The following is a 57,671-nucleotide window of genomic DNA, read 5'->3' as shown; positions in this document are numbered from 1 at the left end:
CACGGAGCGCACGGAAACGCTCATCAGCCTGTTAAAGCCCTATGGGATTAAAGAAATTGTCCGCGCGGGCGCCCTCGCCATTGAGAAGGGCTCCGCCATCGCCCGCAGAAAGGGCAGCTAAACCAGACAGTCTGCCAGGCCGGAGGGCTCCGGACCGGCGCGCGCGGGATTTCCCGGGAAACGCGCACAGGGACCCGCCGTTCCCAGGCCTGTACCAAACTTCCGCCGGGCGTTCGCCGGGCGGCCCAATAAATTTATTGCCGATTCCGGCAAGGAGGAAATGTAATCATGCCTAAGATTTATTATGAAGCCGATTGTGACATCAACGTCCTGAAAGGCAAAAAAGTTGCGATTATCGGTTACGGCAGCCAGGGCCACGCACATGCGCTGAACCTGAAGGAAAGCGGCGTGGACGTCGTCGTCGGCCTCTATGAGGGTAGCAAGAGCCGCGCCAGAGCGGAAAAAGCCGGCCTGACCGTCATGACCGTTCCGGAGGCAACCAAGGCTTCCGATATTATCATGATCCTGATCCCCGACGAGCGCCAGGCGGACATGTACAAGGCGGACATCGCCCCGTACCTGACCGAGGGCAAGGCCCTTGCGTTTGCGCACGGCTTCAACATCCATTTCGGCCAGATTGTGCCGCCGGCAAACATCGACGTGTTCATGATCGCCCCGAAGGCGCCGGGCCACACCGTCCGCAGCGAGTTCCAGGAGGGCAAGGGCACGCCCTGCCTCGTCGCGGTGTATCAGGACGCTTCCGGCCACTGCCTCGACATCGCGCTGGCCTACGGCGCGGGACTGGGCGGCGCGCGCGCGGCCATCATGGAGACCACCTTCAAAATTGAGACCGAAACCGACCTGTTCGGCGAGCAGTGCGTCCTCTGCGGCGGCGTGACCGCCCTGATGAAGGCCGGCTTTGAGACGCTGGTCGAGGCGGGCTATGCGCCGGAGAATGCGTACTTTGAGTGCATCCACGAGATGAAGCTGATCGTCGACCTGATCTACAGCGGCGGCTTCTCCATGATGCGTTATTCCGTCTCCGACACCGCCGAGTACGGCGACTATGAGATTGGCAAGCGCCTGATCACCGAGGAGACCAAGAAGGAAATGAAGAAGGTCCTCTCCGAGATTCAGGACGGCACGTTCGCCCTGCGCTGGATCGCCGAGAACAAGAACGGCCGCCCGCACTTCAACGCGTGCCGCCGCATCGAGGCTTCCCACGAGCTGGAGGCCGTCGGCAAGGAGCTGCGCAAGATGTACTCCTGGAACGGCGAGAACAAGTACGCCGACTGATTGACAGTATAAAAAAGAGAAGGCGCCGTTACAGAACAAATTTGTTCTGTAACGGCGCCTTTTTATAACATAAGTACGCCGATGGCGGTTATAAAGGTTGATTTTACTTAATCCCACAATTAAAGAGCCGGTATTGAGTACCATTCATAGTAATATAAATACCGGAACCGGTTCCAGAATTTCCAATTCCTTTAACTGCAAGGTAGTAAGAAATCGTTCCATTTTGATTTTTCTCCTTTTTACCGGAGGCAGTTTGGAGGACAGCGCCGTTTCCAACCGTTAAAGCGGGGATAAGTTCTGCATGGCTAGGTGTTACTTTAAACCAATAGGATTTACCCTGTTCAATTTTTATGTCTTCGGTTGTGTCGCATGTAAAAGGAGCTGTTTCCAAAGATATGGTGAATAACAGTTTTCCATTTGCATAAATTCCTGTGGATTCTCCGGGACGGCCAATCCCATACACACCCAAGATCATATTTGTTCCGTCGAAAGGTTTTACCACGTACAACTGACCGACTTTCCCATTTCCCTGCGTCATATTTGGGGCTGTAGAAGTCGTAACAGTAAACTGGCGCGCAGTACCTACCTGCATTGTTATTGTGCCGTTTAAAGTGCTGGTGATTGTTCCTGCAGGAACGGTGGAAGGAATGACCGGAGTCGCTGGAGCAGTATCAATATTGGACCCGCTGCCGCTGCTGGACCCACCACCTCCATGGCTTCCGCCGCCGCCACCGCCACCACCACTACCGCCGCCGGAGCTGCTGCTGACCGTCACTTGGCAAGCTGCAGTTTTGTCTTCCACTGTGGCTGTAATTGTTGCGTTGCCTTTACTGACTGCATAAATCTTTCCATTATTATCAACCGTTGCGATAGAAGTATTTGACGAAACCCATTTTACAGTTTTATCAGCAGTTGTATCGGTGGGATGATAGATCACAGATAATACCGAGGTATTTCCCTTGCTTATAGAAAGGGTCGTTTTATTGAGTGAGATGGATTCCAATGGTTTTGGAACAGGTACAACTTTCACTTTACAGGTGGCTGTTTTCTCGCCGACCGCAGCTGTAATAGTTGCTTCGCCTGGCTTCAAGGCGGTGATTTTTCCGTTATTCACGGTTGCGACCATTTCATTAGAGGATGACCATACGACTGTCTTGTCGTCAGTCGTGTCCTGCGGATTGTAGGCGACCGTCAGGTTTTCTATCTGTCCGACCTGCAATTCGGTTTCTGTTTTGTTCAAGGAGATGGATTCCAAAGGTTTCGGAACAGGAACGACTTTTACTTTACAGGCAGCTGTTTTCTCACCGACCGCAGCTGTAATAGTTGCTTCGCCTGGCTTCAAGGCGGTGATTTTTCCGTTATTCACGGTTGCGACCATTTCATTAGAGGATGACCATACGACTGTCTTGTCGTCTGTTGTGTCCTGCGGATTGTAGGCGACCATCAGGTTTTCTATCTGTCCGACCTGCAATTCGGTTTCTGTTTTGTTCAAGGAGATGGATTCCAAAGGTTTCGGAACAGGTACAACTTTCACTTTACAGGTGGCTGTTTTCTCGCCGACCGCAGCTGTAATCGTTGCTTCGCCTGGCTTCAAGGCAGTGATTTTTCCGTTATTCACGGTTGCGACCGTTTCGTCAGAGGATGACCATACGACTGTCTTGTCGTCTGTTGTGTCCTGCGGATTGTAGGCGACCGTCAGATTTTCTATCTGTCCGACCTGCAATTCGGTTTCTGTTTTGTTCAAGGAGATGGATTCCAATGGTTTTGGAACAGGTACAACTTTCACTTTACAGGTGGCTGTTTTCTCGCCGACCGCAGCTGTAATCGTTGCTTCGCCTGGCTTCAAGGCAGTGATTTTTCCGTTATTCACGGTTGCGACCGTTTCGTCAGAGGATGACCATACGACTGTCTTGTCGTCTGTTGTGTCCTGCGGATTGTAGGCGACCATCAGGTTTTCTATCTGTCCGACCTGCAATTCGGTTTCTGTTTTGTTCAAGGAGATGGATTCCAATGGTTTTGGAACAGGTACAACTTTCACTTTACAGGTGGCTGTTTTCTCGCCGACCGCAGCTGTAATCGTTGCTTCGCCTGGCTTCAAGGCGGTGATTTTTCCGTTATTCACGGTTGCGACCATTTCATTAGAGGATGACCATACGACTGTTTTGTCGTCAGTCGTGTCCTGCGGATTGTAGGCGACCGTCAGATTTTCTATCTGTCCGACCTGCAATTCGGTTTCTGTTTTGTTCAAGGAGATGGATTCCAAAGGTTTCGGAACAGGAACGACTTTTACTTTACAGGCAGCGGTTTTCTCACCGACCGCAGCTGTAATCGTTGCTTCGCCTGGCTTCAAGGCAGTGATTTTTCCGTTATTCACGGTTGCGACCGTTTCGTCAGAGGATGACCATACGACTGTCTTGTCGTCTGTCGTGTCCTGTGGATTGTAAGCGACCGTCAGGTTTTCTATCTGTCCGACCTGCAATTCGGTTTCTGTTTTGTTCAAGGAGATGGATTCCAAAGGTTGTTTCCACGGAATTCCTTCGGGAAAGTCTACAACGTTTTTAAATGGGAGCATTTGACTTCTAGCGTAAGCTTCTGCGTAAGAGTACGGTATTCCATAAATAACTGGAGTTTCGCTGTTGCTTAGAAATGAAGAAGTATTAATCGATGTAACGCTTGGCGGAATTGCCACATGCTTTAGTGCAAGGCAACGTGAAAATGCATCCTCCGCAATAGCTTTAATTCCTTTGTCAATAATAACACTTTCTAAAGAACTGCAATCAGCGAATGCTGCCCTCGGAATTGTATCTATAGCACTAGGAACACGTATATTTTTTAAAGCAATACACTTTGAAAAAGCAGACTCATCCAGTTTGATTACTGTTTCCGGAAGGTCAAGATTTGCTAATTTTTTGCACCCATAAAAAGCCCGCATACCAATGGAGGTCACACTACTCGGAATTTCTATATTGGTTAAAGCAGTGCAGTTCATAAATGTTTCAATAGGAATATCAGGGACCCCCGTTTCAATTGTTATATTTGTTAGGAATTTACACTCAGAAAACACACCCAATGACATATTGACTCCGTGGCGAATTGTTGCTTGGGTTATACCACAATTGCTAAAAGCCCGAACACCAATATCAATTACACTATCTGGAATATGTATATTTACTAATGAAGTACATCCTGAAAAGGCTTCATATGAAATTGCTGAAACAGTATTGGGGATAATTATTTCCTCTAAAGAACTACATTTTGCGAAAGCATTTGCACCGATTTTAACAAGCCCACTATTCATTTTCACACTTTTCAACTTAGTACAAGAAGAAAATGTGTATGGCTCAAGTTCTTTAACTCCATCGGGAATTGTAATTTCTAATAATTGCGAACAATTATTAAATGCGTATGTGCCAATTTGTGTTAAGTTGCTAGAAATTGAAACTGCTTTTAATTTCGTGCAATACTCGAATGCGCAGCTACTAATTGAAGTACACCCTTCAGGAATGTTTACTTGTTCAATATCTCTGTTTTGAGAGAATGCTTTATCTGCTATTTTCACTACATATTCTGGGATGTCTACTATGCGCTCAGATCCTATATAAGAGATCAATACACCTTCAGAATCAATGCGAAAATCATCTCTATTATAGTCATAAATTACATCGACTTGGCAACAGGCTTTTTTTTGCCCAACAATTGCGGTAATTGTTGTGGTTCCTAGTTTATGTGCGGTTACCTTTCCGTTAGAATCCACAGTTGCAACAGCAGCATCGGATGAAGTCCATATCACTTCTTTATCGTGCGTTGTATTGTCCGGAATATATGTAACTGTGAGAGTCTGACTTTGACCAGTTTCTAATTTCATAATTGCCTTATTCAAAGATATTTCTTTTAAAGGAATGGGGTATACCACGGTTACATCACAAGAAGCCTTTTTTATACCGACGATTGCAGTAATTGTGGCCTTTCCAGCCTTAATGCCAGTTACCTTACCGTAGGAGTCGACAGTTACAACGGATTCATCTGAAGAAATCCAAGAGACCTTTTTATCTTCCGTTGTATCAATTGGATTATAATTGACAGTCAACGATTTGGTTTGTCCTTCATCCAATTGTATTTCTGTCTTATTTAAGGAGATGGAAAGCAATGGTACTTCAAGCCATGGATTTCCATTGGGGAACTCCTGAATATTTCTATAAGGGATTCCCTGTTCTTTTGCATACGATTCGGCTCTTTCTCCTGGCGTACCAAATAATGTTACCGCTTTACAGCCTGCAAATAAATCTTTACCTATGGAAGTAACAGTATCTGGAAGTGCTACGGCAACTAATCGTAAACAGTTTTTAAATACGGAGTCTTTTATTGTAGTTACTCCATTATACATTGTGACGATTTTCAAGGAATCACAATTTTCAAAAGTACTACGTTCTATACTTGATACAGTTGGTGGTATAATTATTTCCGATAAAGACTTACAACCGGAAAATGCTTCCGCTCCAATAGTTATTACATTTCCTGGAATGACTAAATTAGACAAAACGGAACAATACTTAAATGCTGATGAACCAATCGTTATAACATCATCTGGTATATTGATCGTTTGAAGTGATATACAATTTTCAAAAGCATGCTCTCCAATAATAGTGACGCTTTTAGGGAGATCTAATGAGGTTAGACGTTCACATGACTTAAATGCGCCAGAACCAATAGATTGGACCTTGCCTTCGATCACGACATTTGTCAATGAAATGCAGCCTGAAAATAGATTTAAAGGAATTTTTGTTATTCCTGTCGGCAGTGTCATGCTTTTTAGTGAATTACAGTTTGCAAATGCAGCCCAACCAACAGATTCTATATTTTTAGGAAGGATTAATTCTTCTAAATTTATACAACCGCTAAAGGCTTCATCATTAATTAAGGTCAAGTTTTCTGACAGTTCAATTTCAAATAATGATGTGCAATCAAAAAAGGCTTTTGCCCCAATGCTTATTAAATTATCAGAAAGTAGTATGTTTTTTAATGAGTGGCAAAATGAAAAAGCTTCAGAGTCGATGGATGTTACACTATTAGAAACAATAATATTCTCTAAATTTGTACAACTTTTAAACATACAAGAGCTAATATAGGGCACACCTTCCTCCATAGTGACAAAACGTAGTGATTTACATGATGAAAAAGCCCCTTTACCAATATTCTGTACGGTACTTGGTATAACAAGTTCAGGTACAGCGCATCCGGAGAATGCGTAGATTCCAATGGATGAGAGTCCTTCTTTTAATTCGAAGTCGCTTAAATTATTACAAGATGCAAAAGCAGACTCTCCAATTTCAGTAACACTATCTGGTATTGTTACTTGTTTTAAAGAAGAACATTTGAAAAATGCGTAATCTCCTATAGAGGTCACGCTATCCGGAATCATTACATATTGCAAATTCAGGTTTTTTTCAAATACATTATCACCGATTGCTTTTACAAATTCTGGTATTTCAATAGATTGATCTTGCCCAATATATTCTACCAATTTACCATTTACATCCACAATAAAATCATCTTCGTTGCTAATTTTATCCTCTTCTGCAATTGTTTTCTGGTTGTCAGTATTGACAGATAATAAATTTACTCTCTGTTCGGACAGTTTGTCCAACGGCTCAAAGGATTCCATTTGAGCGACCGCTATGCTTGGTCCAGATATTGCTAAGGTAGATGCCAGTAACAGTGCCAATGCTTTCTTTTTCATAAAATCACTCCTTTGTATATTTCGGATTTTCCTTATAACAAATATAGCATTATATATTAATTGTTACATAAAATGTAAAAAAAGTTCACATAAAATACCCAGAATGATTTTTGTATTTTATATTTATCTTTTTAAGATATGTTTAGTATAAATTGGCTCTCCTTCTAATATCACGCAAAAACCCATACAATGGAAACGGTTCTTGTGCAAATTCCCTTGCAGATATTCGCAAAAAAGTTTATAATGAGTATCAACTTGTTGGATAAAGTCACAGAAATTCACTTGAAAGAGGGGAAACATCCTATGTGGGATAGAAGGATTATAAAATCAAATGCGAAAACCGCTCTGAAAGGGCGGTACTGGATCTGCTTTGCCGTGGCGCTGATCGCCTGCATCCTGGCGGGGACCTCCGGCCTGGGGCGGATGAACATCTGGAACATGGGCGGCGCGGAGCGCGCGTTTTCCAACATGGAAGACCAGCTCGACCCGTACAGCGGCTACAGCGAACGTTATGATTATTACGACGACTGGGACGACTACGGATACTACGACGATTTCCGCGATTTTAACGGACGGTACGACTATTATGGCAACGACCCATTTTCTTCCCATAGCTTCTGGGATGAGCTGGGTTATGGCGGAATGGCGGTCCTGTCTGTGGTCGGCGTTGTCCTGCTGATTGTATTCGGGTTGGCGCTCGCCTTCCAATTCTTTGTCGGCAACCCCATCGCGATGGGGAAATGCCGGTTCTTTATCCACAACCGGTTCGGGGATACAAAATTTGAGCACCTGTTCGGCGCGTTCAAATCGGGCTACCTCAACACGGTGGGCGCGCTGTGTACCACGACGCTGCTGGTGGATATGTGGCTGTATATTATGATGGCCATCATGCTCTTCAGCCTGTTTGCCATCCTCGGCGGCGCGTATGCAATGTCGCTTCTGATCTTTGCAAGCCTGTTCCTGGTCATTCCGTATGTGATCAAGGTTTACCAATACTATTTTGTCAAATATCTGCTGGCGGATAACCCGACGCTGACGGGTTCCCGTGCGCGGCAGATCAGCTCCCTGCTGACCAGCGGGGAAAAGGGCGCCATCTTTACGCTGGATCTGTCCTTTATCGGCTGGTATTTCCTGGGTTCCCTGTGCTTTGGCCTGGGCGGCCTGTTTGTCAATCCGTACTATGAAGCGAGTGTCGCGGAGCTGTATATTTTCCTGCGCGACCGCGCGATTCAGAACGGTTTTATCGATCCCGCGGAGTTGAACCTGGCGGGCGGCGTGCCGCCGGTTACGCCGTTCTCTCCCTTTAATCCGCAGTCCGCGCCGGTCTATACGCCGCCGCAGACCACCTATGTGCCGTACACCCCGGCAAGCCCGTATACGCCGCCAACCGCGCCGTACACGCCGCCGGTTTCCCCGTATGTTCCGCCTGTAAATCAAAACATGCCGCCGTACGGCGCTCCCGTGCCGCCTCCGGCTGCCCCTGTCCCGGAGAAACCGGCCGTCAATCTGGAAAAACCGGAAGAACCGGGAATCCAGTTGGAAAAGCCGGAACCGCCCGCGGAGCAGCCTCGGATTCAACTGGAAAAACCAGAGACTGAAAGCATGTCCGACGATTCGCAGGAGCCGCCGCAGCCGCCTGTCATTCCGACCTCCCTTTGATTTGTAGAAAAGCGGCTGAAAAAGACATTGAAACGACATATGCGGCGCATATAATCAAACATACAATCTAACAGGATCAGGAATCCGGGAAACCAACGTGAAGGGGAGAATGTATGATGTGGAGCAGAAGTATTTTGAAGGAAAACGCGAAAATTGCGCTGAGAGGGCGTTATTGGCGTGCGTTTGTGGTCGCATTGGTCGCTGCCCTGCTGGCGGGCTTCGCTAGTATAGGGAGCACGTTCAACAATCTGGGCCAGCAGTTTATGAATTATGGCTTTCTCTATGACAGCGGTTACCTGCAAATGGTGGCGGAGCAGTTTCTCTCGTGGTCCGTGCCGCTCACGTTGATCGGCCTGCTGCTGAGTATTTTTGTTGTGAATGTCCTGTCGATCGGACGTGCGCGGTACTTTGTGCAGAACCACTTCGGTGATGTGCGGATGGAAACGCTGTTCAGCGGTTTTGGCACGAACTACAAAAATTCCGTGGCGGCGATGTTTGTCACGAGTTTGTATATTTTTCTGTGGAGCCTGCTGTTCGTCATTCCGGGCATCTACAAGTCGTACCAGTATTTTCTGGTGCCGTATATCCTCTCTGATAACCCGAATCTTCCGGGCGACCGTGTGCGGGAGATCAGCCGCGCGATGACGGACGGCGAGAAGATGAACATTTTTATTTTGCAGCTGTCCTTTATCGGCTGGTATTTCCTCGGCATGCTGTGCCTCGGCGTCGGCACGCTGTTTGTCGAACCGTATATGGAGGCCTCCATGGCGGAGCTGTACATTTTCCTGCGCGACCGCGCGATTCAAAACGGTGCCGTCAACCCGGAAGAGTTGGGCCTGCTGCTCACGGAGCCTGCGGTGGAGAACCCGTTCTCCAAGCCGCCAATGGATACGATCTAAAATAAATTGGGACAGATGACCGGTAAAAACCGGACGTCTGTCCTTTTTTCATCATGTCTAAAGTTGTTCAGAAACAGGTCACAATGAATTAAAAGATAAGGAGTATCTTAACAGTCATCAAAAGGGAATCCATGTGAAAGGAAAGGGTTTTATATGAGACACTTACAGGATTTTATAAAAATTTTAAGTGGGCGATTTAACAATGTGGAGCAATATAGGGATATGCAGACGCAAGGAATGGAGTATCCTTTTGCAGAGCACATCAATACGGTTTGCAACGACAAAATCAGCGGGCTGTCCGAGGATTTTTCAGGCGTGTTTCTGGTAGAAGAGAGCCGTTACACCGAACGGGGAAAGACGCACGCGTCGTCCCATTTGTTTCTCTTCACAGAAGAAGGAGAAACCGTTCAGCTGACTTCTTACGAAATACCGGATGGCTATGATAAGTCTAATTTTACCTATGAACAATTGCGTACAGTGAACTACTCGGATTTAAAGGTTTCCAAAAAATTCACACCGGCAATTTATCAGTTTAAAAACGGCGTGTGGGAAGGCGGAAGCGTGAGCCAGTTTTCTCCTGTTTTAAAGTTTACACTGTTTGAACGTTTTTCAGAGGAGTGGCTGGAGGTATCCGAGTGTATGGAAGTCAACGGGAAGAGGACGTTTGGTTATGATAAACCGATTTTGTATAAAAGAATATTAAATCCGTAAAAGGGATCACGTAGCAGAACCTAAAAAATCCATGCTTCATTCATTGAAGCATGGATTTTTTAGGTGTGAAAATGGTGTTATACGCGTTTTTACGCTGGCGAAAAGCACCTGTTTAAGTTTTATTTCCAACAAAATGCCCCCAATGTAAACATTCGCGGCGATAATGCTTTTTTGCGAAAATGATTGAAGCTCTGCCTGTGAGATGATAAAATAAATGAAAAGAATATGAACAGGAGGTGCTTTTTGTGAAAAAAATCAAATCCCTGCTCAGCACGCTGCTGTGCGTCCTGCTGGTGGTTTCTTCCCTGCCGCTGACGGCACTCGCACGGACGCAGACGGCGGAAGAGGGGAAACTCGTCAACATCGCCGCGCAGTGTGCGATCGACGCGCCGGAAAACGAGGCGGGGCGCGGCCCGGAGAATCTGGTGGACGGCGATTCTACCACGCTCTGGGTGCGCAACAGCGGGACCTGGCCCACGGAGGTGGTCTTTCAGCTGCCGCCCGCGCTCGGCAAACCGGTAAAGAAGGTTGTGGTCAAGTTCGAGAGCGGCCACTCCGCCTGGTCGGTGGACATGAACCTGTCCTACGCGATCAACAACGTCACGTCCGATTACATCGGCGCGGACGAGCAGGCGGATCACGGCTTCGACGACGACTATACCTATACCTTTGATACCGCGACCTATCTCTCCCACCTCAAGGTGGAGCTGTCCAACCCCAAGAATGACGGTGCCGCGGGGGCCTTCTGGCCCGCCATGGCGGAGGTGGAAATTTGGGTGGAGGACGACACCCAGGAGGAAGAACTGGTGAATATCGCCCCCGACGCGGAGATTACCTCCGTCGGCGGCGGTGCGGGGAATTCCGCCAATCTGGTGGATGGCAACTACGGTTCCCTGTATGTCTTCCTCAACGGCGGCATGAGCTCCCTGGGCGGCAAGCCCGCGTGGGTGCAGCTTGCCTTGCCGGAGCAGCGCCGTGTGCAGTCATTTGAGATTGCCTTTGAGGAGCTGAACCCGGACAGCAACCAGTTTGTGTTCACGTACAACATCCTCGGCAAGGGAAAGGACGACGCGGACTGGAACACGCTGGTCGAGGGCGCGACGGCGACGCGCGAGGACTGCCTGCGCACGCATGCGCTGGACGCCCCTGTGGAGCTGACCGATGTGCGCGTGGAAATCACCAGCATCACGTCCGGCGGGGGAGACCCCTGGCCGGCTATCGCGGAATTTAAAATCTTCGCGGCCCCCGGTGACGCGCAGGAGGACACGGAGAGCGTCGCGTGGAACAAACCCGTACATACCAGTTCCAACCAGGCGAACGCCTACCGGGTGAACGACGGCCAGACCACCAATTCGTGGAATGGCTCGATGTATCCGGCCTATGTGGACATCGACCTGGAGGAAAACTACAACATCGACCGGGTGGAAATTTATACGCCCGCAAACGGCTATTCCCAGTATTCCCTCTATACCAGCATGGACGGACGCGACTTTGATAAGATAGCCGAAAAGACCTCCGCGGAGATTTGCCCGGCGGAGGGCGAAGCCTACGATCTGGGCGGCAAGGAAGCGCGCATCGTGCGCGTGTACATGGAGTATAACTCCGCGTCCGCGCAGGCGGTCCTCAACGAAGTGCGCGTGCTGGGCGAGCCCAGCGGCACGCCGGTGCAGGAGACCCCGGCGGTCAGCGTGCCCGATTTCACGGATTCCCCGTACAATGTGGAGATTACCCCGGAAATGACCATTCAGGAAGTACAGGGGATCGTGGAACGCCGCCTCGGCAAAGAATACGTCGATTGGTTCACCTTTGAGCTGGCGGCGCCGGGCGCGAACGGCTACGATTATTTCGCGCTTTCCAACGCGGACGACGGCACCATCAAAATCGTGGGCAACGACGGCGTGTCTTTGGCGACCGGCCTGAATTACTATTTAAAATACTCCTGCAATGTGATGATCTCCCAGTTGGGCGATCAGGTGCGGATGCCGGACGCGATTGTTCCCGTGGACAAGCCGGTCCGCCGGGAGACGCAGTTCCCGGTGCGGTACTCGTACAACTACTGCACGCTGTCTTACTCCATGGCCTTCTGGGGCGAGGAGGAATGGCGCAACGAGCTGGACTGGCTGGCGCTCAACGGCGTGAACGTGGTGCTGGACGCCACCGCGCAGGAAGAGGTCTGGCGGCGGTTCCTGGGAGAATTGGGCTACAGCCATCAGGAGGCCAAGGACTTCATCGCCGGCCCGGCGTATTACGCATGGGCCTATATGGCAAACCTCACCGGCTTTGGCGGCCCGGTGCACGACACCTGGTTTACGGAGCGCACGGAGTTGGCGCGGCAGAATCAGCTCACCATGCGCCGGCTCGGGATGCAGCCGGTCCTGCAGGGCTACAGCGGCATGGTGCCGGTGGACATTCAGGACAAGCAGCCGGACGCGCAGATCATCCCGCAGGGTACCTGGTGTTCTTTCCAGCGCCCGGCGATGCTCAAGACGGATACCGAAACCTACAGCACCTTTGCGGAAAAATTCTATGCATGCCAGCGCGAGGTATACGGCGACGTTTCGCACTACTACGCGACCGACCCGTTCCACGAGGGCGGCAACACCGGCGGCATGTCCGGCGCGACGGTCAGCTCCCATGTGATTTCCTCCATGCTGCAGGCGGACCCGGACGCCGTGTGGATCATTCAGGCGTGGCAGGGCAACCCGACCACCTCCCTGATGCAGGGATTGGAGGGCTACCGCGAGCATGCGCTGGTGCTGGACCTCTACGCGGAAAAGACCCCCACGTGGGAGACCGCGAACGGCGGCGAATTTATGGACACGCCGTGGCTGTACTGCATGCTGAACAACTTTGGCGGCCGTATGGGCCTGCACGGGCATATTGAAAACTTTGTCAGTGAAATTCCCCGCGCCGCGCAGACGGCGCAGCAGATGAAGGGCATCGGCATCACGCCGGAGGCCTCCCAGAACAACCCGGTCCTGTATGACCTGTTCTTTGAGACGATCTGGAGCGAGACGCCGGACGACCTGCAGGCCATCGATCTGGAGCAGTGGTTCCGCGATTACACGACCCGCCGCTACGGCGCGGCCAGCGACGCGGCGTTTGAGGCCATGCGGATTCTGAACGACACCGTGTACAATCCGTCCCTGAACATGAAGGGGCAGGGCGCGCCGGAGTCTGTGGTCAACGCCCGCCCGGCGCTGAACATCAGCGCGGCTTCCACCTGGGGCAACGCGGTGATCGACTACGATAAGAAGGATCTGGAGCGCGCGGCGGAGCTGCTCTTGCAGGATTACGACAAGCTCAAGGACAGCCCCGGCTACCAGTACGATTTGGCGGACGTGCTCAAGCAGGTGCTTTCCAATACGGCGCAGGAGTACCACAGGAGCATGGCGGAGGCCGCCAGCGGCGGCGACGCGGAAGCGTTTGCCCGCCGGTCGGAACAATTCCTGCGCATCATCGATGAGATTGAACAGGTCCTCGGCACGCAGAAGGCGTTCCTGCTGGGCACCTGGGTGGGACAGGCAAAGGACCTCGCCGCCAACGCGGACGATTTTACGAAAGAGCTGTACGAGCTGAACGCCCGTGGACTGATCACCACCTGGGGCGGCATTTCGCAGGCGAATGCGGGCGGCCTGAAGGACTATTCCAACCGCCAGTGGGCCGGCCTAACAAACGATTACTACAAAGTCCGCTGGCAGAAGTGGATCGACGAGTACCAGAAGAAGCTGAACGGCGAATCTTACGACCTGGATTTCGACTGGTTCGCATTTGAGTGGGCGTGGGCGCGCGCCAACAACGAATATACCGAGGAGCCGAACGGCCTGAGCCTGAAGGAGCTGGGCGCGGAGGTCCTGAAGGACTTCTCCGTGGATACGGTCGAAAAGAACCCGGCGGAGGACGATGCCAACGATCTTCCGGTGGCGGGAATGACTGCCACGGCGGGCAGCGAGGAGCCGAACGGCGGCGCGAGCGAAGGCCCGGCGCGTCTGGTGCTGGACGGCAACACGAACACCATCTGGCACACCCTGTGGGCGGGCGCGGCGCGCGAGGACCACTGGATCGACATCGCCCTCGGCGGCGAGAAGACCGTGGACGGCCTGCGCTATCTGCCGCGTTCCAATGCGGGCAACGGCACGATCACACAATACCGCATTGAGCTGAGCAGCGACAACGGCGCCACGTACCATACCGTCGCCAGCGGCAGCTGGGCGGCGAGTTCTTCCTGGAAAAAGGTTTCCTTCCCGGCGGAAAAGGCCACGAATGTGCGGCTGTACGCCGTTGATTCCGTCACAACGCAGGCGCCAAAGCAATTCTCCTCCGCGGCGGAAATCCGCATCACGAAGCCGGCGGAGCAGGAGCCCGGCGACCATGTGCTGACGGTCAATTTCTCACGGAATGTCAAGCTCCTGATCAATGGGGAAGAGCAAAAGCTCCCGAATCTGACCGGTTCTTATCAGGCCGTGGTGACGGCGGAGACGCCGCTGGCGTTCGCTTTTGTCCCGGCGGTGGAAGGCAGGGTGCTCGCGGGCGTGACCGTCAACGGGACGCCGGTCGAGGTCAACGCCAGCTTTGACGTCAATCAGTACCTCTGGAGTTCCACGATGCCCAACGCGGATACCACTGTCGAGCTGGCATTCACGGTTGTGAACAAGCAGATTCTGAAGACTGTGGTTGACAGCGCGAAAGCGTTGGAGAAAGGCGCGGAATATCAAAATGCGATTCCAACCGTACAGGAGGCGTTTGACAAGGCGCTTGCCAACGCGGAAACAGTGCTGGCAAAGAAAGACGCGGATCAGGCGTCCATCGACCGCGCGTGGTCAGCTATGCTGAAGGCCATCCAGTACCTGCGTTTTGCAAAGGGCGACAAGACCGCGCTGAAAGAAACGCTGGAATCGGCGGATCAGCTTTTGGAAGACGAATTCATCGCGTCCAGCTGGGCGTCGTATGAAAAAGTCCTGGCGGAAGCCCAGGCCGTCTATGATGATCCGGACGCAATGGATAAGGAAATCAAAGAGGCCGCCGAAGCCCTGCGCGTCGCCATGGAAAATCTGGTCCGAAAGGCGGATTGGGAATCCCTGCTGGCGCTGATCGAAAAGGGGCAGGCCATCGAGGCGGAGCTGGAGTCCTATCTGGAACCCGGCAAGGCGGACTTCCTGGCGGCGCTCCGCGCGGCGGAAGCGCTTCTCGACGGGGAACCGGCCCAGTCCGAGGTGAACAACGCGGCGTCAATTTTGACGGAAGCAATGGCAGCCCTGCGGAAGATTCCGGATAAAAAGGCGCTGGAAGATTGGATCAGGGAAGCGGAAGGCTACGACCTGCGCCTCTATACGGAAGAAAGCGCCGACGCGCTGACGGACGCGCTGGCACAGGCACGCGCGACGCTGCACAATCCGGACGCCAGCCAAGAGGACGTGGACGCGGCGAGCGGCCTGGTGCGCGGGGCGATCGGCACGCTGGAAAGAAAGTCGCCGGTTCACAATGGTTCCGGCAGTTCCGCTACCCCCAACGCGATGGGCAATCTCTACGGCGCGGCGGGAACGGCGGCTGTTGGTGCGGTGCAGGCGAGCGTCGTTTCCGACACGACGGTGGACTTCACCGTGAAGCGCGGCAGCGCGTACTGCTTCAAGATGACGGTCGTCAACGGAAACGGGCTGGTTCCCGGCTTCACCGTGGGCAGCGGCGGCGTGCTCAAGACGCAGTTTGTAGCCCGCATCGGCAACGACTGGTACTTCCGGGTTTGGGCGGTCGGCAAGCCGGGCGAGAGCGCCGGCGTGTACACGACGCTGAATGGACAGAACCCAGTCAAGCATTGCGCGGTAACGATTGGATAAAAAAATCCGTACACACAGAGCCGATAAGCCGCGGTAGGCGCGGGTGGTACGGTGCGTGCGAACAGACAATCAAATGCAGAACAGCGCCCCGGCTTACATTAAAAGCCGGGGCGCTGTCCATTGCAGAGGGGAAATGTTGAACAGGGGGCAAAAAGGCGGCAAACCGCTGTTCCCCATCTGATTTGCATTTGTTGGGAAGCTGTGTTATAGTAGCAAAAAATGGGGAATATCGGGTGGGCACCTACCGTATGCAAGGCGAACTATGCATGCGGTATTTTTTTACGGACGGTATGCGGCGGCACGTTCCGGGAATGGCCGGACTTTTGCATCTGTGCCGTCCGATCAGATACGGCGGGACGGAATGCCGCCGGTGCAACAAAGGGGGTTGGGGTGGAAAATGCAGATGGCAAAAAACCATAAACACAAAGGTGGGGGAGAAATCGCCGGTATCCTGCTCAGATTCAGCTTGCCGCTGATCCTGAGCGGCGTTCTGCAACAGCTCTATAACTGGGCGGATGCGTTCATCGTCGGCAATGTGGAGGGGGAGCTGGCGCTGGCGGCGATCGGCGCGACCGGTACGGTCGTCAACTTCTACCTGATGGCGATCACCGGTTTTACGCTCGGCCTTGCCATCCTGTTTGCGCAGAAGCACGGCGGCGGGGAAATGGGCGATATACCGAAAATCCTCTCGGCCTTTTCGGTGCTCCTTGGAGTCGTGTTTCTTCTGCTTGCCGCGGCGGGGATCGGGCTGGCCTCCCCGTTGCTGCATCTTCTGCATACAACGCCGGACACGATTGATCTGGCGGAACGCTACCTGCAAATCATTTTTGCGGGCGTGCCGTTCCTGGCTGTGTACAATGTGTACTCCGCCGCGCTGCGGGGGACCGGCGACAGCCGCGCGCCGTTTTTGGCTATTCTGGTTTCATCCATCGTGAACGTCGCGCTGGACATTTTGTTTGTCGCCGGGCTGCGCTGGGGTGTCGCGGGCGCGGCGGTGGCAACCGTGCTTGCACAGGCGGCGATGACGGTGTTTTTAATTGTCTATGCCATAAAAAAGCATCCCCTGCTGCGCTTTCGCACAGGAAAGGGGATGCTGCACCGGACGGCGCTGGTGCAGGGGATTCGACTGGGTGTGCCGCCGATGATCCAGTCCAGCGTCAGCGCGTTCGGCGGCCTGCTGTTGCAGAATTTTATGAACGGTTTCGGCACGCAGACCGTGGCGGCAATCACCACGGCGTATCGCGTCGACTCCATTATCCTGCTGCCGATCATCAACCTCGGCTCGGGCATCTCCACGCTGGTCGCGCAGAGCGACGGCGCGGGGGAGAAAAAGCGCGCCCGGAACATCTTTGCGGTCGGTACGGTCCTGATGGCGGCGGGTTCCCTGCTGCTGACGCTGCTGGTCATCCCGACCGGCGGGTATCTGATCGCCATGTTTGGTGTGGGGCAGGAGGCGGTGGAGATCGGACAATGCTTTTTTCAGCGGATCGCCAGCTTTTATGCGGTGTATGGCCTTGCGACGGCGGTCCGGGGGTATCTGGAGGGGCTGGGGGATGTGCTTTATTCCAGCATCGCAGGAATCGCGTCGCTGGTATGCCGCATCCTGCTCTCCTATGCGATGGAGCCGCTCTACGGCAATATGACCATCGCGTATGCGGAGGCGTTTTCCTGGGGCATTTTGCTGGCGCTGTACCTGTTCCGGCTGCTCTGGAAGCGGGCTGAATCCGCAAAGGGGCGGTGCGCTTAACCGGCGTTGCCGGATTCTTTTTCCACTGCGCGCTTTTGCAGCAGCCGTTTGTGCGTCATGTCCACGCCGAAGGCACCGAGCGGGGCGGTGATCAGGATGGCAAGGACCGCAACCGTCAGCACGATTTTGCCGCAGGGGAGCCCCATCGCGAGCGGCACAGAGCCGATGGCCGCCTGCACGGTCGCCTTCGGCAGATAGGCGATCATGCAGAAAACACGCTCTTTCCCATTGAGGTGCGTGCGCAGCAGGCAGCACAGGACGCCGAGCATGCGGAATGCCAGCACACAGAAAATCAGCAGGATGGCAGCGGCCCCGGCGGAAACCGCGTATTGAATATCCACAGTCGCGCCGACCAGCACAAAAAGAAGGACTTCCGCCGCGACCCAAAGCTTGGAGAATTTTGCAGACAGCCGGTCCGCGACAAACGCGCGCCGTTTTTGCAGGGCGATGCCCAGGCTCATCACCGCCAGCAGTCCGGAGAAGGGAACAATTCCTTTGAGTTGATCCTCCGCGGTTACCAGCAGGAACGCGATGCACAACAACAGGATGACCTTGACAGTGTCGCGCAGGTGGACACGCCGAAAGAACAGGGCGAGGAGCAGGCCGACGGTGACGCCCGCCACAAGCCCCAGCAGAATGGAAACCGGGATCTGCACAAAGCCGGTAGGGGAAAGCTGCGTCCCCTGCGCCAGGCCGGTGAAGGCCGTAAACAGGACGATGACGAACACGTCGTCGACGGACGCGCCCGCCAGAATCATCTGCGGGATGCTCTTGTCCACGCCGTAACCCTTCTGCATCAGGTCCAGCATTTTGGGTACCACGACCGCCGGGGAGACCGCCGCCACGACGGCGCCCATAATGGCGGCGTCCAGTACGGAAACGCCGAGCAGCCTGGGGGCAAGCAGGACCATGCCTACGATCTCAAAGCAGGCGGGGACGAAGCACATCAGAACGGCGGGACGGCCGACCTTTTTCAGGTCGCCGACATCCAGCGACAGGCCCGCGCGAAGGAGAATGATGATCAGAGCGATCCTGCGCAGGTCCGCGGAGATGGACAAAAGCGCCGGCGCGATCCAGTTGAGCGCGAACGGACCCAGCAGAATGCCGGTGAGCAGCATTCCCAGCAGCCTGGGAAGCCGCAGCGCTTCAAAGACCGCGGCCAACGCCATGCCGCAGAGGAAAACCAACGCGAGACTGAGTAACATAAAAACACTCCTCTTTTCCGCAGGAAGCAAAAAAGCTGATGATTCCTGCGATTAAAAATCACAGAAGTCATCAGCTTTATCAGCGGTTTAGGCATATTGCCAAGGGAGAACTTCATTCCCTTGGCTTTTATTTTACCATGATGAAGAGAGAGCCGTCAAGCGTTTTATTCCTTCAGCGCGGGGCGGTATCGCAAGGCGCGTTTTTTTATGAAAAGCTATTTTGCAGCGGGATTTAGTTCCCAGCCTTCGCCGGGGAACCAGGAAAAGCTCCAGAGGCAGCACCCTGCCTCATAAACAAACGTATCACTCGCTCTCACTCGCTCTTCTCAGGAAGAGAATTCCGTTCTCTGCGGAGAACGGCCAAAGGCGCCGCCTTTGGAAACCGCCGCTTTTTAGAAAAGCGGAAAAACGCATTTTAATCATTACCTACAAGGTGAAAATGGTCCTAACCGCTTCTAGAAACATAGAAAGGCATATATTTAGCATTGCCGCAAGGTGAAAATGGTTCCCGCCGCAGGCGCGTCTTGACCGGAGGTCCGCGACCTAACCAGAGATGGTTGTTTAGAACTTCGAGCGAGGCTTTAGCCTCTAGCGAGCGTCCCGACCGGAGGTCAAAATTTCAATCCAGTAGCCGTCCGGGTCGTTGATGAAATAGAGGTCCATGTCGTGGTTCTCAAAGCAGATGCAGCCCATCTCCCGGTGAAGCGCATACGCTGCCGCTTTGTCCTCCACGCGAACCGCCAGATGAATTTCGTTGTCCCCCAGATTGTACGGTGCGGTGCGGTCCCGCAGCCAGGTCAGCTCCAGTTCAAACGGCGTTGTGCCGTCGGAGAGATAGACCAGAATGAACGAGCCGTCCGGTGCTTCCATGCGGCGGCATTCCGTCAGACCCAGCGCCGTTTGATAGAATGCGAGGCTTTTTTCCAGGTCGAAAACGTTCAAGTTGGCGTGTAAAAAGGTGGATTTCATAGCAGGTCCCTCCTGTAATTCTTGATTTCCCCATAAGAATGCCACGAATTTGTCCGCGTATGCTTGTGGAAAAGAAAATAGGGGCAAATCGACGGACAGGAGGACGCGCTCACCGCTTGTGCAGGAGGGCATCGCCGCTGGTCGTGCGCAGGTCAAACAGCGTGCCGCCGTCCTTGTACTGCGTGTTGTAACGGTCGGTGCGGTCCCAGAAATCGCTGTACAGGTCGCCCGAAACACTGTGGAATTCCACGGAGAAGCCGTCGTTTTCCGGCAGGGCAAAGACCATTTCTCCGGATACCGTGTGCGCCGACACGCCTTCCGGCATCGTATCCATTTTAAAACTCAGATCGCCTGAGGTGCTGTTCGCGTTGATTTGTTTGACGCTGCCCCTGAATGTGCTTTCTCCGCTGACGGTTTGGAGCTCCAACCGGTCGGTTTGTGCGGCGGTGCACTCCATGTCGCCGCTGGTGGTTTCCAGCGTCATCTCCGTGTACTCGCCGCTCACGGTGAAGTCGCCGGAGGTGGAACGCAATTCCAAGACGGAAGCGTTAAATTCCTGCAGGTCGATGTCTCCGCTCACGGTCTTGACGGCCAGCGTCTGATACGTTTTTTCCGGCAGATAAACGTCCAGGTCGGAGCCGATGGAAAAGGAGAAGGGGAAGATGCGCAGGCCCGCCGTGCGTTTGCCGTCCTGAATGGTCAGCTTGCCGTTTTTGACGTCGGAGTTGAAGAACTCTGTCTCCGGCGTGTTTTTTACGCCGCGCTGCACGATTTTTACGGTGGCATTGTCACTCGCATGGAAATTGACGTCGCCGCCCTTCCAATCGATGTCCAAAGCGTCGATTTCCTCGGGAATACTCTGTTCCTTGAGCTGGACGTACGACCAGTCGCCGTCGTAGCGGGAAGAGTGCCAGAAATAGCGGTTGCCCCAGCCGTCGCTTACGCATAAGAAGGCAAATACCGCAATACAGAAAACCAGAATGACGCTCCAGATGCCGATGATCACTTTTGCAGCAGTCTTGCTCATGATTTTCACTCCTTTAATGCCAGTATGCCTTTTACAATGTTCTCAATTGCAACGGCAATGATAAAGATGATCCAGGAAAAGCTCCAGATACGGAAAATGAAGCTGACCAGCAGATAAATGGCGACGGTGATGCTCCAGAACGCGCCTTTGAATGCGTTGACCGCGTCGCGCTGCCGGCTGTTGTTCACATGCCATTCTTTAAATTCTTCCACAATCGTATCCTCCGTGCGCACATAAGATTTGCGCGTCATGCCGTTGTAGATCAGCAGGCCGGTCGCCGCGGCGATGGCGGCAAACATGGCGCCGATCCCGGCGGTGTTGTCGATCAGGATCACCAGGAACGGGCTCATAATATAGAGCGCGACGGCGACCGCCGTGCGGATGGCGCGCGCGCTGGTTTCCTGTACCGGCGTGGGGGCCAGCGGGGAAGGTTCCCGTACGCTGTCGATCAGCTCGTCGATGTTGCCGATGCCCCGGATGACCGTGTTGTACGCGTCCTCTTCGGAGAGGCCGTGTTTGAGGCGGTCGTTGTACTTCTCCACCAGGTTGGAGTACAGCTCTTCCTTCAGGTCCTCCATCCGGCGGGTTTTGGGCGCGTTTTCAAAGGCGTTGTCCAGATAAGCACGAATTTTGTCAATCATCAATATCAGCCTTTCTGTTATAAAATCAGTTTGTCGATCAGGAGTTTGGCATGCGCCCAGTCCGCGATTGCGTTCTGGTACTGTGCGCGCCCTTCTTCCGTGATGGTGTAATAGCGCCTGCGCGCGCCGGTGGTTTCGTCTCCCCAATAGGATTGGATGTATCCCGCCTGCTCCAGCCGGCGGAACGCGGTGTAGAGGGTGGCTTCCTTCAGCTCGTACTGGTTGTCGGTCTTTTCCTGGATGGCTTTGTTGATCTCATAGCCGTAGCTGTCCTTATCCAGGAGCTCTCGTAAAATGATCGTGTCTGTGTGCCCCCGGATCATATCTGCGGTAATGGACATTGCACTCACCACACTTTCTAAGATATACTATACTCATATATACCTCATCTGTCAAGGTATATTAAATATAAATATAAATATAAATAAAAGTCCACAACAGCTTGGACTGTCGCGGACTTTTTCGCTGCAATATAAATTTTTTCGGGAAGGCCTGTGGGGCATGACCAGGACGCCTTCATCTGCTCTTCAGGCGTTTTTTGGCTTCTTCTACGGTTTCACCGTCTTTTGTGAGGTAGCGGTCGACAAAGGCGTCTTCTATCCTGATATAACCACCCACGACGGTGTGCTCTATTTTCTCAAAGGCGCCGACGACTTTTTCTGCCACTTTTTCGTTTGCCGTTACAAGTTTTGATTTTGCCATACGGTTTGCTCCTTTCTCCTGATGCCTCTGGCCGTTGTTGCGATTCCAAGCACAAAAATAAACAGGCAGACGGCGGCGCCGGTCAGCAGATTCATTCGATGTGCGTCCGTGCCGTTCATCGTTCCGAATGATGCGAGCATGGAACGCTGCAAGGTTAAAACAGACGCCGCCACCTCCGCGTATCCGATGGTGCGGATGGCCGCCAGAAGCGGGGCGGGATTTTTTCTGTCATTGACAGCATGGATCGCGGCCATTGTGACTTTCAAAAAAATGTAGGCCGCAATCGTAATCATGGTAATTTTATCGTATTTCCGAACGATGTTCTGCGACAGGCTCAGATAGATGATTCCCGACAGGACAACGCTGAACAGGACGAGCAGGATACCGGACAGTTTCATAACAAAATATTCTGTATCAATCGAAGAAGTGGAACGGCCTTTATACGCGCACAGCACCGCGGAAAAGCGCATGGTGCTCAATAAGGTATAATAGGCGCACATGGTGAGAAACCACAGGGACAAATGAACGACGCCGAGAACGCCGTGGTAGAACGCGTACAGAAGATTTAAGAAAAGATGGAAGGCCGCGATGAAAATGATTCGATACCGCCGTTCCCTGATAAAGCGCGTTCCAATAGGATGCGCTTCCATGCGGCCGAGGATCGTTTGCTTTAGGCTCATTCTTTCAATCCCTTTGTAAGAGGAAGTAAACAGAGCAGGGCGGCGATGCCGAGAAAGCCGAGGACGATCCCCAGAAGCATGTGGCCCCATATCATGCTCAAACACATACCGATGCCCAGGATAAGGACGCCGGCAATGGCGAGAACACCGGCAAACACGGTTTTGCCAGAAAGCCGAATCGGCGCTTTGTGCTCCATTTTTCTCCATGCGAGGAGTGTGATCAGGCCGAGAAGCAAGCCCGCGCAGCCGAACCAAATTCCCGGTTGAAACATGTTCCATTCGGAAACAAGCGCCATACACATACCGAGCGCAAACAGCATCCCACTCACGGTTCCCAGAACCATTGCCACCAAACTGCTTTTTTTCATTGGTAACGCCTCCTTGTTATGCAGTCGACAGTTGTTGGTTGAATCTAATGGTAGTATACTGTTCGTTGAAAAGGAAAACAATCACCAGTTTTCATACATGTGTTGGAATAATGAAAAAGGGGGAAGGACGTGAATATAAAAAACAACCGGCGGCGGCGCGAATCCGTGGAGCGCATCGAAAAAGTCTTTATCGGGTTTTTGCAAACAAAGGAGCTGCATGAAATAACGGTGTCGGACATCTGCAAGGCAAGCGGATTAAACCGGAGCACCTTTTATGCGAATTTTGTCGATCTTTACGATCTGGCAGACAAAGTCAGAGAACGTCTGGAAGAAGAGGTAAGCCATCTTTATGAGACGGAAACCACACAGGGATTTAACAGCAACGACTATTTAAAATTACTTCAACACATAAAGGAGAATCCGTTATTCTACCGTACCTATTTTAAACTTGGCTATGACCATCAATACCAGATAAAGCTGTACGACGTTCACCAGGCAGAGCAGTATTTTTCAAACCGGCATATTGCATACCATATCGAGTTTTTCAGAAGCGGGTTCAACGCGATTGTGAAAATGTGGCTGATGAACGGCTGCAAGGAAACGCCGGAAGAAATGGATGAGATCATTCGCAGCGAGTATCAGGGACGTTCCAATTTGTAAAAAAGAAACGGCGGACGCTTTGAAACCGCGTCCCAAAAGTTAGACAGTATGATGTACCGAATAACAACAGGGGCGCGGTTTACTTTTAAGTGTTCCGCCGTTTTAATTAAAAATGATCCGATGAAATGCCTTCCTCCGCCCGCGGCCGAGCAGGTCTTATCCGTTCTGTTCTTCTTTGAAAGGGGCACGGACAAATTGCAGGAAGCGGGGGTCGCAGGCATGGTATTGCTTAAAATTGTCGCGCGCTTCCCGAAGCGTCATGCCGTGGTTCTCGTCGCTCGGCTCGTCTTCCCGGGAGAGGAAGACGTCATTTTCCCAGAAGCACACCGGGCAGATGTACGCAATGGCATCTGCCGCTGGGACGGGCAGGGTGCGGCAGCCGCAGCATGGACAGGGATATTTGGGCGGGATGTGCGCCGGTTCCTTCCCGTTTTCCGCTGGGTCGCCGCTTGGCTGGGCACATGGGGCGGGTTCGGGACCCGGATGCGCGGCGCTTTCTTCCTCCTGGGATGTGGGAGATGGATTGGCTGTGGGCAGGAAAGCGGGTTCTTTCATCTTTGGCAGCCTGTGGCGTTTTGTTTGCATCAGCGTCCACCGGTACAGCCGTCGCCGTTTGTCAGGAAGAGCACGCCGAGGGTGTTTGGCCCGCAATGGCAGGAGATGGTACAGCTGGCGCGGGTCACGTGGATTTCCCGGAACGGCGCAATTTCCTGCACCGTGCGGCGAACCAGCTCAATCAGCTCCTGCGAAATGCCGGAATGCGTGATGAACAGGCGTTCCAGGCGGAGGTCGTCCCGGTGGGCCAGTTTGTCCCGCGTATACTGCGGCAGCACCTTCTCCAGGCTGCCGCGGTACTTTTTGCCCACGCCCATCGCGCCGCCGCCGCGGTTGTCCACCTCGATGCAGGGCTTGAGGTGCAGCAGGTTTGCGCCCAGCGCCGTCACGGCAGAGCACCGCCCGCCCGCGTGCATAAATTGCAGCGTGTCCAGGATAAAGCTGGCGTGGGAATGCGCCGCCAGCGCGGAAATCTCCTGTTGGATCTGTTCCGCGGGCATCCCCTGCCGGATGCGTTCGCCCGCCTCAATCACCAGCAATCCCATACCGGTGGAGAGATTGCAGGAGTCAATTACGTGCACATGCCCCAGGTCCCTTGCGGCGATGCGCGCATTCTGATGCGCGGCGGAGAGCGCCGAACCTAGGTTGATGTGGACGACCTCGCAGCCGTCGTCGACCCATTTTTTAAAATATTCGTAGAATTCTCCCGTGCTGATTGCCGCCGTCTTTGGCAGCAGCTTTTTATCCCAATAAGCCCGGTACAGGTCGTCTGGCGTGATGTCCACGCCGTCCGTATAGGCTTTGCCGTCCAAAACAATGTGATATGGGAAGTAGTGCACCTGATAGCGCTCCTTCAGTTCCGGGCTCAAATCGCAGGTGCTGTCCGCGCTGAGTATGATTTTTGGGGGCATGTCGTTTCCTCCCGTTTTTTAGAGTGGATTCTGCACTATTATGATAACGCGAATAAAAAAGGTTTTCAATACCCGAATGAAACGGACTGCAATTGCAATTTTTTGTTAAAATCGGTATGATAAAAGAAAAAACGGCCCTCGGGCCGTTTCAGAAAGGGCGATTTAGAATGAAACTGGAAATTGTGCGCGGAGACATCACCACCTGCGATGTGGACGCCATTGTCAATGCGGCAAATACCTCCCTGCTGGGCGGCGGAGGCGTGGACGGTGCGATCCACCGCGCGGCGGGCCCGGAGCTGCTGGCGGAATGCCGCCTGCTGAACGGCTGTAAAACCGGATCGGCAAAGATTACGAGGGGCTACAACCTGCCCGCGCGCTGTGTGATCCACACGCCCGGACCCATCTGGCGCGGCGGACAGGAGGGGGAGGACGCCCTGCTGGAAAGCTGTTACCGCTCCTGCCTGGAGCTGGCGGAACAGGCGGGCTGTAAAACCGTGGCGTTCCCTTCCATTAGTACGGGCGTATACCGCTTCCCGCTGGACCGCGCGGCGCGGATCGCCGTGCGCACCATTCGGCAGTGGGGCGAAAATCCCACCGCGATTGAAGCGGTGCAGATGGTCTGCTTTGATGACCGCACCTATGCCGCGTATCAGTCCGCGCTGGAAGAGTCCTGAGCGTCTTCCCCCTGCATTTCCGTCACAATGGTCTCCAGGTTGTCCAGCAGGAAATCCTGCACCTCGCGGCTGTAAAGGATGTGCAGGTAGTGGCCGCCGCTGAAACTGTCCTTCCACTCAGAGGTGATGCCCATCGCCTTGCCGGCGGGGCTGGGGTCCTTATAGCGCTTATCGTTCCGAATACTCTCCTGTAACAGTCCTTTGCGGACCAGCCACGCGGTCAGATCCGTGGCCTTGAGCTTCTGCATGGTTTCCAGGTCCGCCACGGCGTTGACCGCCGCCGCGAACCGGCTGATGGAGAGCGGCTCCTGCGACAGAGCGACCTGCTGCTTTTGTTCCGGCGTCAGCGAGAACAGCGGCAGGTCTTTTCTGCGCGGTTTTTTGGGCTCCATCGCCCGGCGTTCCCGCGCGATCACGCCGTCCAGCAGCGTCTCCACATAGAAGAAACACCGCGAAAGGCGCACCTGGTTCAGCACGGCGTCCTCCGGCATTTCCTCGTCGGAGATCGGGTCGATGCCGTTTGCCAGCTTGTTGATGTACATTTTAGCGCGTTCCATTTTCTCCAGTTCCGTCATTGCGCGTCCCCTCTCTTTTTTCGCTGTTTGGGCCGTGTGATCTCGTAGCTGTGCGCGACCATGTCGCAGATTTCATCGTGCGGCACGTCTCCGCCCAGCAGCACCGTGTTCCAATGTTCCTTGTTCATGTGGTAACCGGGCGTCACGTCCCGGTAAGCGCCCCGCAGCAGCTCCGCGCGCATCGGCTCGCATTTTACATTCAGGAAGAGTTGCCCGCCGCGCTCGTAGAGCATGGCAAAGATTTTTCGGTTGGACCGGTGGCGCAGGACCGTCCAATTGTCGTCGTCAAACGGGTAGTCCTCGTAGGCGTCCGGAATGGTCAGGCAGAAGCCGACCCACTCCCGCCGCGTCATGTGCGTTCCTCCGGATCGTAGGTCCAGCCGCAGTCCGCGTGATAGATCATCTGTGTGGTCATGCCGCCGTCGACCGTAAGGTCCTGCCCGGTGATAAACGACGCGCGGTCGCTGCAAAGAAACAGCACCGCGTCCGCGATGTCGTCCGGGCTGCCCACCCGGCCAACGGGATGCTGCAGGCGGTCCGCCCGGGAGTGATCCGCGGCGGGTTCTCCCGTGTGATACGCTGCCGTCTCAATCCAGCCGGGGCTGACGGAGTTGACGCGCGCCGTTCCGGACAGGCTGGCGCTGAGTGCGTGCGTCAGCGCGCGGATGCCGCCTTTTGCGGCGGTATAGCTCTCCGTGTCGGCCTGCGACATCACCGCGCGCGTGGAGGCAATGTTGACGACCGACGCGCCCGGGGCAAAATGTTCCCGGAACAGGCTGGTCAGATAGTACGGAGCGAGTACGCCCACCCGCTGGACATACGCGAAATCTGCGTACGAACAGCCGGACAGGAGCCCGCGGCGGCTGAGGCAGGCGTTGTGAATCAGGCAGTCCACCCGCCGGAACCGTTCCAGCACCGCGGCGGAGAACCGCTCCAAAACGGCCTGTTCCGCAATATCGCCCGGGAAATAAAAGAATTGGTCCGGGGAAAACCGGGCGGCAAGGCGGTTCCCGGCGGACGCGTCGAGGTCGACCACCGCGACATGCGCGCCGGCTTCTAAAAAGCGTTCCGTGATACACCGACCGATGCCGTTGGCCCCGCCGGTGATCACACAGGTTTTATTGCTGAAGTTCATAAACGCCTCCTGTTTATGGCAGCTTGTGCGCCTGGTAAAAGGTTTTCAGGTCCGCTTTGGTTTCCGCGTCCAGGTCGTGCCAGCGGATGCCCCGGATGGCCCCTTCCAATCCGCACAGCCGGTTATAGCAGGCGGACGGGTCGAAGGATTGGATGCGCAGCCAGGCTTCGCGGCTGCCAGTTTCCTGTAACGCGGCGGGGGTGGGAATTCCCGCTTGCAGCAGCTGCGCCTCCATGGTTTTGCCGATGTTCGGCAGTTTTGACAATTCACCCATTTGATCGCCTCCCTTTTTAACATAGTAGCATAATCGGAACGGACAGGCAATGAAAATGTCGATTTTTCACACAGGGAGAACCGGTATTGCGGAAAAGTACAAACAGGGCCTGTATCAAGGTTGCAGAATGCGTAAAGTCCGGCGGAATGGAACAATCTCACTACCAAACGAGGTGGGATCACTTTTTCTGCCAAAGTTTACGCAAACGCGCACGATGATACAGGCCCTGCCTGCTTAAAAAAGCTGTGTTGTAAAAAAGATAGAGGTGGATGGTTTTAAGTGGGTTCCAGCATCCGGCTGGAAAGGCGGTCGACGCCGCCGTCGGACAGATTGCACAGGCAGACGATCGCGTCATGCCGGGCGTCCGGTTCCGGCAAGCCCAGCCGCTCGTGGAAGAAGCGGTACAGGAGCAGGTAACTGGTGTAAAGCCGGTTGGAAAGGCGTGCGCCCTCGGCGGTAAAGGTGACGGTTCCATAGTATTCTTTATCGATGAAACCGTCCTCCGCCAGGTTTCCCAACATCTTGGAAACACTGGGGCGTTTGACGGAGAGGGAGGCGGCGATATCCTTGGAACGGACCGCCACGCCCTCCTGCCCGAGTTCATAGATGGCGAACAGATACCGCTTTTTTCCGGATGAGAGCATGAGCGGCCCCTTTCTCAAGTTCAAACGAACGGGATTATTTAAAATCTTTTTCCGCCCAGAAGGCGTCGGTTGGGCTTTTGGGCTTTGCCGTGGGTGCGCAGTGGGAACAGTGCGCGCAGCTGCCGCCGCACCCGCCGGATTTTTCATGGTCGCAGCCGCAGGTGCCCTTTTTCATCACATAGCGGATTGCCAGAACGAACAGGGCGATTAAGATCAGACTGATCAGAATGGTTGCAAGCATAACGTCCTCCTTTTTAAGCCTGCGCCGCCGCACGGCGCAGGGCCGTCTTGCGGTCCGGAGCCGGGCGGAACAGGAAGTACAGCATCAATAGAAGCACGATAACAGCCGCGGCGCTGCCGATGGTAAAGCCCGCGCCGGCGAGTAACAGGCCGAACTGCTGGATCATCAACGCGACCGCATATGCGAAGACGCACTGGTAGCCGATGGCAAAGGCCGTCCATTTGGCGCTGGCCATCTCGCGTTTGATTGCGCCGATTGCCGCGAAGCACGGAGCGCACAGCAGGTTGAAGGCGAGGAAAGACAGCTTGGTGCACAGCAGCGGCAGCATACCGGAAACAGCCGTCCACAGGCCCGGGTCTGTTTCGCCCGCATCCGCGAGGCCAAAGAGCACGCCGAAGGTGCCGACCACGTTTTCCTTTGCGACCAGGCCGGAAACGGTGGCGACTGTCGCCTGCCACGTGCCGAAGCCGAGCGGCGCAAAGATCCAGGCAACCGCGTTGCCGATATACGCGAGGATGCTGAAGTCCATCTGGTTGACCAGCGGGTCCTCCATGTCCAGCAGGCCGAAGGACGCGCCGCCGTCGGCCCACCCGAAGTTGCTCAGGAACCAGATCACGCCGCAGGCGACAAAGATCACGGTACCGGCCTTGATGATGAAGGCCCGGCAGCGTTCCCACATGTGGATCAATACGCTTTTTGCCGCGGGCAGATGGTATTGCGGCAGCTCCATCACGAACGGCGCGGGATCGCCCGCAAACATCCGGGTTTTCTTCAGCATGATGCCGGAGAGGATCACGGCGGCAATGCCGAGGAAGTAGAACAGCGGGGCAACCCAGCCGCCCTGCTCCGTGCCAAACATCGCGCCGAAAATCAGGGCGATGATGGGCAGCTTGGCGCCGCAGGGAATGAAGGTGGTGGTCATGATGGTCATACGGCGGTCTTTTTCGTTTTCAATGGTCTTGGTGGCCATGATCCCCGGCACGCCGCAGCCGGAGGAAATCAGCATGGGGATGAAGCTCTTGCCGGAAAGGCCGAACTTGCGGAAGATGCGGTCCATGATGAACGCGACGCGCGCCATATAGCCGCAGTCCTCCAGAATGGAGAGGAAGAAAAACAGAATGAACATCTGCGGCACAAAGCCGAGCACCGCGCCCACGCCGCCGATCAGTCCGTCCACCACAAGGCCGGTCAGCCAGTCCGCCGCGTCGACGGTTTCCATCCAGCCGCCCACGGCGGGCTGGATCCATTCGCCGAAGAGCGTGTCGTTGGTGAAGTCGGTCACGATGGTGCCCACGGTGGTGACGGAGACATAGTAAACCAGGAACATGATGACGGCGAAAATCGGGAGCGCCAGCCAGCGGTTTGTGACAATGCGGTCGATCTGATCGCTGGTGGTCAGACCTTTGGTCTTCTTATGGACGCAGTTTTTCATGAGCTGTGCAATGTATGTATAGCGTTCGTTGGTAATGATGCTCTCGCCGTCGTCATCCAGCTCCTTCTCTACGGCGGAAACAGCGGCTTCGATTTTTTCCATGATGTCCGCGCTGAACGAACAGGCGGCCTGTACCTTTTCGTCGCGCTCAAAGAGCTTGACGGCAAACCAACGGGCCTGTTCCGGCGGAACGCAACCATCGATCAGCGAGGCGATGTGGGAGAGCGCCTCTTCCACCGGCTGGGAAAACTGGTGCTTCGGCTTGGCCGCCTGCTTTTTGTTCGCCAGCGCAATCGCCTTCTGGGCGGCTTCCATGGAACCGGTTCCCTTCAAGGCGCTTGTTTCGACGATTTCGCAGCCCAGCGCCGCGCCGAGTTTCTGCGTATCGATCTGGTCGCCGTTTTTGCGCACCAGGTCAATCATGTTCAACGCCATGACGACCGGCAGGCCCAGTTCCAGAAGCTGCGTGGTCAAATAGAGGTTGCGCTCCAGGTTGGTGCCGTCCACCAGGTCGATGACGGCGTCCGGCCGTTCCTTTATCAGATAGTCGCGGGTGACCACTTCTTCCAGCGTGTAGGGGGAGAGGGAATAGACGCCGGGCAGGTCGGTGATGATGACGTCCTTGTGCCCGCGCAGCTTGCCCTCCTTCTTTTCCACAGTGACGCCCGGCCAGTTGCCCACATACTGGCTGCTGCCGGTCAGGTCGTTAAACATGGTGGTCTTGCCGCAGTTCGGGTTGCCGGCAAGTGCGATTTTCATACGCATTGGTATTCCTCCTCGGTACTCTATGTATTAGCTGTTGCTAACCTTTGGGCGTGCTCCGCCCGGGAACAAACCATGATGAATCATTCGGCAACTTCGATGTTTTCCGCCTCGCTCTTGCGGATAGAAAGTTCGTATCCGCGCACATTGACCTCCACCGGGTCGCCCAAGGGCGCGACCTTGCGCACCAGAATCTGAGTCCCTTTGGTGATCCCCATGTCCATGATGCGGCGCTTGAGCGGTCCCGCGCCGTTGAGCCGGGTGACGGAGACCGTCTGTCCGCATTTTATATCTTTCAGTGTTTTCATAGTGATTCCCCTCCTGTTGATCACGTTAAGCCGTTAAGATCCGGCTGGCCATGGCCTTGCTGATGGCGATGCGCGTTCCCTTGATATGAACGATCAAATTGCCGTTCCATTCGGAGACAACGGATACCTCCGCGTCTTCCACAAAGCCGAGATTGTTCAGAAAATGGCGGACCTCGTCCTTCCCGCGGATGGTTTTTACCTGGACGGTTTTGCCCGCTTCCGCCATGGCGAGCGGCATCAGCATCACGCTTGCCCCTGTGGGCGCATGCGCGGATGGAATCGGACAGGGCACAGCAGTTTGTTTCGCGTTCATATCGACGCCTCCTTTAAAATAATGTTAGCTTTGGCTAACTTATGGGCTGAGTATTAGGGGTTAGCGCTTGCTAATCCCCTTTGGCAATATTTAGTTTACAACTGCTAACTTGCGTTTGTCAATCAATATTTTCCAAAAATACGCGGATGACGGGAGGTTTGTATAAATTGCCAAAAACAACGATTGTATTTTGGAATTTATGGAGATGTTCATACGGAATTTGAAAGCGGACGCAAAAAAGGCGCGCCGTGGCATGGCAGCGCGCCTTTTTTGTGTTAAAGGAAGAAAATATCTGTATGGAGTACCTTGTAAGTAAGTTAAAATGCGGCGAAACGTGCGCCAAAGGAAACGCATTCCGCCTCGTCGGGCGCGCCGTTGGCCATCAAGCCCTCTTCAAAGAGCTGTGCGCCGCCGCCGGACACCCGGTCCTGCCAGTCGCGCATCCACTGGCCGTCGCCCCAGCCATAGGAGCCGAACAGGGCGACCTTTTTGCCGCCGAGCTTCGTTTCCTCCGCAGAGAAATACGGATCAAATTCGGCTTCTTCCAGGACCTCGTCGCCCATGGCGGGACAGCCGAAGGCCACCTTCTCGTAAGCGTCCAGCGCGGGTGCGTCGGACACTTCAAAAATGTCGGCCTCTGCGCCTGCGGCGCGCATTCCTTCCACAACGGCGTTTGCCATCGCTTCGGTATTTCCGGTGCCGGTCCAGTAGATGACTGCTGCTTTGCTCATATGAAAAGCCTCCTTATATAGGTAAGAATATTATGCGGCGGGCGCCGCCTGCAAAAGGCGGGGAAACGGGACGCCCCGTTCCAATGCGCCGCAGAACCATTGCGTGCATCGATCGTACGCCCGGAACAGGCGCTTTGCCAGGGCCGGGTCTCCGTAGACCTTCCAGTGGCCGCTGTATTTGCAGTTGCGGCCCTTTTCCCGGATGAAGCCGGTCACATCCTCCAGCGGATAACCCAGAAACAGGCCGATTTCGTGGGGGAAATCCGGCTCTGTGCGAACCCGGCGGGCCAGACAGTCCAGCAGGGCGTCCAGCGGCGCGTGATCCGGATAAGAGAAGGCGCGCAGGCAATTCTTTGCGCCGGTTTGGGACAGGCGGCGTTCCAACAGGCGGGGCCGGTAAACCAAAAACAAAAAACGCTTTTTGCATGCGCATAAACAGCGCACGGATATGTCTTTCTGTGCCAGCAGCGGGCGGTAGCTGAGCAGTGCCCGGACGTCCTGCCGCGGGCAGGCGAACAGGTTTGCCGGTTTGATCCCCGCCAGCGCCGGCGCACAGTTGCGCGCCAGAAGCGCCTCGATGGAACACGCCATATGAATCTCCTCCCCACCATTGGTTAGCATAAGCTAACAAAAGCCTGAAAAGAAAGCGCAGATCTGCTGCGCGGCTGTTTGATTAGCGGTTGCTAACTGTGGCATTATCCTACCACGCCGCCGAGGACTTGTCAAGCGGTTTGCCTGCTGTTAGGCTCGGCTAAGATTTTTGTGGGAGATACGGGCCCCACCGGAAGGAGGATTTTGACGAATTAAAATGAAAATATGGATGATCCTCCCAAAATTATGGATATTTGTTTCATGAATGCAATCATTAAAAAAATTCCATGGTTTATCGAAGAATTTTGTATGGATTATCAGACGGTGCAAATTTAAGATATAGATACACCCGTATGTGCAAAGATTTTGAGCAATATTAGACAGATTCTAAGTTGCGAGAAAAGAATCAACGAGCGTCGCTTGAGGAGGCGGCGCCGTCCGCGATAGAGGCCGGTGGCGTACATGTGGGAGGAGAGACGCCGTGCCGCTTGGGCGCAGCGTCTGTTTTACTTACTGCAATGCTGCATTAGAAGGAAAGGGGGAAGAGGTCGCTCAAGCAAAGAAGGAAAGATCGGCAGATTCGAAACGGAAGGAGAAAGAGTATGAAATCTATTTGGCAAAAATGGACAGCCTGTTTGCTGGCTGCGATGATGGTTCTGGGTTCCCTGGTAGTGGGGCCCGGCGTATTGGCGTCGGCGGCGAGCGAGGGCAGCGGCGTACAGCTGCTGGAAGCGCAGGCGGAGCCAGGCAGAGAGAAAATCAACTTTAACAACGACTGGCGGTACCGCAAGGGGGACGTCAAGGGCGCGGAGGCGGAGGACTTCAGCGATGAAGACTGGCTGTATGTCAACCTGCCGCACAGCACCATCCACTATACCCCGGACAACTATTACCAGAAGGATCTGGGCGTCTACTGGTACCGTAAGCACTTCACCGTTTCCCAGGAAATGCAGGGCCAAAAGCTCCTGCTGACCTTTGAAGCAGCGATGCAGGCGTCCGAGGTCTGGATTAACGGCGAAAGCGTCAAGACCCATCAGGGCGGTTACACATCTTTTGTGATCGATATCACCGACAAGGTCCGCTACGGCGAAGAGAACGTCATTGCGGTCCGCATCGACACACGGCCGAACGCCGCGTTCGCGCCGGGCAAAACCAACCCGGACTTCCAGTATTTCGGCGGCCTCTATCGCAATGTATACATCACCGCGACGGACACGCTGCACATCAGCGACGCCGTCTATGAAAATAAGGCCGCGGGCGGCGGCATCTTCCTGACCGCGCCGTCCGTCACCAAGGAAAGCGCGACCGTCAAGGCGCAGACCGACGTCAAGAACGAGGGTGCGGCGGAGGAAACCGCCACCGTGCTGACCGAGCTCATTGACGAGGATGGCTCTGTCGTGGCGCAGAAGGAAGACACCCAGGCGGTTGCCGCCGGGGAAAGCCTTGCCTTTGTGCAGGAACTGACCGTTGAAAACCCGCGCCTTTGGTCCATCAACACACCGGAGCTGTACACCGTGCGCACCACCGTCAAGACGGGTGAAACCGTCCGCGACGCAGTGGAAACCACCTACGGCATCCGCAAGGTGGAGTGGAAGCGCGAGGGCTGCTATATCAACGACGAGTTCGTGGAGCTCTCCGGCACCAACCTGCACTCCGAAACCGGCATGCTGGGCAACGCCCAGCCGGACGACGCGATCTTTGAGGAGGTCCGCCGCCTGAAGGAGTACGGCTTCGACTTTATCCGCATGTCCCACTACCCGCACGCCCCGGCATTCTATGCCGCGTGCGACAAGTACGGCGTCGCGGTGATCGACTGCCTCTCCGGTTGGCAGAACTTTGCCAATACCGACAGCTTCAAAAATAGCACCTATCAAGAATTGCGCGACATGATGCACGCCAACCGCAATTACTGCTCCATTGTCGCGTGGGAGCCGAGCCTCAATGAGAGCGGCTATACCCAGGCATGGGCGGCGGAAGTCAACCGTATCGCGAAGGAAGAGTATCCGGCGGACGGCGATTCCCGTATTTACACCAGCGGCTGGAAATTCTGGACCACCTTTGACATGGGCGTGGGAACCCCCCAGGCAAATGTGATGAACGACGCTGCCAAAAATCCGACCATGCCGGCCATTGTCAGCGAATACGGCGACTGGAACTACGGCGGCTACACCTCCTCCACCCGTGTGACCCGTGAGCCGGCGCACACCAAGTTCAAGGGCGGCGACGAGGGTATGCTGATCCAGTGCGATAACGCGCAGGAAGCCGTGGCATTCAACCGCAGCTTTGAGTGGGGCGGCGCGTATGCCTATTGGCAGTACGCCGACTACGCGGGCTTTGACACCACGGACCTCACCTACTGCGGCGTGGTGGATATCTACCGCATTCCGAAGTTCAGCGCGTATTTCTTCCAGAGCCAGCGCGACGCAGACGTCGACCTGCGCGAATACGGGATTGAAAGCGGCCCAATGGCCTTTGTGGCCAACACCTGGGCGTCTGATTCCCCCAACAAGGTTCGCGTGTTCAGCAACTGCGACGAAGTGGAGCTGTTTGTGGACGGCGTGTCCGTTGGCAAACAGACCCCGGATACCCAGATGTGGGGCCCGCACGGGGACGGCAGCCATGTCGGCTATCCGAGCAACGGAAAATACATCAGCACCGAAAACCTCAAACACCCGCCGTTTACCTTTGACCTGAGCGCGTATACGCCGGGACAGGGCACCCTGACGGCGGTTGGATATATCAACGGCGAAGAAGCGGCGGAATATGTCCGCAAGGCGCCGGGCACAGCCACAAAGATCACCCTGCAAGCGGAAAACGACGCTGCCCTGAAACTTGACGGCAGCACGGCCAAGCTGGTATGGATCAATGTAGAGGATGCGAACGGCACCGTGGTCAACACGGCGAACAACGACATCACCTTCAGCATTGACGGCCCCGGCCTGGTTATCGGTGGCAAGGAAACTTCCGTCCTGGGCGGCCAGATGGGCGTCTGGGTCAGAAGCAAGCGCGGCGTGGGCGACATCACCCTGACCGCGACGGCGGACGGCCTGGAGAGCGCGGCCATCACCATCCCGACCGAGACCGTGGAGGGCCTGCCGGCTGTTCCGGAAGGCGGCGACGCGGATGAGAGCGAATATGAGCAGCCGATCGGCCCGGTCAAGGAAAACCTGTTCCTGAAAAAGGCCGTCACGGCCAGCAGCGAAAATACCAGCAGCGCGCTGGGTGTGGAAGCGGCGTCCCGTGCAAACGACGGCGACGAAGCTACCAAGTGGTGTGCAAAAGTGACCAACAGCGGTGATTCTTCCGTTGGCCCGCACTGGTGGCAGGTCGACATGGGCGAGAGCACCTATCTGGATCAGGTACAGATCCTGTTCGAGATGGACACCAACTATAAATACCAGATCGCGATTTCCGACAGCCCGGATATGACGCAGGCGGACGTGGTCGTGGACCGCAGCACCAACAATGAGAGCGTACATGACGTGACGGAGGACATTCAGGCGAACTGCCGCTATGTCCGCGTCTATGTCAACTGCCCGGCCTCCAACATCTGGCCGTGCCTGCTGGAAGTACGGGGCTTTGGCGGCACCACCAACGTGGCGTTGGGCAAGACCGCGACGGCGACCAAAGCGAAGGCGGACTGTCCGGCGTCTCTCGCGGTGGACGGCGATTCGACCACCCATTGGACAAACGGCGCGACGGAATCCGCTTCCTGGCAGGTTGATCTGGATGGAACCTACCAGATCGACAAGGTGGATGTGGAATTCCTGTGGCACGATAATCTGCTGCATGCCTTTACCCTCCAGGGTTCCATGGATGGACAGAACTGGAAGGATATTACCGAATACAGCGGTACGGATGCCATTGCAGCCCTTGATGTGGATGCGGTTGCCCGTTATCTCCGTGTTTACAACCTGACTGCTGGCACCACCGGCAAGGACTGGGTGGAAATCGCTGAGTTCTCCGCGTACGGCACCCCGGCGGCGGACGACGAGCGCATTGACTACGGCGTGCCCGCCTATGCAAGCTCCTCCGCGGAGGGCAGCGATCCGTCCTACGGCAACGACGGCGACCCGGCGAAGTACTGGAGCCCGGCGGCGGACGACGCTTCCCCGTGGTGGTTCTTCGACGCGGGCGGCCTGTACAATATGAGCAACGTACAGCTTTCCTGGAACAACGAAGGTTTCCACAAATATACGATTGATCTTTCCACCGACGGAGAGAATTGGACCACGGCGGTCGACAAGCTCAGCGGCAGCGAGGCCGGCACGGTGACCAATGATACGGTTGCGGGCGTGGCGCGCTATGTGCGCATTACCCTGCCGGCCGGCAGCACCGAGGGCTTCTGGATCAACTCCACCGCCCGCGAAAACACCGCGCAGGCGGTTGCGACCGTGGCGGCAATCGAGGCGGTCAGCGCACCGGCGGGCACCGCGTTCGCGGACCTGAAGCTGCCGAAGGAAGCGGCAATTACCCTGGAGGATGAAACCAAAACGACACTGTCCGTTACCTGGGACAGCACCGGCTACAAGCCGGAAATCGGTTCCTATACGCTCAGCGGCACACTGAATATGATGCCGGGCGTCAAGAACCCGGAGAATCAGAAGGCTTCCGTTGTCGTCAATGTGACAGAGAAGCCGAAGGAAACGGTCGCCATCGGCATGAAGGCGCCGGAGACCGTTGCGCCCGGCAGCAGCTTTACTGTGCAGCAGACCATGGGCGGCCTGGCACAGCTTAGCGAATCCATCTATGTCATGCAGATGACCTTTACCTGGCCGGAGGGCCTCAACTGCACCGGACTTGTTCCGGCGGAAGGCCTGAACGGTACTCTCACCTACGGCGTCCATCCGGAGACCCGCAGCGCGACCGTCGTCTATGACGCCGATACGCTGGACGGCCTGCCGGCGGATGTGGACAGCCTGTTCACCGCGAACTTCACCGCGGCGGAAGGACTGGAAGAGGGCGACTACACCATTGCACTCAGCGATGTAATCGTTCTGCCGGTCAGCGGCGACGAGATCGGCGCGGACCTGAAGGATGGCGTCGTCCATGTGGCGGGCCAGATCGCACCGGAGACCGCCGACCTGACCGCGACCTACAGCAAGAACGTGGAACTGACCGTCAACGGCGAACCGCAGCGGCTCGCGGACCTGATCGGCCAGTACAAGGAGGCCGGTGTGGCGAACGGCACGCCGTTCACCTTTGCCTTTGCTCCGAGAGTGGCGGGCAAGACCTTCCGTTCCGTCACGATCAACGGCAGCGAACCGCAGATGATCAGCGGTACGCAGTATGACTATACCTTTAACATGGATACCCTGAACCCGAACCTCCGCTTTGCCTTTGAGCTGGTCAGCCGGAATACGCTCGACACCGTGATCGCCTATGCGCAGGAGCGCATCGACGCGGGCGACGTGGACGAGCTGATTGAAACGGTCCAGACGAAGTTCATGAAGGCATTCGACGCGGCGACGGACGTACAGGAAGACCCGACGGCGACGCAGGAGCAGATTGACACGGCCTGGAAAGACCTGATGAAGATGCTTCATTATCTCGAGTTCAAGCCGGGCGACAAGACCGACCTGTGCGCGAAGATCGCAACCGCGGAAACACTCTTGGAAGAGAACTACACAGCGGCAAGCTGGAGCGCGATGACCGAGGCGCTGGAAGCGGCCAAGGCGGTGGAAGCGGACGATGAAGCGCTGAAGAACGACATCGACAAGGCGTGTGAGGACCTGTACAAGGCCATGATGGCGCTCGAATACACAGTGGACCGCACCACGCTCGACATGCTGATTGCAGAAGCCGAACAGATCGACCTGACCGAGTACCTCGAGGATGGCAAGGACGCCTTCAACAAGGCGTTTGAGGCGGCGAAGAACGTGGCGGATGATGCGAGCCAGAAGGTTGTCGACAAGGCGGCCGAGGCTCTGGCGTCGGCCATCGCGGGCCTGCGCAGGACGCCGGACAAGAAGGCGCTGGAAGACCTGCTTGACGCACTCGCCAATAAGGACCTCAGCAAGTACACCGATTCCAGCGTTGCGGCTCTCAAGGCGGCGATGAACCTGGCGAAGGGCGTGCTGGACGATCCGAATGCCTCCGGCGAAAAGATTGCGCAGGTTATGGATCTGGTCAACGAGGCGGACAAGGGCCTCAAGACCAAGACGAACAATAGCAATAAGGGTTCCGGCAGCTCTTCCGGCTCCGGTTCCTCCAATGCATATGGCAGCGCCGGCACGGCGTCCGCAACCACCAGCCCGGTTGTCAACGCGGCGCAGGGCGTTGTGCAGAATGCCTCTGTCCGTTCCGATACGACGGTTGACTTCACCCTGAGAAGAGGCAGTGCGTACTGCTTCAAGATGACCGTTGTGAACGGCGACAACCTCGCCCCGAACTTCACGGTCGGCAACGGCAGTGTACTGAAGACCCAGTTTGTGGCAAAGATCGGCAACGATTATTACTACAGAGTCTGGGCGACCGGCAAGGCGGGCGAGAGCACGGGCGTTTACACCACGCTGAACGGGCAGAAGCCAGCCAAGCATTGTACGGTAAAAATTGGCTGATTGCTGCCACTGAAAGACACCGCAAGTGCGAAGGACGTTACACGTCCGCGTCCTGACCGGAGGTCTGAAATTGCGACAGGACAAGGTCCGGCGTCCCCTCTCGTCTATCCAGGATGGGAGGGGCGGCCCGGGCGCAGGTCATAGAAGGAGAAAGTAATATATGAAGATGAAGAAACTGCTTGCCAGCGTGGTAGCCGGCGCGATCTTCCTCTCCGCGGCGGGCATCTCGGCGTTTGCGGAGTGGACCGACGACAACAGCGAGTGGAACGGCCACCCGGAGATTGTCCAGGTCAACCGCGAGCCGGCGCGCGCCACGGCGTATCCCTACGATACCGTGGAGAAGGCAAAAGAGAACGATCCCAGCCAGTCCGCTTACTATAAGCTGCTCAACGGAGACGACTGGAAATTCAACTGTGTCTCCAAACCGGCGGACCGCATCAGCCAGATGGATGCGAAATTTGCGGACGCGGATTACGACGACAGCTCCTGGGACGACATTACGGTCCCGATGAGCTGGCAGGTGATCAAGAACGAGGACGGCTCGTTTAAATACGATCAGCCGATGTATGCCAACCAGGACTATCCCTGGAAATACAATTCCACCGATAAGAACATTGCAATCGGCAAGGCCCCAACGGCGTTTAACCCGGTTGGCACCTACCGCAAGGTTCTGCCGGACGTCTCCGAATGGGACGGCCGCCAGGTGTTTATCGCGTTTGACGGCGTGGAAGACGCGATGTACCTGTACGTCAACGGCCAGAAGATCGGCTACGGCGAGGATATGACCGGCCGTCAGGAATTCAACATCACCAGCGCGCTGGACTTCACCCCCGGCGCGACAAACGTCGCCACCGTGGAAGTCTTCCGCTGGGCGGACGGCGCATGGACGGAAAACCAGGACGGTCTCCGTCTGGCGGGCATCTACCGCGACGCGTTCCTGGTCTCCAAGGACAACGTGGAAATCCGTGACTTTACCGTCGTGACCGATCTGGACGACGACTATGTGGACGCTGACCTGAACACGGAGGTCGAGCTGCGCAGCTTTGCAAACGCCAGCACGGAAAACCTCACCGTGGAAGCCCAGCTCTACGACGCGGACGGCAACACCGTCGGCGCGCCGATGACCGGCACGGCGCCCGCGTTTGCGGACAACAAGGCGGTTGTCAACCTGACCGGCCATTTTGAGAATCCGCTCAAATGGAACGCGGAGCATCCGAACCTGTACCGCATGGTCATCTCCCTCAAGCAGGGCGATAAGACCTTGGAAAACACGGCGGTCAACGTCGGTTTCCGTGAAATTTCCGTCATCAACCAGGGTACCACCAATGCTCAGATTGTTCTGAACGGCGAGCCCGTCTATTTTAAGGGCGTCAACCGCGGCGAAATTTCTCCCAAGACCGGCCGCCACCTCTCCCATGAGGAGATGGAGACGGATGTCAAGCTGATGAAGCAGTACAATCTGAATTCCGTGCGCACTTCCCATTATCCGGACGACCCGTATTTCTATGAGCTCTGCGACAAATACGGCATCTATGTGATGGACGAGGCGAACAACGAATCCCACAACGGCCGCAGCCAGGGTGTCCCGGGCAATGTTCCCGGCTATGTGGTCGTCTGCAAGGACCGCGCGGTCAATATGGTGGAACGCGATAAGAACTATCCCAGTGTTGTGATGTGGTCCCCCGGCAATGAGGTCGGCACGGGCGCATCCATCCAGGGGATGCTGGAATACTTTGATACCGACACTACCCGCCTGATCCATTATCAGGGCGAGAACGCCAACCCGCTGGTGGATATGACCTCCAATATGTATCCTGAAGTCAGCGCTGTGGACAAGGCCGGAAGAAGCACCAAAACGCCCTATGTCATGTGCGAATACGTCCACTCCATGGGCAACAGCACTGGTTCCATCAAAGATTACTGGGATACGATCCGCAAGTACCCGAACCTCCAGGGCGGCTGGATCTGGGACTGGGCGGACCAGTCCATCGACACCCAGATCCCCGGTGCGGAACCGGGCGAGACCTTTTGGGGCTATGACGGCGACTGGAGCGTCAAAACCAGCAAAAACAATTTCTGTGTCAACGGCATCGTTTCTCCGGACCGCACCATTCAGCCGGAGATGTACGAGGTCAAGAAGGTATACCAGTCCTTCCAGATGACGGCGAAGGACCTGAATGCCGGTGTGATCACCATTTCCAACGAGTATATCGATACCAACGCAAATGAATACACCATGAACTGGGAACTGGTTCGCGACGGTGTGGTCGTGGCGAACGGAACCCAGAGCGCGGATGTTGCACCGCAGACGGTCGCGGACGTGACGCTGGAGGGCTACACTGCTCCCGCAGACCTGCAGCCCGGCGAGGAATGCTTCCTCAAGGTGAACTTTGTCACCAAGGCGGATTGCTGGTGGGCGGAAGCAGGCCATGAGGTCGCAACCGAACAGCTTGCGTTCGACGTGGCAGAAGACAATCTGCCGGAACTGGACGAAGCTGGTATGGCGGCGTTCACGGACGGACAGATCCAGGATACCGAGGAGACTCTGAAAATCACAACCGATGCGTTCAGCGTCACCTTTGATAAGGCGAGCGGCAAACTGACCTCCTATGTCGCAAACGGCGAGGAGCTGCTGGCAGAGCCGCTGGAACCGAACTTCTGGCGCGCAATCACCGACAACGACGCAAAAACCTCCCACGACGCAAAGTGGGAAGACGCCGTGAAGAATGCGGAAGTCACTGGCTTCAGCACCTTTACAGAGGAAAAGAAGGTTATTGTTACTGTCAACATGAATATGCCGTCCGCGGCGGATTCCAAGTATGCCTCCACGTTCACCGTCTATTCCGACGGCAATGTCGTGGTGCGCAGCACACTGGCGCCGGACAGCTCCATGAACAATCTGCTGCGCGTCGGCATGCGCCTGCAGATGCCCGCCGGTTTTGAAAACATGCAGTGGTACGGCCGCGGCGAGTCCGACAGCTATTGGGACCGCAAATGGGGCTATGACGTCGGCGTGTACAACAGCACCGTGAGCGAGCAGTTCACCAATTTTGTCACCCCGCAGGAGACCGGCAACAAGACCGATACCCGCTGGCTGGCAGTTACCAACGAGGCCGGAAACGGCCTGCTCTTCGACGCACAGGAAGTGGTGGAAGTCAGCGCGCTGCACAATACGCAGGAGGACCTGCAGCAGGCGAAGCATCCGTACCAGCTCAAGGGCACCGAGAACACCGTGGTCACCATCGACCAGTATCAGATGGGTCTGGGAACCGGAAGCTGCGGACCGGAAACCCTGAAGCAGTACACCCTGCCGACGGATCGCGCGTATACCTACCTGTTCCGCATGAAGCCCATCAACAACGCTTCCACGGCCCAGCTTATGCAGGAAAGCAAGACCAGACTGCCGGATGAGACGACGCTGGTGACGGATATCCAGATCGACGGCAAATCCATCGACGGCTTCAACAGCGACGTACTTTCCTATAGCTCTGCGAAGCGTTCCGCCACGCTGCCGGAAGTCACCGCGACCGCGGCGAACGACAGCGTGACGATCAACATTCAGCAGGTCACCGCGCTGCCGGGCACGGCGGTTGTAACCGCAACGAGTGCAAACGGTTTCCAGAGAGTGTATACCGTCGAATTCACTAAGGGCGACGCGTATCTCTATCTCTCCGACCTGAAGGAAGAATCCGCGAAGGTCGGCTATGGAACCTTTACTAAGGACGCCAATCTGGATGGAAATAAAATCACCGTCTATCCGGATGGCGTAAAAACTGCTTTTGATAAGGGACTTACCGCGCACGCGGCTTCCGAGGTCGTCTACGACTTGACGGACCTCAATGCGGAGCGTTTCCAATCGTGGGTCGGCATTGATGCGACGAACCGCGACCAGGATGTGCGCGGCGTGCGATTCCGTGTTTTGGCGGATGGAGAAGAAATATTTGTTTCTAAAAACATGGTGGGCAAGGGGACAAATGCCGAATATGTTGACGTGGACGTGACGGGCGTTACCAAACTGACGTTGGTGGCAGAGTTGACCGGCGCAAACAACGGACGTTGCATGTCTGTCTGGGCGGATGCAAAGATTAAGCTCCAGGCGGAGGACGAGGATCTTTATCTGTCCGATGTCAAAGAAAAATCCGCGACCGTTGGCTACAGTAACTTTACAAAGGACGCCAACCTGCAGGGCGGCAAGATCACCGTGTATCCCAACGGCACCAAAACAGCGTTCGACAAGGGCCTTGCTGCGCATGCGGCTTCCGAGGTCGTCTATGACCTGACGGACCTTAATGCAAAGCGTTTCCAGGCATGGGCCGGCATCGAAGCAAAGGATCGCGGTACAGATGTACTCGGCGTGAGGTTCCGTGTACTGGCGGACGGCAAAGAGCTGTTCACTAAGGAGATGAAGGGTAAAAATACCAATGCGGAATACATCGATGTCGACGTGACGGGCGTGACAGAGCTCAAGCTGATTGCCGAACTGACCGGCAGTGGCAACGGCCACTGTAATTCCGTCTGGGCGGACGCAAAGCTGAAGGTTTCCGGCGGCGCAACGCCGGCGGAGCCGAAGTTTGAGGTCGCGGAGGATTCCGATGCGGTCATCAGCGACGATACCGATCTGAAGATCCTCTACAACATTCCGGCCGGCGCGACGACCAACGACGTCGCCGCGATGCTCAAGCCCGTTCAGGGCGGCACGCTGGAATTTATGGAGGCCACCGGCGGTTCCATCGACGAAGGCAACACCATCGTATCCGGCTATATCGTTATCCTGCGCGTAAACGGCACGGAGAAAGACCGCATGAGTATGTCGATTCTGGGCGATATCAACCCGGACGGCAAGGTGGACGGTTCCGATACGGAGCTGATGCGCCAGGCAATTGCGGGCAACCGCGCGCTTGAGACAATCGAAGCGCTTTCCGCGGATATGAACGGCGATTCCGTCGTGGATGTGCGCGACCTGCTTTTGATCAAAAAAGCGGTTCAGTAAATTTTACAACAGGCATAAAGGAACCCCGGACGGAATTTCCGTCCGGGGTTCTGTTTTGTGATCAGTTTGGGATTTTTAAGAAAACCGCACTTTTTCGTTGCCGCGTACAAAGCGTTCTTCAAATTCTTCTACCGGCATGGGCCGGTAAAACACGAAGCCCTGTAAGAAGTCGCAGCCGAGCTGCCGCAGATAGTCGACGTATTTTTGCGTTTCCACACCCTCCGCGACGACCATGATGCCCAGTTCATGCGCCGATTGTACAATGTGCCGGATCAATACCTTTTCACGCGGATTCGATTCGTTCTGGAACAGGGAACTGTCGATTTTCAGCATGGACAGGTCTGCATTGGATAACACACTGTAGGAGGAAAACCCGCTGCCGAAATCGTCCAGGGAACAGGTGAAGCCGTAGTTGTGCAGTTCGTCCACCACCTGCCGCAGGCGCTCTACCTGGTTCAGGACAATGCTTTCCAGCAGCTCAAATTCAATGCATTCTTTGGGTGTCCGGTATTTTTCATGAATTTTGCGGTAGTCGTCAAAGTAATAGCGGTAGTTGAACATGCAGTGGGACAGGTTGACGCTGATCTGAATTTTTTTGTTGTACACGCGTAGCCACCGGTTGATGGTGCGGCAGACCACCTCAAACGTATGCAGGTCCACGCGGTCGATCAGCCCGGTGCTTTCCAGCATGGGGAGGAAGTCCGAAACCGGGATCATGCCGCGCTGCGGATCGATCCAGCGGATCAGCGCTTCCGCACGGGTCACCTCGCCGGTGCGCAGGTCCACCTTGGGCTGCAGATAAAGCTGCAGGTCGCCGCGCTGCAAAGCCGGCTGAATGATCTGCTCCAGGTCATAGTCCCGCAGGACCGGATCGTGATAGCTCTGCCCGTAGACGTCGAAATGGGAGTTCTTGAAATCCCGCTCCGCGCATTCGGAGCGGCAGACGTCCGCGTTGTATTGCGCAATATAAAAATCGACCGGTTCCCTGGTCAGGTGGTAAATGCCGAAGCCACAAAACACCTTTCCATGAAACCGCTCGTCCGGCATATCGCGGATCTGCTGGTTCAGCCGAATCACATACTGGAAAATTTCCTCGTAGTTTTTGGAAATCCGTACCAACAGATTGAAATAGTTCAGATGAATCTGTGCGGCGTATTCCCCCGGCTGCAGCCATTCCTGGAGCGCCTCGTAGACCTTCTCGACCAAGGCGTTGCCCAGTTCCCGGTTGTACAGGCGGTTGAAGACGCGGAAACGCTTGATCTTCAGGCTGATCAGCGCGTATTCGCCGCGTTCCGCGTCGCTGAGCGCGTTATACTTTTCCATGAGCCAGCGCTCATTTTTCATGTCCAACATCGTTTTACCTCATAATGTAAAGCCCATCCTGTTTGCGGGCATTTGGTCCGCTCAATGTATGGACGGGGCCATACAAAAATTTTACCAATTAATTGTAACACTAAGAAGGCGGGAAAGCAATCATGAACAAAAGAAAGAGAAGACAAAAACCGTCGAACGATTCTGGCAAGCTGTCTAAAACGGTGTGCGGTATGGATTGAAAACGATGCGGGACGGGCAGGGTGCAGTGTGCTGGGGAAAACACGAGTACGACAGTTCTCTGCAAAAAGGGGACAGGAGAGGAAGCAAAGTTAGGAATCATCCGAATAAAAGCTGTATCAAACATTTGTTAGGTGTATAAATATGGAAAAAGTTTGCACAATTGTGTCAATTTGTTTAAAAATGTTGACAAGATAAAAGAGATTTGTTTTAATAATTACAACCTACAACGGATTAAGAAATTGATTCAACAGGATTTTATGGTGCAGATAGAAATAAGTCCGAGGTAAATCCGTTGTTGTACTTATTATTGATTACAAGATCTTTTCTTCATATTCCTTCCCAAATAGCTGAAGCCGGCTCCGTGTATTACCTCCCGGAGCCGGGCGTAGGCTAATCAACAAGAAAGATCAAGTTCATACATTCCTTCTTAATAAAATATTTTGCAGTAAACGGCAGGAGCAGTTGCTCCTGCCGTTGCTGCGTTTTCCGGAGAATTTGTGGGACCCTGTTTGCTTCACCCAATTTAAAAAGGCAAAATAGTTTAGTCGTTCGCAATTTATTCCATTGACTTGCGTGGAAAACTTTGGTTTAATTTAACCAAGGATAAACCCAATAAACAAATTAGACGGAAAGGGACAAACGGCGTCCCAAAAGGAGGCGAAGTGGAAAAGCCGTGGTGGATAAGGATTGAAATAAGGAGGAAAAAGATGAGAAAGCGAGTGATTTCCTGGCTGCTTGCCATTTCCATGGCATTATCGCCCACCTATTTGGTGGCGGGCGCGATGCCGTCGGCAGCCAAAAACCAGGAGGCCCAGCAAACATTGAGCGCGGCGCCCATCGATCAGGAAGTGTATGAGGCGGAAGACGCGGCGCTTTCCGGCGCGCTGGCGGCCTCTGATCTGGACGATTACTCCGGTACAGGCTTTGTGGACGGCATGGAAGCGGGAGCCTCCGTCCAGTTTGCCGTCGATGTGCCGGAGGATGGAGATTACGCGGTGCGGCTGCGTTACTCCAACGGCTCCGGAGAGGACAGGACGGCCAGCCTGTATGCGAACGGCGAAAAAGTACGCACCATCAACCTCCCCAAAATGGTCAACTGGGACACATGGGGGGCTAAAACCGAAAGCATTCCGCTCAAGGCGGGCGGAAACATCCTTTCCTATCAGTTGGACGAGGGCGATACCGGCGTAGAGGTCAAGCTGGACTGCATCAGCTTGGCGAACATTTACGAAGCGGAGGATGCGGAAGTCCTCAATGGCAACAAAACCGCGAAGGACCATGGAGGATACTCGGGGACAGGCTTTGCCGCCGGCTTTGAAAAGGACGGCGCGGGCGTCCGCTTTACGGTGGATACGCCGGAGGCCGGCACCTATGCGATGGTGGTCCGTTATGCGAACGGTAAGAATAACGGCGACTCCCAAAAGCTGACCTGCTCCGTCAATGGGAATACCCAGAAAGTCCGCTTTGGCGACCTGGGAAGCTGGGAGGAGTGGGAAGACCGCTCCGTGACCGTCGAGCTGAAGGCGGGAACCAACACCATCGGCCTGGTTAAAAACAGCGATGACAGCGGCGGCTTAAACATTGACTACATTACACTCAAAAAGACGCAGTGGACCTATGTGGGCAATGTGGACTCCGTAGAAAACGCAACGGACAATGAATTGATCTTCCGCTGCGACAATGCGAAGGTCAGTATCAAATCCGTCTCCCCAAACGCCCTGAAAGTCTGGTGTGAGCCGACCGGCCGTTTTGACCGCAAGTACGATTCCTTTGCGGTGATCGACGAGGCCGTCGATCCGGAGACGCTGCGTGCCGAGGACAAAGGCGATTTCTACCTGATTTCCACCGGAACGATGGACGTGAAGGTCGATAAATCCCCCTTCCGCCTCACCTATCTGGACAAAAACGGCGCGTTGCTCTGCGAAGGCGACGAGCAGAGCATGGGCTGGAGCACCGACAACGAGGTGCTGGTGCAGAATAAAAAGCAGGCGGACGAGCGCTTCTGGGGGCTCGGAGAAAAGACTGAGAGCTTTGAGAAGACCGGCACGAAGCTGGCCATGTGGAGCACCGATTACCTCGGCGGCGAGGGCAACTCCCTGGTGCCGGAATACGGCGAGGGCCGCTGGTATATGTCCAACCCGCATTTCCTCAGCTCCAAGGGTTATTCCATCTATTTTGACAATACCAGCCGGACGGTGTTCGATCTGGGAAAAACCGACCCGGACCGCTATTCCTTCGGTGCGCTGAACCCGGCGCCCGCCGGCGAACTGCTGTACTACTTTATGTACGGCCCGTCCATGAAGCAGATCAGCAAGACCTTCACGGACATGATCGGCAAAACCTTCTTTGCGCCGGAATATGCCTACGGCAACATCCAGTGCCACTATGGCTACAAGCAGAGCGACATTGAGCGCGTGGCGCAGACGTACCGCGACAAGGAGATTCCGCTGGACATGATGATGGCGGACATCGAATGGTATCAGTACCTGTGCAGCCCGACGCAGTGGAATAAAAACAATTTCCCGGATCCGGAAAGCATGATCGACAAACTCCAGAAGCTGAACCTGCGCATGGGCGTCATCGACGACCCGAACGTTACCAAGGCGCAGCCGGACGATTATCCCTACGGAACGGAAAAGGATTACTTCATGCACGCCCGCACCGGCGACCAGAAGGACATCATCTGGCCGTGGGGCAGCACCTCCGGCCTGACGGATTTCTTCAATCCGGAGGCGCAGGACTGGTGGGGCGAACAGCACAACATGATCCTCAACCAGGGTGTGGAAGGCTTCTGGCTGGATATGAACGAGCCGGCCCGCTACCGTCCCGACTGGGTGGGCTGGAACGAGGACGGCAAAGCGTGGGGCGATATGAACGAGCTGCACAACGTCTATGCCATCCAGCACAACGAAGCAATGTACGACAAGGTCACGGAGAACGGCGACCGCCCATTCATGCTGACCCGCTCCGGCTTTACCGGCAGCAGCCGCTATGTCTCCCCGTGGACGGGCGATATCGGATGCGGATGGAACGATATGCACGAGCAGATCCGCCTGGGCACCAGCCTGTCCCTCTCCGGCTTCAACTATTGGGGCTTTGACATCGGCGGTTTCAACGGCATGCCGAACAGCAACCAGTTTAAGCGCTGGATCCAGCTGGCAACCTTTACCCCCGTGCACCGCTTCCATTACTCCAGCGGCCTGGCCGCGAAGGAGCCGTGGGAACTGGGCGGCGAAGAGGTGGCGCGCGAATACATCAATCTGCGCTACCGCCTGATCCCGTACACCTATTCCCTCACAGCGGACAACATCCTGGGCATCGGCATTGAAAAAGGCCTCGGCGAAGGCGGCACCGGCGTTCCGCTCGTGCGCCCGATGGCGATGGAGTTCCAGGACGACCCGAACACCTACGGAATCGATACCCAGTTTATGAACGGCCCCAGCTTCCTGGTGGCCCCGGTCGTGGAAGATTCCACCGTCAAGCAGGTTTACCTGCCGGCAGGCGACTGGTACGATTACGACAACGGCAAGACCGTATACAAGGGCGGCACCACGCTGAGCTATTCCGCGCCGGTCACCCTGCTGCCGGTCTTTGTCAAAGCCGGTTCCATCATCCCGATGCAGCCGGAGATGCAGTATGTCGGCGAGAAACCGGTCGACGTGCTGACCCTGGATGTATACCCGACCCTGCAGGACGGCAGCTTCGACTTTGTACTCTATGAGGACGACGGCGAGACCGACGCATATAAAGATGGTGTGTACACCACCACGAAATACGACTGCAAGGTAACGGCGGACGAAGACACAAACACCATCGCGCTGCATGTGGGCGAACGCACCGGCAGTTATGCGGACATCGCACCGCGCAGCTACCTGCTGCAGTTCCACAAGGCGGCATACACCGATTTGTCCGTCCAGCATGACGGCGCGGCAATGACGCAGTGCGGTTCCCTGGAAGCGCTGAACGCGGCGGAGTCCGGCTATTATGCGGACGCGGCGAGCGAAATCTGCTATGTAAAGATTCCGGATACCACAAAAGCGAGCACTGTGACCGTCAATGGTTCCCCGGCCCCGGTCTTCGAGTTTGAGGCGGAAGAAGCGGCGCTCCTGGGCGATGCCCAAAACGAGGCCGTTTACGGAGGCTATTCCGGCGTGGGATACACCGCGTGGATTCACAATCCCGGCGACGGCGTACAGTTCTCAAAGATCACGGTCCCCGAAGACGGTGAGTACACCGTATTTGTCAAATATGGCAGCGGCGACGGCGCCGCGCGCACCATGAGCATTTATGCAAACGATGCGGAGGCCGACGCGCAGCAGGTGGTGTTCCCGCCGCTCAAGAGCTGGAATCTTTGGGATGAACTTCCGGTTACGGTTTCTTTAAAAGCGGGCAAAAATACCATTACCCTGGTGACGGGCGAGAAGGACTCCGCCAACGTCAACCTGGATAAAATTACGGTCAGCAAACAGCCGATGGTCATGACGCAGGTTCCGGTTCCGAACGGCGGCTTTGAAAGCGGCACAACGGAGAACTGGACGGTCGACACCACGACCGAAGTCCGCAACGGTGTGGACGATCCCGACGCGTTCGGCGGCAAGTATAAATTCTATTTCTATCAGAACGCGCCGTATGAGGCGCGCCTCAGCCAGACCGTAAACGGCCTGCCGGACGGCACCTACCGCGTCAACGCGATGGTCAAGATATCGAACAGCGCGGCGCAGACCAGCCGGATGGAGCTCACCGGCTACAACGGCGCGGCGGAAACGCTGGTCAATATCCCGTTCAACAGCGTCTACCAGAAGTTCTCTTCGGAAATTGAGGTTACGGACGGAAAGATCCATATCGCGTTCTATTGCAAGGGGGCGAAGAGCACCTCCATGCAGGTGGACAATGTGGAAATCTGGAAGATCGACACGGAAAAGCCGAAGGATACCTACGCGGTGCAGGTTGCGGCGGGACAGCCGGCGACCCTGAGCGCACAGTCCTCCGCGGCGATGGGCGAGACCGTCAAAGTCTTTGTCTCCGGCATTCCGGCGGGCAAGATGGTCAAACAGGTGTCCGCAGTGGACGTAGACGGCACGGCGCTGGAGGTGCTGGAAGTCGAAAAAGACAAAGCGTACAGCTTTGTGATGCCTGCCAAAGCGGTGACGCTTTCCATTGCGCTGGTCGATATCGCGGATGTCGCAAAGGCGGTCATCAGCCGCGACACCGTTACCCGCATTGAGGCGGAGGATTTCGACGAGCAGGGCGGCGACCCGACGATGGGCAGCAAGGCCGGGATTAAGACGGAATCCTGCGGCGATGTGGGCGGCACCCTGAATGTCGGCAGCACCGACGCGGGTGACTACATGGTCTATCAGAACATCTATGTCAAGGACGCGGGCACGTATCAATTCCGCCTGCGCGTGGCGAGCAACAACACACAGGGCGGTGTGGAAGGTTCCCCGAACGGCGTGACAATCGTGACTTCCGCGGCGCCCGAGGGCGTGGTCGGATCCATCCCGTTCACCGGCGCGTGGCAGACCTACGAGGATATTTACCTGAATGTGCCGCTGGACGCGGGCTTGCAGACCATCCGTTTCAACGTAACGCACGAGGGCTGGAACTTCAACTACTTTGATGTGCAGATGGAAGCAAAGGCCGTGATCACGGCGGACAGCACCACCAAAATTGAGGCCGAGGACTTCGACGGACAGGGCGGCGACAACGAAGACCCGTCCAAAATCGGCATCAGAGTGGAAAATTGCAGCGACGCGGGCGGCGGGAAGAACATCGGCAGCACCGACGCGGGCGACTATTTCTACTACGATAACATCATGGTCAAAGACGCGGGAACCTATCAGTTTACACTGCGTGTGGCCAGTATGAACACGGACGGTGGCGTACAGGGCTCCCCGAACGGCGTCAGCATCGTGACCACCGCCGCGCCGGACGGCGTGACGGCTTCCATCCCGTACACCGGCGGCTGGCAGACCTACACGGATATAAAAGTTCTGGTCCCGCTCAAGGAAGGACGCCAGACCATCCGGTTCAACGTGACGCACGAGGGCTGGAACATCAACTACTTCACGGTTTCTGTTCCGGTGGAGGTGCCCACCTATGAGGACGTCTCCATGGTCAACCGCTGGAAAAACCAGTACCTGCTGGACGATGGCAGCGGCGTGCTCAAATACGCGGGCGAGATGGACAGCAACGACCGCGAGCCGTATACCTGGACCTTTACGCCGGACGACGACGGCAACTATACCATTCAGAACAAGGCAACCGGCAACTACCTGGTCAACGACGGTTCTAGCTTTATCGCCTGTATGTCCGAAGCGGGCGAGGGAGACGCCGGCAAGTGGATTCTGCGCACCGTGAGCGGCTACACCAAGATCAACAGCCTGCTGGACGACACGGTTTCCATCGCCCTGGAAACCCAGGACAAGGAAAACCGCGCAGAACTGTCGGAAGCGCCGGACAGCTGGCACAGCGCGCACTTTACGCTGAACAGCACCCGGTTTGATTATGACATCTATCCCGATAAGATCGTCGACGGCGTCTATACGATGACCGCGAAGGACGGCAAGCAGCTCTATTCCTCCTATGAGAACAGCACCTGGAAGCTGAGCAAGGATATCTCCAAGCTGCCGCAGTTTAAGGCGGAGAACATGCCGATTTCCGAGGCAATATACAACATGGCATTGCAGGAGTCCCTGGAGGACATCTTCACGGAAAAGAGCATCCACACCGGGGAGACGGTGGAAGTGTTTAACACCGGCGCGAACTGGAACAAAGTCTGGACGCGCGACACCGCGATGTCCGTCCAGTATTCGCTGGGCTGGGTGTTCCCGGAGCAGTCCCGCAACAGCCTGCTGCAAAAGATTCAGGGCGACCCGAAGGAATGGGTGGAGGACACCGGAACCGGCGGTTCTTATCCGTCTTCCACGGACCGCATCATCATGGCATTGGCGTCCTGGGAGGATTACCTCGCCACCGGTGATACAGAATTCCTGCGCACCATTTACGACGTCACCGCGTATACGGCGGAGAAGGATCTGCACAACGTCTACGACGCGAATACAGGCCTCTTCAAGGGCGAGACCTCCGGTCTCGACCACCGCTCCAAGACCTATCCGGACTGGATGGACGAGGGCTATTTCTCCGATATCATGGAGTCCAAGTCCTGCAACACCAACATTGAATACGCCGTAATGTTCAAGGTTTTGGAACAGGCCTCTGAAATCCTTGGCAAAGACCCGGCGGAAACCGCCAAATGGGCCAAGCATTTTGAGGATCTCAAACAGGCGATCAACGACAACTTCTGGATGGAAGACCGCAACTACTACGCCTCCTGGCAGTATCCGGAGTACATGGGCAACGCCCTGGCGGACAAGACGGACGTTTTGGCAGTTGGCTACGCCATTTACTTCGATATCGCAACGCCGGAAATGGCGGAGAAGATGATGGAAAACTATCCGCTGGTCAAGTACGGCGCGAATACCGTTTATCCGCAGAAGCGCGGCAAGCAGTTCGGCGCCATCTACCACAACCGCGGCGTGTGGCCCGGCTGGGAAGCGGCGCTGATGGAAGCGGCCATGAAGGGCGGCAACCGCCAGCTCGCGGAAGAAATCATGAAATCCATCATGTACGGCGCAGCGCGCAACCTCTCCAACGACGAGGTTATCAACTATGAGACCGGCGTGGGCAACAACGCGCACCGTCAGCTCTGGTCCGTGGCGGGCCAGCTCTCCAACTATTACCGCGTGCTGTTCGGCATGATGTATGAGCTGGACGGCATTCACTTCACCCCGTATGTACCGGACTGGATGGAGGGCCCCTTCACCCTGACCAATTACAAATACCGCGACGCGACCATTGACTTCACGCTCTCCGGCAAGGGTGATACCGTCAAGTCCATGACCGTCAACGGCAAAGAAGTGGGCGCCGATTATGTGTTGCCGGCGGACGCTTCCGGCAAATACACGATTGAAATGGTTGTGGAAGACAGCGGCAACCGCAGCGCGGTCAACCTCAAGCCCGAAAACCTGGCTATCTGTCCGGACCTGCCGGAAATGAAGCTGGCAGACGGCGTGTTGACCTGGACGCCGAACAGCGCGTATACCTATAAGCTGTGGACCGGCTCCGCGTATGTCGATGTGACCGGCGTGAGCAGCTACGAAATCCCGAAGGATCAGTACGGCAGCTATTCTCTGGTCGCGGTGGATCAGGCGGGCGTTGCGTCCGAGCTGTCCAAGCCGATTGTCTGGAATCCGGAAAATTCCGTCCAGACTTATGAGGCGGAGGACGCGTCCTACAACGACGGCTGCAAGGCGAACTCCATTAAGGGCTATTCCGGCAGCGGCTATGTTGCCGACAATCGCCCGGGGACCGGTGCGGAACTGACCTTCACCATCCGTGTACCCGAGGACGGCGACTATCTGGTCAGTACGCTGTACAACAACGGCGGCGACACCACCAGCGGCAACTACGGCGCAATCCGCTCTGTGCTGGTGGATGGCGTGGATGTGGGAACCATGTCGTTCTCCGTCACCTTCAACGATGTGTTCTACCGTTCGCCGCGCATGAAGCTGCACCTGACAGCGGGCGAGCACACCATTGGTTTTACCTTTAACAATGGCAACAACTACGACCAGAACATGAACATCAAGCGGAACAACGTGGCGATCGATCAGATGATTGTGGAGCGTCTGGGCGGCCAGACGGTTCCGTCCGAACCGCAGCTGCTGAACGTACAGTGGAACCCGAATCAGGCGGCTATGGAAATTGCCGGTGAAACGGACGTCATTCTCGACGGCAACGGCATCTACGGCGCAAAAGTAGTTCCGGGCACGAAGCTGGCCTTTACCTTCACTCCGGCGAACGGCCCGTTTGCAAGCGCAAAGCTGAACGGCGAGAACATCCCGTTTGAAGCCGACGGCTTTACCTACACCTATACCATGCCGGACGACAAAGCGGTTCTGCGCTTTACCTTCACCAGCGTGAACAAGAGTGTTCTGGAAACCCTGTTGGAAAAGGCAAATGAAGTGACCGACAAGCAGCTTGCCGGTTTGGTCGAGTCCGTAAGCAACCGCTTCATCGCGGCGCGCGACCACGCAAAGGCCGTCTATGAAGACGACACGGCGACCCAGGAAGAAGTAAACGAAGCCTGGAAGGAACTGCTCGACGCGATGCATTACCTCTCCTTCGAGGCAGGCACCAAGGAACAGCTGGAATACTGGCTCGACTACGCCGCCATGCTCGACCTGAACAACTTCACCCCGAAGAGCCTGGAAGGCTATGCGGAAGCACTTGCCTATGCGGAAGAAATCTACAACGACGAGGGCGAAACGCTGAAAGCAGAAGTTGAGAAGGCGGCCAATAACCTGCACGACGCGATTATGCGCCTGGAATTCAAGGCGGATACCGAGACGCTGGCGCTGTTTGTGAAGCAGGCACAGGAAATTGATCTGGATGAATATCTGGACGGCCCGGAAAAGGATGCCTTTGAGGAAGTCCTTCCGCAGGCGGAAGCCCTTCTGGCAGACGGCAACGCGACCCAGAAGCAGGTCGACGCAATGACGGACAAATTGTTTGACGCACTGGCTGGCCTGCGTGTCACGCCGGACAGAGAAGCGCTGAAAGACCTGCTGGAGGAATCCGAAGCACTCGACCCGGCGGACTACACCGAGGCAAGCTATGCGATCCTCCGCGCGGCATTGAATCTCGCATGGGATACCTGCAACGACGAGAATGCCACCCCGAAGGATATCGCCGTACAGTATGCGACCGTGGAGAAGGCCCGCGCGGGACTGGCGCTGGCAGACAAGCCGGAAGAGCCGGAGAAGCCCGGTAACAAGCCAAGCCATAAGCCGTCCAACAGCGGCAGTAAGAAGCCGGTTGGCAATACCTCCGGTACGGGAACGGCAGTTGCTGTAACCAACCCGTTAATCAACGCGGTGCAGAACGTGATGGGACAGAAGTTCGTCCGTTCCGATACCACAGCGAACTTCACCCTGAAGAGGGGCAATGCCTACTGCTTCAAGATGACGGTTGTCAACGGCAGCAGCGCGGTCCCGAACTTCACCGTGGGCAACGGCAGTGTGCTGAAGACCCAGTTTGTGGCGAAGATCGGTAATGATTACTATTACAGAGTCTGGGCGACCGGCGCACCGGGCCAGAGCACCGGCGTGTATACCACGATGGCGGGTGAAGCACCGCAGCAGCACTGTGTGGTTACAATAGGCTGATTGCTGCCACTGAAAACCACCGCAGGTGCGAATGACGTTGCACGTCCGCAACAGCATTGTGTGGTTACAATTGGCTGAAAAATTATTTCAGCTGGCGGAGAGAATCTCTTCTTTGGTTAAACAGAATTTGAAAGTGCTCTGTTTTAAGAGGGATCTCCACTGAAAACCACCGTAGGCGCGAAAGACACTTTGTGTCCGCAAATGAAACACGCAGTATGTCATCGTCTGCCAATCCCCAGGGCAGCAAAAACATGCGGCGGGAGAGGAATGCGGATGAAAACAGAGGATCTTTCAATAAACTCACACAAAGCACGATTATTTTCGATTTCATACAAAGTGGGAGGGCCGTTCATTTCTGAACGGCCCTCTTCCATATTGCCGGCGGTTGTCAGAGCAAATGCCGCTGTTTTTATCAACCAAGGGTCCGGTGCGAATGGGGAGCACACAGAAAATTGTAAGAGGATTCGCACTATAAAAAGGCGTTTCTTTTATTTTTGGAGTTGTATTTTACAATTGGGTGGATTATGATGAAAGTAAAGAACAGCATAATGTATGGTTCTTTGCAAAGATTGTACAAGGCGGTTCATACTGTTTTGTCAACTTTTGCTGTCGACGTCCGCAGGGACGTCGTGGATAGAAACACCCATTAATATCAGGAGCGGTTACATAATCAGGTCGACGTCCGCAGGACGTCGTGGATAGAAACGGGGTTACAGGCCAGCCAGAATGGTCGACGTCTATTGTGACGTCGTGGATTGAAATGCGCCCGGGTTGTCGGAACCGTAACCTTCCAGAAGACGGTGCTCAGAGAAACGTCCCGAAACTGAAAAACGCATGGAAAATGGAGGGATAACCCACAAAAAGCAAAAGAAACGAGAAATTGACTTTCATGGGAAACACAAAGACCTGCTTTACGAGTGGTAGAGCAGGTCTTTTTTGTTACGATTTTCGTTTCTGTCGGGTTTTATTTTTTATTACGCCCATGGTTTATAGAAAATCCCAAAATATCCACGCGCAACAAAAAATGGATTGCTGTGGCTTTCCTAATTGTTTCGCG

The 57,671-nt window shown here is 55.3% G+C and carries 35 protein-coding genes and 1 riboswitch (1 of these 36 only partly in view); of the genes, 12 read left to right on the top strand and 23 right to left on the bottom strand.

The annotated features are described in order from the left end of the window. Positions 1 to 121 carry the 3' end of an acetolactate synthase small subunit gene (gene ilvN, locus BN2106_RS14935; RefSeq protein WP_050699346.1) on the top strand. 380 nt of this gene lie to the left of the window's left edge, so the window shows 121 of its 501 coding nt (coding positions 381–501); the start codon falls outside the window, past its left edge; the stop codon is at positions 119 to 121. 167 nt (positions 122 to 288) lie between these two features. Beyond that, positions 289 to 1,296, top strand: coding sequence for a ketol-acid reductoisomerase (gene ilvC, locus BN2106_RS14930; RefSeq protein WP_050699345.1), 1,008 nt, complete (start codon positions 289 to 291; stop codon positions 1,294 to 1,296). Between the two features lie 103 nt (positions 1,297 to 1,399). Here the strand turns inward: ilvC and BN2106_RS15700 are convergent, their stop codons facing one another. After that, the gene (locus BN2106_RS15700; protein WP_074017533.1) at positions 1,400 to 7,033 is read right to left on the bottom strand and encodes a leucine-rich repeat protein; all 5,634 of its coding nucleotides are present in this window, start codon (positions 7,031 to 7,033) and stop codon (positions 1,400 to 1,402) included. Between the two features lie 303 nt (positions 7,034 to 7,336). On the opposite strand from BN2106_RS15700, the gene BN2106_RS14910 reads away from it, so the two are divergent. The 5 genes from BN2106_RS14910 to BN2106_RS14890 all read left to right on the top strand — a co-directional run bounded on the left by BN2106_RS14910 (position 7,337) and on the right by BN2106_RS14890 (position 17,883). After that, positions 7,337 to 8,692: a DUF975 family protein gene (locus tag BN2106_RS14910; RefSeq protein ID WP_050699341.1), complete on the top strand. Its 1,356-nt coding sequence runs from the start codon at positions 7,337 to 7,339 to the stop codon at positions 8,690 to 8,692. 113 nt (positions 8,693 to 8,805) lie between these two features. Then, on the top strand, positions 8,806 to 9,591 hold the full coding sequence (locus BN2106_RS14905) for a DUF975 family protein (RefSeq protein ID WP_082236538.1): 786 nt from the start codon (positions 8,806 to 8,808) through the stop codon (positions 9,589 to 9,591). Between the two features lie 153 nt (positions 9,592 to 9,744). Further along, positions 9,745 to 10,302 (top strand): hypothetical protein, encoded by a 558-nt coding sequence (locus tag BN2106_RS14900; RefSeq protein ID WP_050699339.1) that lies wholly within the window; start codon positions 9,745 to 9,747, stop codon positions 10,300 to 10,302. A 245-nt stretch (positions 10,303 to 10,547) separates the two neighbouring features. After that, positions 10,548 to 16,136 carry an alpha-N-acetylglucosaminidase TIM-barrel domain-containing protein gene (locus BN2106_RS14895; protein WP_050699338.1) on the top strand — a complete coding sequence of 1,863 codons (5,589 nt, stop codon included), beginning with the start codon at positions 10,548 to 10,550 and terminating at the stop codon, positions 16,134 to 16,136. 403 nt (positions 16,137 to 16,539) lie between these two features. After that, positions 16,540 to 17,883: an MATE family efflux transporter gene (locus BN2106_RS14890; RefSeq protein WP_050699500.1), complete on the top strand. Its 1,344-nt coding sequence runs from the start codon at positions 16,540 to 16,542 to the stop codon at positions 17,881 to 17,883. Here the strand turns inward: BN2106_RS14890 and BN2106_RS14885 are convergent. The 8 genes from BN2106_RS14885 to BN2106_RS14845 form a co-directional block, all read right to left on the bottom strand. After that, positions 17,880 to 19,088: a cation:proton antiporter gene (locus BN2106_RS14885; protein WP_050699337.1), complete on the bottom strand. Its 1,209-nt coding sequence runs from the start codon at positions 19,086 to 19,088 to the stop codon at positions 17,880 to 17,882. The two genes, BN2106_RS14890 and BN2106_RS14885, sit on opposite strands and share 4 nt — an antisense overlap. 54 nt (positions 19,089 to 19,142) lie before the next feature. Next, positions 19,143 to 19,217: riboswitch (Fluoride riboswitch) on the bottom strand. A gap of 459 nt (positions 19,218 to 19,676) precedes the next feature. Continuing rightward, the gene (locus BN2106_RS14875; protein ID WP_050699335.1) at positions 19,677 to 20,057 is read right to left on the bottom strand and encodes a VOC family protein; all 381 of its coding nucleotides are present in this window, start codon (positions 20,055 to 20,057) and stop codon (positions 19,677 to 19,679) included. Between the two features lie 109 nt (positions 20,058 to 20,166). After that, on the bottom strand, positions 20,167 to 21,084 hold the full coding sequence (locus BN2106_RS14870) for a DUF4097 family beta strand repeat-containing protein (RefSeq protein ID WP_050699334.1): 918 nt from the start codon (positions 21,082 to 21,084) through the stop codon (positions 20,167 to 20,169). A 5-nt stretch (positions 21,085 to 21,089) separates the two neighbouring features. Next, the gene (locus BN2106_RS14865) at positions 21,090 to 21,725 is read right to left on the bottom strand and encodes a permease prefix domain 1-containing protein (RefSeq protein WP_050699333.1); all 636 of its coding nucleotides are present in this window, start codon (positions 21,723 to 21,725) and stop codon (positions 21,090 to 21,092) included. Between the two features lie 17 nt (positions 21,726 to 21,742). Next, the gene (locus BN2106_RS14860; protein WP_050699332.1) at positions 21,743 to 22,066 is read right to left on the bottom strand and encodes a PadR family transcriptional regulator; all 324 of its coding nucleotides are present in this window, start codon (positions 22,064 to 22,066) and stop codon (positions 21,743 to 21,745) included. 175 nt (positions 22,067 to 22,241) lie between these two features. Beyond that, a complete protein-coding gene (locus BN2106_RS14855; RefSeq protein WP_050699331.1) occupies positions 22,242 to 22,427 on the bottom strand; it encodes a hypothetical protein in 186 nt (61 codons plus the stop codon). After that, entirely contained in the window at positions 22,406 to 23,107 is a 702-nt protein-coding gene (locus tag BN2106_RS14850) for a hypothetical protein (protein ID WP_050699330.1), read from the bottom strand. The genes BN2106_RS14855 and BN2106_RS14850 overlap by 22 nt, the downstream gene beginning before the upstream one ends. Continuing rightward, complete coding sequence (locus BN2106_RS14845; protein ID WP_050699329.1) at positions 23,104 to 23,475, bottom strand: hypothetical protein; 372 nt, start codon at positions 23,473 to 23,475, stop codon at positions 23,104 to 23,106. The genes BN2106_RS14850 and BN2106_RS14845 overlap by 4 nt, the downstream gene beginning before the upstream one ends. A gap of 129 nt (positions 23,476 to 23,604) precedes the next feature. On the opposite strand from BN2106_RS14845, the gene BN2106_RS14840 reads away from it, so the two are divergent. After that, positions 23,605 to 24,135, top strand: coding sequence for a TetR/AcrR family transcriptional regulator (locus BN2106_RS14840; protein WP_050699328.1), 531 nt, complete (start codon positions 23,605 to 23,607; stop codon positions 24,133 to 24,135). Positions 24,136 to 24,291: 156 nt separating this feature from the next. On the opposite strand, the gene BN2106_RS15860 is transcribed toward BN2106_RS14840, so the two are convergent. Continuing rightward, positions 24,292 to 24,690, bottom strand: coding sequence for a CPCC family cysteine-rich protein (locus BN2106_RS15860; protein WP_082236560.1), 399 nt, complete (start codon positions 24,688 to 24,690; stop codon positions 24,292 to 24,294). Positions 24,691 to 24,719: 29 nt separating this feature from the next. Further along, positions 24,720 to 25,601, bottom strand: coding sequence for a DegV family protein (locus BN2106_RS14830; protein ID WP_050699327.1), 882 nt, complete (start codon positions 25,599 to 25,601; stop codon positions 24,720 to 24,722). Between the two features lie 167 nt (positions 25,602 to 25,768). On the opposite strand from BN2106_RS14830, the gene BN2106_RS14825 reads away from it, so the two are divergent. Next, the gene (locus tag BN2106_RS14825; RefSeq protein WP_050699326.1) at positions 25,769 to 26,275 is read left to right on the top strand and encodes an O-acetyl-ADP-ribose deacetylase; all 507 of its coding nucleotides are present in this window, start codon (positions 25,769 to 25,771) and stop codon (positions 26,273 to 26,275) included. Here BN2106_RS14825 and BN2106_RS14820 read toward each other — a convergent pair. The 11 genes from BN2106_RS14820 to BN2106_RS14770 all read right to left on the bottom strand — a co-directional run bounded on the left by BN2106_RS14820 (position 26,251) and on the right by BN2106_RS14770 (position 33,281). Beyond that, positions 26,251 to 26,850 carry a hypothetical protein gene (locus tag BN2106_RS14820; RefSeq protein WP_050699325.1) on the bottom strand — a complete coding sequence of 200 codons (600 nt, stop codon included), beginning with the start codon at positions 26,848 to 26,850 and terminating at the stop codon, positions 26,251 to 26,253. The genes BN2106_RS14825 and BN2106_RS14820 overlap by 25 nt on opposite strands. Beyond that, positions 26,847 to 27,203, bottom strand: coding sequence for an MmcQ/YjbR family DNA-binding protein (locus tag BN2106_RS14815; protein ID WP_050699324.1), 357 nt, complete (start codon positions 27,201 to 27,203; stop codon positions 26,847 to 26,849). Before BN2106_RS14815 ends, BN2106_RS14820 begins: the two co-directional genes overlap by 4 nt. After that, on the bottom strand, positions 27,200 to 27,985 hold the full coding sequence (locus tag BN2106_RS14810; RefSeq protein ID WP_050699323.1) for an SDR family oxidoreductase: 786 nt from the start codon (positions 27,983 to 27,985) through the stop codon (positions 27,200 to 27,202). The genes BN2106_RS14815 and BN2106_RS14810 overlap by 4 nt, the downstream gene beginning before the upstream one ends. 13 nt (positions 27,986 to 27,998) lie before the next feature. Next, positions 27,999 to 28,259 carry a TfoX/Sxy family protein gene (locus tag BN2106_RS14805; RefSeq protein ID WP_050699322.1) on the bottom strand — a complete coding sequence of 87 codons (261 nt, stop codon included), beginning with the start codon at positions 28,257 to 28,259 and terminating at the stop codon, positions 27,999 to 28,001. Positions 28,260 to 28,534: 275 nt separating this feature from the next. Beyond that, a complete protein-coding gene (locus BN2106_RS14800; RefSeq protein WP_050699321.1) occupies positions 28,535 to 28,903 on the bottom strand; it encodes a metal-dependent transcriptional regulator in 369 nt (122 codons plus the stop codon). Positions 28,904 to 28,937: 34 nt separating this feature from the next. Continuing rightward, entirely contained in the window at positions 28,938 to 29,144 is a 207-nt protein-coding gene (locus tag BN2106_RS14795) for a hypothetical protein (RefSeq protein ID WP_050699320.1), read from the bottom strand. 13 nt (positions 29,145 to 29,157) lie between these two features. After that, positions 29,158 to 31,341, bottom strand: coding sequence for a ferrous iron transport protein B (feoB, locus tag BN2106_RS14790; protein WP_050699319.1), 2,184 nt, complete (start codon positions 31,339 to 31,341; stop codon positions 29,158 to 29,160). A gap of 80 nt (positions 31,342 to 31,421) precedes the next feature. Next, the gene (locus tag BN2106_RS14785) at positions 31,422 to 31,646 is read right to left on the bottom strand and encodes a FeoA family protein (RefSeq protein ID WP_050699318.1); all 225 of its coding nucleotides are present in this window, start codon (positions 31,644 to 31,646) and stop codon (positions 31,422 to 31,424) included. Between the two features lie 25 nt (positions 31,647 to 31,671). Then, complete coding sequence (locus BN2106_RS14780; RefSeq protein ID WP_074017532.1) at positions 31,672 to 31,959, bottom strand: FeoA family protein; 288 nt, start codon at positions 31,957 to 31,959, stop codon at positions 31,672 to 31,674. A gap of 317 nt (positions 31,960 to 32,276) precedes the next feature. Then, complete coding sequence (locus BN2106_RS14775) at positions 32,277 to 32,690, bottom strand: flavodoxin (RefSeq protein ID WP_050699317.1); 414 nt, start codon at positions 32,688 to 32,690, stop codon at positions 32,277 to 32,279. 30 nt (positions 32,691 to 32,720) lie between these two features. Then, complete coding sequence (locus BN2106_RS14770; protein WP_050699316.1) at positions 32,721 to 33,281, bottom strand: DUF3793 family protein; 561 nt, start codon at positions 33,279 to 33,281, stop codon at positions 32,721 to 32,723. 602 nt (positions 33,282 to 33,883) lie between these two features. On the opposite strand from BN2106_RS14770, the gene BN2106_RS14765 reads away from it, so the two are divergent. After that, a complete protein-coding gene (locus tag BN2106_RS14765) occupies positions 33,884 to 39,841 on the top strand; it encodes a discoidin domain-containing protein (protein WP_050699315.1) in 5,958 nt (1,985 codons plus the stop codon). Positions 39,842 to 40,001: 160 nt separating this feature from the next. Then, positions 40,002 to 44,831: a glycoside hydrolase family 2 TIM barrel-domain containing protein gene (locus BN2106_RS14760; RefSeq protein WP_050699314.1), complete on the top strand. Its 4,830-nt coding sequence runs from the start codon at positions 40,002 to 40,004 to the stop codon at positions 44,829 to 44,831. A 75-nt stretch (positions 44,832 to 44,906) separates the two neighbouring features. Here the strand turns inward: BN2106_RS14760 and BN2106_RS14755 are convergent, their stop codons facing one another. Further along, positions 44,907 to 46,184, bottom strand: a complete 1,278-nt coding sequence (locus BN2106_RS14755) for an EAL domain-containing protein (RefSeq protein WP_050699313.1) — start codon at positions 46,182 to 46,184, stop codon at positions 44,907 to 44,909. Positions 46,185 to 47,092: 908 nt separating this feature from the next. Here BN2106_RS14755 and BN2106_RS14750 point away from each other — a divergent pair. Further along, entirely contained in the window at positions 47,093 to 56,614 is a 9,522-nt protein-coding gene (locus BN2106_RS14750) for a TIM-barrel domain-containing protein (RefSeq protein ID WP_050699312.1), read from the top strand. The last annotated feature ends 1,057 nt before the right edge of the window (positions 56,615 to 57,671 follow it).

Origin of the sequence: Anaeromassilibacillus senegalensis (assembly GCF_001261775.1) — a bacterium.
GTDB lineage: Bacteria > Bacillota > Clostridia > Oscillospirales > Acutalibacteraceae > Anaeromassilibacillus > Anaeromassilibacillus senegalensis.
The sequence above is the reverse complement of the archived record's forward strand: the minus strand, read 5'-3'. Positions and strand labels throughout refer to the sequence as shown.

What these genes read in the sequence shown, in the direction of transcription:
- ilvC (WP_050699345.1), top strand. Translation starts at nt 289, where the DNA reads ATGCCTAAGATTTATTATGAAGCCGATTGTGACATCAACGTCCTGAAA.
- BN2106_RS14780 (WP_074017532.1), bottom strand. Translation starts at nt 31,959, where the DNA reads ATGAACGCGAAACAAACTGCTGTGCCCTGTCCGATTCCATCCGCGCAT.
- BN2106_RS14900 (WP_050699339.1), top strand. Translation starts at nt 9,745, where the DNA reads ATGAGACACTTACAGGATTTTATAAAAATTTTAAGTGGGCGATTTAAC.
- BN2106_RS14770 (WP_050699316.1), bottom strand. Translation starts at nt 33,281, where the DNA reads ATGGCGTGTTCCATCGAGGCGCTTCTGGCGCGCAACTGTGCGCCGGCG.
- BN2106_RS14865 (WP_050699333.1), bottom strand. Translation starts at nt 21,725, where the DNA reads ATGATTGACAAAATTCGTGCTTATCTGGACAACGCCTTTGAAAACGCG.
- BN2106_RS14815 (WP_050699324.1), bottom strand. Translation starts at nt 27,203, where the DNA reads ATGACGCGGCGGGAGTGGGTCGGCTTCTGCCTGACCATTCCGGACGCC.
- BN2106_RS14760 (WP_050699314.1), top strand. Translation starts at nt 40,002, where the DNA reads ATGAAGATGAAGAAACTGCTTGCCAGCGTGGTAGCCGGCGCGATCTTC.
- BN2106_RS14785 (WP_050699318.1), bottom strand. Translation starts at nt 31,646, where the DNA reads ATGAAAACACTGAAAGATATAAAATGCGGACAGACGGTCTCCGTCACC.
- BN2106_RS14910 (WP_050699341.1), top strand. Translation starts at nt 7,337, where the DNA reads ATGTGGGATAGAAGGATTATAAAATCAAATGCGAAAACCGCTCTGAAA.
- BN2106_RS14775 (WP_050699317.1), bottom strand. Translation starts at nt 32,690, where the DNA reads ATGAGCAAAGCAGCAGTCATCTACTGGACCGGCACCGGAAATACCGAA.
- BN2106_RS14810 (WP_050699323.1), bottom strand. Translation starts at nt 27,985, where the DNA reads ATGAACTTCAGCAATAAAACCTGTGTGATCACCGGCGGGGCCAACGGC.
- BN2106_RS15860 (WP_082236560.1), bottom strand. Translation starts at nt 24,690, where the DNA reads ATGAAAGAACCCGCTTTCCTGCCCACAGCCAATCCATCTCCCACATCC.
- BN2106_RS14830 (WP_050699327.1), bottom strand. Translation starts at nt 25,601, where the DNA reads ATGCCCCCAAAAATCATACTCAGCGCGGACAGCACCTGCGATTTGAGC.
- BN2106_RS14870 (WP_050699334.1), bottom strand. Translation starts at nt 21,084, where the DNA reads ATGAGCAAGACTGCTGCAAAAGTGATCATCGGCATCTGGAGCGTCATT.
- BN2106_RS14755 (WP_050699313.1), bottom strand. Translation starts at nt 46,184, where the DNA reads ATGTTGGACATGAAAAATGAGCGCTGGCTCATGGAAAAGTATAACGCG.
- BN2106_RS14905 (WP_082236538.1), top strand. Translation starts at nt 8,806, where the DNA reads ATGATGTGGAGCAGAAGTATTTTGAAGGAAAACGCGAAAATTGCGCTG.
- BN2106_RS15700 (WP_074017533.1), bottom strand. Translation starts at nt 7,033, where the DNA reads ATGAAAAAGAAAGCATTGGCACTGTTACTGGCATCTACCTTAGCAATA.
- BN2106_RS14825 (WP_050699326.1), top strand. Translation starts at nt 25,769, where the DNA reads ATGAAACTGGAAATTGTGCGCGGAGACATCACCACCTGCGATGTGGAC.
- BN2106_RS14850 (WP_050699330.1), bottom strand. Translation starts at nt 23,107, where the DNA reads ATGAGCCTAAAGCAAACGATCCTCGGCCGCATGGAAGCGCATCCTATT.
- BN2106_RS14860 (WP_050699332.1), bottom strand. Translation starts at nt 22,066, where the DNA reads ATGTCCATTACCGCAGATATGATCCGGGGGCACACAGACACGATCATT.
- feoB (WP_050699319.1), bottom strand. Translation starts at nt 31,341, where the DNA reads ATGCGTATGAAAATCGCACTTGCCGGCAACCCGAACTGCGGCAAGACC.
- BN2106_RS14845 (WP_050699329.1), bottom strand. Translation starts at nt 23,475, where the DNA reads ATGAAAAAAAGCAGTTTGGTGGCAATGGTTCTGGGAACCGTGAGTGGG.
- BN2106_RS14875 (WP_050699335.1), bottom strand. Translation starts at nt 20,057, where the DNA reads ATGAAATCCACCTTTTTACACGCCAACTTGAACGTTTTCGACCTGGAA.
- BN2106_RS14885 (WP_050699337.1), bottom strand. Translation starts at nt 19,088, where the DNA reads ATGTTACTCAGTCTCGCGTTGGTTTTCCTCTGCGGCATGGCGTTGGCC.
- BN2106_RS14750 (WP_050699312.1), top strand. Translation starts at nt 47,093, where the DNA reads ATGAGAAAGCGAGTGATTTCCTGGCTGCTTGCCATTTCCATGGCATTA.
- BN2106_RS14855 (WP_050699331.1), bottom strand. Translation starts at nt 22,427, where the DNA reads ATGGCAAAATCAAAACTTGTAACGGCAAACGAAAAAGTGGCAGAAAAA.
- BN2106_RS14820 (WP_050699325.1), bottom strand. Translation starts at nt 26,850, where the DNA reads ATGACGGAACTGGAGAAAATGGAACGCGCTAAAATGTACATCAACAAG.
- BN2106_RS14765 (WP_050699315.1), top strand. Translation starts at nt 33,884, where the DNA reads ATGAAATCTATTTGGCAAAAATGGACAGCCTGTTTGCTGGCTGCGATG.
- BN2106_RS14800 (WP_050699321.1), bottom strand. Translation starts at nt 28,903, where the DNA reads ATGCTCTCATCCGGAAAAAAGCGGTATCTGTTCGCCATCTATGAACTC.
- BN2106_RS14805 (WP_050699322.1), bottom strand. Translation starts at nt 28,259, where the DNA reads ATGGGTGAATTGTCAAAACTGCCGAACATCGGCAAAACCATGGAGGCG.
- BN2106_RS14795 (WP_050699320.1), bottom strand. Translation starts at nt 29,144, where the DNA reads ATGCTTGCAACCATTCTGATCAGTCTGATCTTAATCGCCCTGTTCGTT.
- BN2106_RS14890 (WP_050699500.1), top strand. Translation starts at nt 16,540, where the DNA reads ATGGCAAAAAACCATAAACACAAAGGTGGGGGAGAAATCGCCGGTATC.